The sequence below is a fragment of the Novosphingobium sp. BW1 genome, from assembly GCF_008107685.1.
Classification (GTDB): domain Bacteria; phylum Pseudomonadota; class Alphaproteobacteria; order Sphingomonadales; family Sphingomonadaceae; genus Novosphingobium.
Genome location: NZ_VIRF01000069.1, coordinates 57672 through 112750, shown reverse-complemented (window position 1 = coordinate 112750; position 55079 = coordinate 57672). Strand labels below are relative to the sequence as shown.

Below are 55079 nucleotides of genomic sequence, written 5' to 3'. Positions count from 1 at the left end.
CTTCACCGGCGTGCTGCGGCGCGAGGGTATCGCCATCAGCATGGACGGCCGCGGCGCCTGGCGCGACAATGTCGTGGTCGAGCGGCTGTGGCGCTCGGTGAAGTACGAGGAAGTCTACCTGCACGCCGACGCATGCGTCAGCGAAGCGCGCAGTTCGATCGGCCGATACCTGGGCTTCTACAACGCCCGGAGACCTCACTCGAGCCTCGGCGGACGTACGCCCGATCAAACCTACTTTGACAATCTGCCACAGGCCGTGGCAGCGTGAATTGGCCGCGACTTGCGGGGCGTCACTCCGGCCGGGCTACGCCCGACCTCCATGACGCCCCGCAGGCGCCAGCTTGAACAACCAAACCGCAGACGATCCACTTATCAAACGTCAAAGGCTGTTCAGACAAACCGAGCCACTTCTGTTCTCAACGGCATGGACTGGCATTACTCAAGAAGAACATAGCCGCAAAGGACTGCGGTATCCAAGCGGCATGATGGATAGGGAGTGGGCGCTGGTGGCGTCGTTTATTCCTGCGGTAAAATACGGAGGGACGGCGTCGCAGTACGAATATGCGCAAACTCGACGGTTTGGCGCTACTTCTTAGCCTGGTGTAACGCGGGATTGATCGAGGTGATGCACACGCTGCTGGTCATGAGCCTGCGAGAAAGCGAGAGGCGCGCAGCCTCTCCCAATGCGGACATCATCGATAGCCAGAGCGTCAAAACGAGCGAGAGGGGCGGCTCCCCTCGACCGATCGAACCCACCCATGCCTGCTGTCCGGCCGAGATCCCACACGCCGGGCTTGCCCCCACGCCTCGCCTCCACGCTTTTGGTGCGGATATTACGCAAGAGATCGCGGTTCTACGCACATTGCGATGTGCGATTAAGGCCGGATTTCTGCGGAAGGCGCAGCTGTGTGGGCCTCAATGCAGCATTACGCACAATATCGGTCTACGCAGACGGCCGTTTCCTGGCACGGCTTTTGCTCCTTGCCCCCTCGGATACCCGGGCGGCGCAGCCGCCCCCACACACCGGTTCGTTTGGCGCTTCGCTGGGGGAGTGATTGGCCCTTTCGGGCTATGGGCAACAACAAATTGAGCGCCAGAGGGCGCGTCAGCGTCCTCTGACCTTTTTGAATTGTTCTGTAGGGGGGGATTGAAGCGGCATTTCCATACTTTCATGGTCGAGAGCGTGGATACCGAGGCGGGCATTGTACGCCTGCTGCGCAGCGAGGTCGCCAGGGTGGCGGATGGCGGCCCAGCGTTCGGTCGGGATGTCGCCCATCAGCTGCGTTTCCTCGCGCACGAAGTCCGCTTCGGCCAGGCACTTGGTCTGCCGCTTCTTGCGCTGCAGGAAGCTCTCTGCACTGGACAGCGTCTTACCCAGCTTCGTGGCGAGGCGCTGGGCGCGGTTCGGAACTGAGCCCGAGCCCTGGCGCTCGGGATGCGAGGCCAGCTTGACGCCGCGCCGTGTGAGGATCTGACGCATAAGCATCTGGACCGCGCTGGGGAGGCGAGTGATTTCGAAAAAATAGGCATTTGGGGCCGCCTTCGTCTTCTGGCCGATCTTGTTGCCGGTCGGCTCGCACCGGCGCACCCAATCGATCAGGCCGAGCTCGCGCAGGCGGTTGATGTGCTTATAGACCGTGTCGCGGCCACACTCGGCGGCCTTGGCGATCATCTCGTAGGTCGCAATGCACTCGCCTGTCTTGAAATCGAGGAAGCTCAGGACCGCCTCGAGCGTGGCAAGTATATTCCACTTGAGCTTGGTCGGGCGCTGGGGCTCTTCTGCTACAGATGCCTTGCCTTGCTCGAACGCGAGCATTTGTTCGGCGTATGCGTGCCGTGCGGCTTCGTTCGTGTGCTTGAACCACTTGGTCGCGGTTTCAATAATCGTTGAGATGACGATCTTGCCCTGGCGAACGCTGCCATCGCCGAGGCGTCGGGCGACGTTCGCACGCGGATCGCTGACGTTGTAGGTGCGGCGCCACAGGCGGACGCTGTTTTCAGCTGCCGCCCGATTGCTGATGCTCGTCATCAGCGAGGCCATCGAGACCGCATTCATGCGCGGTCTCCCCGGACTTGGAGCGCCAAGGCCTGTGTTCTGGCAATAGCAGGCGCGGTGCTGCAGTGCCTTTCATGAGCAAGTCCGCCCAGATCTGCGCGAGTTCGCGGCGTCGAGGCAAGTACAAGGCGCGATTGTAGATTGGCTCGACGCCCTGCTGCGCGTGCGCAAGCATAAGGTCGATAATCGCGCGATCGCGCTCGTGGTCTTCCAATGCGGCGCGTTCGTTCATGATGGTCGAGAACGTCGAGCGCCAGCCATGCGGGACGTGTATTCCGCGAAAGCCAGCGTCGCGATACAGCTTGGATAAGGTGCTGTCGCTCATTGGACTGCGCCACGCGCCGGGCCCAGGAAAGAGCCAGCCCGGCGCGTCCTTGCCCCTGCAAGCGAGGCTCTCTGAGATTGCAGCGGACGCAGTTTCTGCAGCTTGGCTCGAGAGCGGAATGGCAAATTCCCAGGTGATGTCGCGCTTCTGCGAACGCGTAAGCTTCATCTTTTCGGCGGGAATGCGCCAGACTGGGCTGTCCCCGTCCAGGCCTTCGAATTCCTGGCGCTGTGCGAGGCGAACGACGCCAGGGCGCGCAGCAGTAAGCGCGAGGAGCCGCGAAGCTAGCAGGGTCGACCAATGCGCGCCGGGCAGTGCCTCGGTCACTTTCAGGACCTGTCGCGCTTTCGGAACCTTGAGCATTGCGGGGCGCAGTTTCGGGTCCGTTGGAGCCAGCGCTTTCGCAATGATCGCAGCCGGATCCGTTTCGGCCATCCCTGAGGCGATTGCCCAGACGAAGATCTCGGAACAATGATTGCGAACGCGGTGTGCCATGTCGTGCGCGCCCCGTGCCTCGATCCCGCGAATCATTGCCAAGACCATTGGTGGCGTGATTGCTCGAATGGGCATCGGTCCAAGGATCGGAAAAGCATTCGCTTCGAGCCGTGCCAAGACTGCGTTTGCGTACCTGGGAGTGAGTGTTTGCGCCTTCTGCGCATGCCAGGCGCGCGCTACCTTCTCGAAACTGTCCAGAGCTTCCGCGGCGGCTTTGGCTTTCTTCGCCTTCTTCTCCGCACCAGGGTCTATTCCCTCGTGCAACTGCACCAGCGCTTTGTCGCGAGCCTGCCGCGCCGCAGCAAGGGTAACGCGCGGGTACGGGCCGAAGGAGAGCTTCTTTTCCTTCCCTCCGAAGCGATACTTCATCTGCCAGAGTTTCGAGCCGGTCTTGCGCACAAGCAAAAACAGACCGCGGTCGTCTGAGATCTTCCTGTCGCGATCCGAAGGGAGTGCCTTCCGGCAGCCGGCGTCGGTCAGCATCGCGAAATGCCTGAGTTGCCCCCATTGCCCCCAAGGTTGCCCCTAGATGGTACGCGCTTGGCTGAGACAGGTTGAGATGACATGCGACGTATCTCGCAGAAAAACCGCCACAAAAGCAATGCCCTTGAGCGTGGTTGATGCTGACTGAGATAGGAAGCTGGATGCCCCGCGAGGATTCGAACCTCGATAGACGGAATCAGAATCCGTAGTCTTACCATTAGACGACGGGGCATTATCGTTGGAGAGGCGGCTCTAGGGGGTGGTGCGATTCGGGTCAAGGGGTAATTTGCATCGGGCTTGCTCCTTTGTCCGCGGGCGGTTAGCATCGCGTCAGGTGCCCACCGCCAGGGTGGGAAGATTTGAACGAGATTTGGTGAAAATGGCGGAGCATGATCCGCCGGCCGCGAAAGTCGATGTCCCGCGCCGCGCTTCCAAGCGGCGTAAGGGCCGGAAGGGGAAGTCTTCCAGGTCCGCGAACGGGGCAGCCGTGGGCAAGGGGGCGTCGCAGGCGACGTCCGTGCCCGTGGCAGGCAAAGTGCCGCGCGAACGAAACGAGAAGAGGGGCTCCGGTCCCGAGAGTGGCGGGCGCGGTGCGTCCCGTCAACGTTCCGGCGAAGGCCGAGCGTCCCAGGCACACGATGGATCTGGCGATGCGTCCCCGCGCGAGTTGGCGCGTGGGCGAGGAGCGGTGCACCAGGCATCTTCCGAGCGACAGGGTGGTGGTGCGACGTCCGATCGCAAGGTCCCGGGTCCCAAGGCACTGGCGAGTGGCCATGAACGCGAGGGCCGGTCACGTCAGTCGTTCGCCGCGATCGATCTTGGCACCAACAACTGCCGTCTGTTGATCGCGCGGCCATCTGGACAGCACTTCACCGTCATCGACGCGTTCAGCCGCGTTGTCCGCCTAGGCGAAGGGCTGGCCCAGTCGGGACGGCTTTCGGATGCGGCGATGGACCGCACCCTCGCCGCGCTCAAGATCTGTGCCGAGAAGCTCATGCGGCGCAATGTCCATCTGGCGCGCTCGGTCGCGACCGAGGCCTGCCGCCGAGCGGAGAACGGGCCCGAATTCATCGAGCGCGTGCGCCAGGAGACAGGGATCGCCCTCGACATCATCAGCGCGCGTGAGGAGGCGCGCCTCGCCGTGCTGGGCTGCCACGTGCTGCTCGAGGAAGGTATGGGGCCAGCAATGATCTTTGACATCGGTGGCGGATCGACCGAGCTGGTGCTGATCGAGAGTACCGGGACTGTGCCGCGTATCCTCGACTGGCAGAGCGTGCCCTGGGGCGTGGTCTCGCTCACCGAAAGCGTGGGGCCTGAAGGAACCTGCGAGGCCGAGCGCCTGGCGCGCTACCGCCACATGCACAGCCTCGTGAGTGAGAGTTTCGCCGATTTTGCGCAGCGTATCTCGGGCGCGCGGGGCAGTGCCGGGCGCAACGGCCCGCTGCGGCTTCTGGGCACGAGCGGTACGGTCACGACACTGGCCAGCTTGCACCTGGAGCTGCCGCAGTACGACCGGCGCATGGTCGACGGGCTGATTGTGCCGGCGCGGTCGATGCGCGATATTAGTACGCGCCTTTCGACCATGGCGATCGAGGATCGGCGCGAGCTCAATTGTATCGGCAAGGAGCGCGCGGACCTGGTCGTGGCGGGATGTGCTATCCTCGAATCGATTCTCGACCTATGGCCCGCCGAGCGCCTGGGCGTTGCGGATCGTGGCATCCGCGAGGGAATCCTGCGCAGTCTTATCTCGTCGCAGACAACACGGCCGTCCGCTGGGGCGCCAACACATACGGAAAGGGACGCGATGACGCGTGCAGGGGCAGGGCGATGAGCCGTTCGGGACGCGATCCGGGCGAACGCCTCAAGACCGCCAAGAAGCGGACCACTTCGTCTGCACGCTGGCTGACCCGCCAGCTTAACGATCCCTACGTCAAGAAGGCCAAGGCGGATGGTTATCGCAGCCGCGCGGCCTACAAGCTGCTCGAACTCGACGAGAAGTTTGATCTGCTCAAGGGCACGACGCGCGCGGTTGACCTGGGCATCGCGCCGGGGGGCTGGAGCCAGGTGCTGCGCCTCAAGTGCCCGAAGGCGGCGGTGGTGGGTATTGACCTCCTGCCGACCGATCCGATCGAGGGCGTGACCATTTTCCAGATGGACTTCATGGCCGATGAGGCCCCTGCCGCGCTGGAGGAGGCGCTTGACGGGGCGCCCGACCTGGTCCTCTCGGACATGGCGGCGAATACCGTGGGGCACAAGCAGACCGACCACCTGCGCACGATGGGCCTGGTGGAAACCGCGGCGGACTTCGCGATCCAGACGCTGGCGCCGGGCGGGGCCTTCGTCGCCAAGGTCCTGGCGGGCGGCACCGATACGCAGCTTCTGGGTCTGCTCAAGAAGCATTTCACCAGCGTCAAGCATGCCAAGCCGCCCGCGAGCCGTAAGGACTCCTCGGAGTGGTATGTGATTGCCAAGGGTTTCAAGGGGTAAGAGCGCCTCGCTAGAGGGATCTGAAAGTTCGAGAACAGGAAGATTCCGAGGGCCATCGCCCTCGGACTTCCCGAACTGCCCGCCACACCTCTCGCGCTGTTCTGGTTGCGAAAGGTGAGGTCGCCCACTCCGGGGGCAGGGGGTGATGACCCTTTGTCTTTGACTCTTAACTAACCTTGGTCTTTTGAGATCCTGGCCGCTCAGACGAAAACGGTCCGCGAACGACTCGGTGACGTTCGCGGACCGTTTTCCACCAATGCGCCGAAGCGCACCGGATATCATCACGCCCTGGGCTTACTCGACGACGGCGTCTTCGGCGGCCGCCGGTTCCTCGGCAACCTCCTCGGCGGCAGCTTCGCCTTCGGCGGCGTCCGCGTCCGTGGCTTCATCCTCGGCCGGCTCTTCGGCAGCGGGCGCTTCGGGAAGCGGCAGGTTCGAGCCCTGGGTGTTGAGCCAGGCGATGAGATTGGCGCGTTCCTCGGGCTTGGCGAGACCGGCGAAAGTCATCTTGGTGCCGGGCGCGAAGGCCTTGGGGCTGGTTAGCCACTCGTTCAATTTGTCGAACGTCCATTCGCCGCCCACGCTCTTGAGTGCGTCGGAGAAGGCAAAGCCGCCAGCGCCCGTGCCCACGCCTTCGCCGACAACGCCGTGCAGGTTGGGGCCGATGCCGTTGGCGCCGCCCGATTCGATGGTGTGGCAGGACTTGCATTTGGCGAAGGAAGCTTCGCCCTTGGCAAGATCGGCGCTGGCCAGCAGCGTCGCGAATGGCACTTCGCCCGAATCTTCCGATTCGACCTCGACGCCTTCGATGGCGTAGCCCATGGTTTCCGGACGGTGGTGCTTGTCGGCACCAAAATACATCGAACTGACGATAGTCAGGCCCAGGCCAAGTGCGCCTGCTCCCAGCACCCAGCCCGCGATGGTATTGAAACGATTATCCATTCACAAAGCCCCTCGCAATGCCCCCACCTTTAAACGTATTTTCGCTCTTTATGGCATTGGGCTCTAGTGTTCCGGGGCTTTGAGTGCAAGACCGATTGCGCATTTCACGAAGTTACAGATTGTTCGGTTCGGTTGCATGACAGGCCTTGCGGGCATGCCGGTTTGCGTTGCGCATGGTGGGAAAGCGCCGTAAACGCGCGCGCACCATGAGCTCCTATCCCAAACCCGCCCTCGCACAGGTTTCCTCCATGTCGGATGCGGCTGTTGCCGCGCCGGACCGCGCCGTCGCGTTTCAGGGCGCGCCGGGGTGCAATTCGCACCGCGCCGCGCTCGAGTACGACGCGCAGTGCCTGCCGCTGCCCTGCTTCTCCTTCGAGGATGCGCTCGATGCGGTGCGCGACGGGCGGGCCGAACGGGCGATCATCCCCATCGAGAATTCGCAACACGGGCGCGTGGCCGACATCCACTTCCTGCTGCCCGAAAGCGGGCTATCGATTGTGGGAGAGCACTTTACCCCGATCAATCACGCGCTGATGGCGTTGGGCGAGGGGCCGTTTACGGCAGCCTACAGCCACCCGCAGGCGCTCGGCCAGTCGCGCCGCTACCTGCGCGAGAAGGGTATCGTGCCGATGGCCTATGCCGATACCGCAGGGGCCGCGGCCTATGTGCGCGAGATGGGCGACCCCACGCTGGCTGCGATCGCGCCCAAGCTGGCGGCCGAGCTCTACGACCTGCAGATCGTGGAGGACAATGTCGAGGACGCGGACGACAACACCACACGCTTCGTGGTGCTGGCGCGCGAGCCGCTCGATCCCTTCACGTTGCAGGGCCAGAAGACGATGACGACCTTCATCTTCGAGGTGAACAACGTGCCGGCCGCGCTCTACAAGGCGCTCGGGGGCTTTGCGACCAACGGGGTCAACATGACCAAGCTGGAGAGCTATCAGACCGGCGCGAGTTTCGCGGCCTCGAAGTTCTACGTCGACATCGAAGGCGCACCGGGCGAGGAGCGCGTGGACCGGGCGATGCAGGAACTGGCGTTCCACTGCAAGTACGTGCGCCCGCTCGGCACCTACCGGCTCGCACGTCCGCGCGGATAAGGCCTCCGGCTGGCCTTGCCGAACGGTGATTTTCGTCGGCTTTTGAAGTGCTTTTGCCGGGAATGGCGCGAGGGCTTCTTGCGCCGCCGGCCCCCCCATGCCAACTAGACACGGGTGAGCGTCGGAGCGGATCATATCGCGGCAGGGTCCGCTGCGGCGGAGGCCCGCGCCGATTGGGAGGCCGTGCGTGCCTCGGGCGAGATACAGTTCGCGCCTGTGCCCCATCCTGAAGTGCCTATTCCCGAGACGCCCGCCTGGCTGCGGGTGCTGGGGCGCATCCTCGAGGCGATCTTTGCCCCTATTGGACGGCTGCTGGGTATGTCCTGGGGCATCTTCCAGTGGGTCCTTTTGGCGCTTGCCGCGCTCCTGCTGCTCTACGTGCTGTGGCGGATCGGTTTGGCCTGGTGGGAGAACCGCAGAGTGCGCAACGCCGGTGAAGAACCGGAAGCCTGGGTGCCTGTGCGTGCCGAGGCTGAGGCGCTTCTGTCCGATGCCGACCGGCTGGCGGCACAGGGGCGCTACGGCGAGGCTGCGCACCTGCTCTTGCGCCGCAGCGTACGCCAGATTTACGACCAGCGACCTGACTGGCTGGGGCCAGCTTCCACCGCGCGCGAGATTGCAGGGCTACAGGTCCTGCCCGAGGCCGGACGCCGCGCCTTCACGGTCATTGCCGAGCGGGTCGAGCGCAGCCTGTTCGCGCTGCGGGACCTGGATGCGGGCGATTGGCAGGCCGCGCGCGAGGCCTATGCCGACTTTGCCCGGCTGCACTTCCGCGAAGGGCCACAGGCTGCATGAGCCCCCATGCGATCCCTGTTGCCGGGCCTGAGGGTGCACAGCCCAATCCCTTTTCGCGGCGTGCGGTGCTGGGCATCGTGCTCGCGGGCGGGGCGCTGTTTGTCCTCCTCCTTTGGATGATCGGCACGGGAACGGGCTTTGGCTCGGGCAATAACGGGGGCGGTCATGCCCAGGGACGGGGACTGAACGGCTATGCTGCCATGGCGCAGTACCTGGAGGCGCGCGGCTACGATGTCGAGATGGGTCATGGCCCGGACGACCTCAATCCCGATGGATTGCTCATCCTGACCCCGCCTGCCGATGCCGACGGACAGGAGATCGACCGCATCGTCTCGGCCCATCGCTACAAGGGCGCAACGCTGGTGGTCGCGCCCAAGTGGGTCGCGACGCCGGTGACGGACAAGCAGCGCAGCGAGGAAAAGGCTGAGCGCGGCTGGGTGAACCTGGTTTCGGCCCGCCCGCCCGAATGGCGCGGCTTCCTTGATGATGTCGCGGTCGGTTTGGGCCGCGGCGCGGAGGAAAAGGCCGCCGCGGGCAAGGACGATCCTGCGCGTTGGAAGGGGCTTGGCGTGGCCGGGCGCTTGCCGCAGGACCATCTCCTGGCCTGGGGGGAGGGCGAGCGGCTCATTCCTCTCGTGAGCAATGGTCGGGGGCAGATCCTCGCCGCGCTCCTCGACGACGGCGGCAGCTATCCTGACCTTGAGGAGGTCGCGCAACGCTCGCGCCGCAGCGAGCTCGACGATGAGGACCGCTACCCGCTCGTGCTCGTCTTCGAGCCCGATCTTCTCGACAACTTCGGAATGGCCCGCCCGCAGAGCGCCGCACTGATCGAGGACCTGTTCGAAAGGCTCGAGATCTACGAGGATGGGCCCATCGTTTTCGATCTCACGCTCAGCGGCTTCGGACAGTCCAAGAACCTGCTTACGCTGGCGGTGACCCCGCCCTTTGCAGGCGTGAGCCTGTGCCTGCTGCTGGCCGCGCTGCTGGTCGGCTGGCGCGGTTTCGTGCGCTTCGGCCCGCCCGCCACGCCCGAGAGGGCCCTCGCGTTGGGCAAGCAGGCGCTCGTCGCCAACGCGGCCGGGCTGGTGCGCCGGTCACGCCGCTATCACCTGCTGCGCGAGCCTTACACGGCGCGCGCACGCACACGGCTGGTGGCGGCACTGGCGCTCCCGCGTGCCCTTGATGCCGAGGCGGCAGAGGCCGCTATCGACCGGGCGCTGGCCACCCGGGCTCCGGAGCGCGAACCCTTCTCGGCGGTCGCCGCGCGCCTGCGCTCCGCGCACCGTCCCCACGACATCCTCAAGGCCGCGCGTGATCTCCACGCGCTCGAAAGGACACTGACGCAATGAACGACCAGGCCCCGCTTTCCGAGACCCCGCCCGCTGCGGCGCCTGCCACAGACGGCCTGCCGCTGTCCGAAGTCGCGCGGCTTGCCGATGCGATCCGCCACGAGATTGCCAAGGCCGTGGTCGGCCAGGCCGAGACCATCGACCACCTGCTGATCGCGCTCATGGCCCGGGGGCACGTCCTTCTCGAAGGCCCTCCAGGCACGGCCAAGACCTTCCTCGCACAGTGCTTTGCCGCGACGCTCGGCCTTGATTTCGGGCGCATCCAGTTCACCCCGGACCTCATGCCGGGCGATATCCTTGGTTCCAACCTCTTCAACTTCCAGACCAGCCAGTTCACGCTGACGCGCGGACCGATCTTCTGCGACCTCTTGCTCGCCGACGAAATCAACCGCACGCCGCCCAAGACGCAGGCTGCGCTTCTGGAAGCCATGCAGGAGCGGCGCGTCACTCTCGATGGTGAGCGCCATGCCCTGCCCGCGCACTTCATGGTGGTGGCAACGCAAAACCCGATCGAGAGCCAAGGCGTCTACCCGCTGCCCGAGGCCCAGCTGGACCGTTTCCTGTTCAAGCAACTGGTCGACTATCCCTCTCTGGAAGAGGAACTCGGGATCGTGGCGCGCTTCGGTGCGAACAAGGGCGCCGCCTCGCCGGCGGACCTCGGCATTGCGGCGGTTACCACCCCCGCGCAGCTCGACGCGGCGGCCGAGGCCGTACGCGCCGTGACGCTCGCCGACGAGGTGGCCGAGTACATCGTGCGCCTGGTGCGCGCGACACGCGAGAGTGCGGATCTTGCCAGCGGGGCCAGCCCGCGTGCCGCGGTCCTGCTGGCAGGCGCCGCGCGGGCGCGCGCTGCGCTCGATGGCCGTTCGTACGTCCTGCCCGATGACGTAAAGGCACTGGCCGCGTCCGTCCTGCGCCACCGTCTGCTGCTCAGCCCTGCCGCCGAGATTGAGGGCAAGCAGGTCGAGGCGCTGGTCGAAGACCTCGTCGCGCAGACCGAGGCACCGCGCTGAGGCCATGAGTGCTCCGGCCGACCTTCCGACCGAGCAAGGCTCCGCGGCCGCGTCCGGGCAGGTGCATCGCCCCGAGGGGCGGACCCTGCCAGTGCTGCCGACCGGGCGTGCGGTCCTGGCACTGGCGCTCGCCGCGCCGATTGCCCTGGTGATCGGGGCTGCAACACCGCAAGCCTGGTTGATCGCGCCTGTAGCCGCGTTGGTCGTCCTCGCGCTGGTCCTGATCGACGCGCAGCTTGCCGGGCGGCTGGGGCCACTCGCGCTGCGCTTTGCCGAAGACTGCGAAGTGGGCGGTGAGTTCGTCCTGCACGCCGATGCCGCGATGCTGGGCGGCCGTGCGCGCGCGATGCTCCTGGTGGTAGAAGGCGACCCCCGTCTCGTGCCGGAAGGTCGCTGCGAGATCGCGCTGACGCCGGACGGGGCTGACTGGCGCGGGGGGCGGGGCCTCTCGCCCACGCGCCGCGGTACCGCACGTCTGGGCGAGGTCTGGCTGCGCTGGACGGGGCCGCTCGGGCTGGGCGCCCGGCAGTTCACCGGCACGTTGGAGCGCGAGGTGCGCATTTGGCCCAATGTCGCGGCGGTGCGCTCGCCTGCGTTGCAGACCTTTCTCAAGGACGCCCAGTTCGGCCTCATCGCGCGGCGCATGCGGGGCGAGGGCACCCAGTTCGAGGCGCTGGCCGAATATCAGCCCGGGATGGACCGGCGCCGGATCGACTGGAAGGCTTCGGCCCGCCATTCGCATCTTTACGCCAAGGAGTTCGAGACCGAGCGCAACAACCAGATTGTCTTCGCCTTCGATTGCGGCCAGGCGATGAGCGGTCCGGTGCGCGGCATGCCCCGGCTCGACCGCGCGGTGTCCGCTGCGCTCGCAACCTCCTACGTAGCGCTCAAGGACGGGGACAAGATCGCGCTCTTCGGCTTTGCCGCAAGGCCGGAGGTGCGCACGCCATTCGTGACCGGGCCGGGCGCGTTCCTGCGCCTCCAGCGCGCCGCAGCGCAGCTGGAATACCGCGCGCAGGAACCTAACTTCACGCTCGCGCTCGCCACCTTGTCGGGCCAGCTCCAGCGCCGTTCGCTGATCGTAGTCTTTTCCGACTTCACCGATCTCACCAGCGCGCAGCTGATGATCGAGAGTGTCGGGCGCCTGCTTTCACGCCATGTCGTGCTGTTCGTGACGCTGGTCGACGATGAGCTGGAGACGCTTTCGGCGCGTGAACCCGATTCGCTCCAAGACCTGTCCGAAGCGGTGGCCGCCGACCTCCTGCTGCGCGAGCGCGCGCTGGTCCTAAAACGCCTCAAGCAAATGGGTGTCGACGTTATCGAGGCGCCTTACGATGCCATCGGGCCGCGCCTCATCGATGCCTATCTTGAAATCAAGCGCGCAGGAGCCATCGGATGAGCGGTGCCGTTCAGCACAGGGAACAGTCGGCTTCGGCGCTTGGCGCCATTGAGAACGCGGCGCTGCGTTCGGACCGCTTCCGTCTGGAGCGCGAGGCCGATTGGCAGCGCCTGGAGGCCATCGTGCGCAAGATGGAGAAGGGGCGACTGCGCAAGGTTTCGGACGAGGATCTGCTGGCCTTGCCGGGCCTGTATCGCACGGCGGCCTCGGGGCTTTCGGTCGCGCGCGAAACTTCGCTCGATGCCGCGACGGTGGCCTATCTGGAAACCCTCGTTCAGCGCGCGTGGTTCGTCGTCTACGGGCCGCGCACCTCGCTGGCTGGCTGGTTGCGCGGCTTCTTTGCCGGGGGCTGGAGCGCGGCGGTGCGCGCGATTGGCGCCGATGTCGCGGCCTGCTTTGCGATCTTGGTTGCGGCGGTCGCGGCAGGCTGGCTTCTCGTTGCCCACGATCCCGAATGGTACTTTGCGCTCGTCTCGCGCGAAATGGCGGGGCCGCGCGTTCCGGGCGCCACGCCCGAGATTCTGCGCGCGACCCTGTTCGACAACGCCGACCAGGGCGGGCTCAGTGTCTTTGCGGCCCAGCTTTTCAGCAACAACGCGCAGGTCTCGATCCTCGCCTTCGCGCTGGGCTTCGCCTTCGGCATTCCGTCTGTCCTCCTGCTGGTGCAGAATCTGGCGCTGCTGGGCGCGATGCTCTGGCTCTACAGCGGGGCGGGGCTTACCCTTGACTTTGCAGGTTGGATCGCGGTGCACGGCACGACCGAGATCTTCGCGATTCTGCTTTCGGCCGCCGCTGGCCTTCATATCGGGCGCGCGCTCGCCTTTCCGGGGCCAAGGCCGCTGCTGAGTGCCGCGGCAGCGGCTGGACAGCGTGCGGCCGTGGTCATGGTGGGCGTGGTCCTGATGCTCGTCATCGCCGCACTTCTGGAAGGCTTCGCGCGCCAGCTCGTCGACACGACCCTGGGACGCTTTTCCATTGGGGGCTTCATGCTGGTCTTGTGGTGCGCCTACTTCTTCGCGTTCCCCGGCACGCGCCACTGGCGTGAGGAGCGCATTGGGGAAGAGGGCATGCGCTGATGGCCGGCAAGGAACGAAAGACGCGCAGGCCCCGTAAGGAAGCCCCCGGCCTTGGCCGTACGTTGCTGACCCCCGAGGGCATTTCGCTTTCGATCGCCATTTCCAGTCGCGGCGCGCGGTTCGGTGCGCTGCTGCTCGACCTGTTGTTCATTGGGCTGCTGATCACGGCGCTCTCAGTTGCTTTCCTGTTCATGGCGGGCGGCGCGGCGTCGATCGAGCGCACGCTCTCGAGTGGGACTGCGAGCGGCCATGCGCTGCAATTCCTGATAGTCGTGTGGCTTGTCGTCCTGTTCCTGTTCCGCAACGCCTACTTCCTGTTCTTCGAGCTGGGGCCGCGCGGAGCGACGCCGGGCAAGCGTATCAATGGCATTCGTATCGCCGCACGCGATGGGGGCAGGCTTACCCCGGAAATGGTGATCGCGCGCAACCTGCTGCGGGACATCGAGCTGTTCCTGCCCATCGTCTTCGTTGCCTCGGCTGGCGCCGAGAGCGGCCTTGCCTGGCTGGCGGCGACGGCCTGGTTCCTCATTTTCATGCTCTTCCCGCTGTTCAACCGTGATGGCCTGCGCGCTGGCGATGTCATCGCGGGCAGCTGGGTCGTCCAGGCCCCCCGGCCCAAGCTGGCCAAGGCGCTGTCGCTCGAGGCCCCGGCTTCGGTGGAGCGCGCAGCCACGATGCCCGAGGGCCCGAAGTACCGCTTCAGTGAAGACGAACTGGCGGTCTACGGCGAATATGAGCTCCAGGCGCTTGAACGCGTGTTGCGGGACACACGCGCCAAGTCCATCGAGCCTGTCTACCATACCATCTCCGAAAAGATCGGCCGCAACGATGGCTGGGGCGATGAACGCGCCTTCCTGGAGGCCTATTACACCCAGCTGCGCGCGCGGCTGGAAGCGGGCCTGCGCATGGGCGTGCGCAAAGCCGACAAGAATACATAAGGATACCCGGTGACCCCCACCCGCTACACGATCTGCCGCGATGACCTGTCGGGCGAGGCGATCCTGGCGCTTCTCCAGTTCCACCTGGATGAAATGCACCAGTGGTCCCCGCCCGAAAGCGTCCACGCGATGCCCGCCGAGCGGCTGCGCCAGCCCGACGTCACTTTCTTTTCGGCCTGGGACGGGGAGAGCCTCGCGGGCTGTGGCGCGATCAAGCATCTGGATGCGGGCCATGGCGAGCTGAAGTCGATGCGCGTCGCGCCCGCCTACCGCCGCAAGGGGGCGGGCCGCAGCCTGCTTCTCCACCTCCTGGAAGAGGCGAAGGCGCGCGGCTACACCCGTGTGAGCCTGGAGACCGGCCGCCCGCAGGCCTTCGTGCCCGCGCACAACCTCTACCTCGCGCACGGCTTCGTTGAATGCCCGCCTTTTGCCGACTATGTGGCGGACGATTTTTCGATGTGCATGACGCGGGAATTGTAATGGACCTTCGCGAAGCTGGACCCACCGATGCGGCCGCTCTTGCCGAGCTGGGCGCGCGCTCCTTCACGGCCAAGTTTGGCGAGCTCTACCGCCCTGAGGATCTGGCGAATTTCCTTGCTGAAGCGCATTCGCAGGAGAACATTGCGGCCGAGATCGCCAACCCGGCGATGCCGATCATGCTGGCGATCGAGGGCGGGCACCTGCTTGGCTATTGCAAGCTCAAGCTTGGCTGCGGCTGGCCTGACCATGCCCGCGGGGAAAAGGTGATCGAGCTGAAGCAGCTCTACACCGACCCGCAGGCGACCGGGCGGGGGATTGGCGCCAAGCTGATGAACTGGGCGCTGGCCAAGGCGCGGGTCGAGGGCGCGGACGAGATCCAGCTTTCGATCTATTCGGAGAACCCGGGCGCGCAGAAGTTCTACCAGCGCTATGGCTTCGAGAAGGTGGGCGATATCTTCTTCATGGTCGGCGAAAAGCGCGACGACGAGTTCCTTTACGCGCTCACGCTCTGAGCGCTGCGCAATCGTATAAGGCTCTCAAAACCACTTCCACTTCCAGAACATCACCAGCTGGACCAGCAGGATCGCCGCGCACAGCACCACGACCACCCAGAACGCATCGGGGTCCTGCATGCCGGGCATGCCGCCCACGTTGATGCCGAGCAGCCCGGTGACAAAGCTGAGCGGCAGGAAAATGGCCGCGACGATGGTGAGCAAATAGCTGGTACGGTCCGCGCTGGCCGCCGCGCGGGCACGCAGGTCGTCCTGCAGGACCACGGCGCTTTCCTTGCTGATGTCGAGATCATCGAGATAGCGGCGCAAGCGGTCGATGGTCTCGGCGATCTCGCGCCGGTCGTGCTTCTCGAACCATTCGGGCGCCTCGCGGCTGATCCGCTCAAGCGCTTCGTGCTGCGGGGCCATGTGTCGCTTGAGGCCGAGGCAATTGCGCCGGATCGTTGCGATTTTGTCGAGCATGGCTTCGGGATCCTCGTCGGGATCGGTCTCTTCCAGTTGGTCGATCACTTCGTTCATGTCGATGATCGAGCGGTTCATGCGCGCGATCATATGCTCGACCATGAGCGTGATGACGGCGCCCGCATCGAGCGCGCCAGCGCCCTTGTCGAGCTCCGCCATCACCGCACGCGGGGTCTGGAGGGGGCGGCGGCGCAAGGTGACGAGACGGCGCCCGTCGCACCACACCTGCAGTGAGACCATGTCCTCGGGCTCGGCGCCGGGGTTGAAGTTGATACCGCGCAGTGTCGCGACCAGCGCGTTGCCTTCGCGAAAGGCGCGTGGGCGCGTGTCTTCACTGGTGAGAAGTTCGACCGTGGGTTCGGGCAGACCGAGCCCTTCGCCCAACCACTCGGCCACGCCATCGGCATTGCGGCACAAGTGCACCCAGAGCATTTCACCGGGCTTGCCGGGGCGCCACTCCTGCGCTTCCTCCCACGAAACCGCCCGCGCTCCGCCATGCCCGTCGAGCACGCGTCCAAACAGGAGGGGCGTGCCCGTCTCGGTGTCGTCGGTCGGGTCGTAGGGGCTGGTATCGATCATGCAGACCTGAATGCCCGAAATGCGCGAAGGTTCAAGCGAGGTTTCTGGCAAACGGGCTTCAAACGAGGGCAGCATGTCCCTATAAGGGCGCCATGTCTTCGATCCGTCCCTGGCGCACTATCGAGCGCCGCAAGAGCCGCCAGATCATGGTTGGCAGTGTTCCTGTTGGTGGTGATGCCCCGATCACGGTGCAGACCATGACCAACACCCTCACGTCCGATGCCAAGGCGACGATCGACCAGATCCGCCGCTGCGAGGAAGCGGGGGCGGATCTCATCCGTGTGTCCTGCCCCGACGTGGAGAGCACCGCGGCCTTCAAGGAGATCGCCCGCGCAGCCACGGTGCCGCTCATCGCGGACATCCACTTCCACTACAAGCGCGCGCTCGAAGCGGCCGACGCGGGCGCGGCGTGCCTGCGTATCAACCCGGGCAACATCGGCTCGGACGCGCGCGTTGCCGAAGTGGTGAGGGCGGCCAAGGCCAACGGCTGCGCGATTCGCATCGGCGTCAACGCCGGCAGCCTGGAGAAGGATCTCCTGGAAAAGTACGGCGAGCCGTGCCCTGAGGCGCTGGTGGAAAGCGCGCTCGATCACATCAAGCTGCTGCAGGACCACGATTTCCACGACTACAAGGTGGCGGTGAAGGCCTCCGATGTGTTCCTCGCGGTCGCGGCCTACCAGGGCTTGGCCGACGCCACCGACTGCCCACTGCATCTAGGCATCACCGAGGCGGGCGGTCTCATCGGCGGGACGGTCAAGTCCTCGATCGGCATGGGGAACCTGCTCTGGGCCGGTATTGGCGACACGCTGCGTGTTTCGCTCTCGGCCGAACCGGAAGAGGAAGTGCGCGTCGGCTTCGAGATGCTCAAGGCCCTGGGCCTTCGTACGCGCGGCGTGCGCGTCGTCTCGTGCCCCTCATGCGCACGCCAGGGCTTTGACGTCATCCGCACGGTCGAGGCGCTGGAAGAGCGTCTGCAGCACATCAAGACGCCGCTTTCGCTGTCCGTGCTGGGCTGTGTCGTGAATGGTCCGGGCGAGGCGCGTGAGACCGACATCGGCCTTACCGGCGGCGGCAACGGCAAGCACATGGTCTATCTGTCCGGCCTCACCGACCACACGGTCGAGGATGCGGACATGCTCGACCACATCGTCAAGCTGGTCGAGGCCAAGGCGGCCGAGATCGAGGCGGCCGATGAAGCCGCCAAGGTTCCGGCGGAACCCGCGGAGTGAGCGGCCTCGGGTCGGAACTGCGCGGTTTCGGCCTGAGCCTTCGCGACGCGCTGCGGGTCTTCCGGCTCGCGCCGCTCGCCCTTCTTCTGGTGATGGTGCCCGAGTTTGTCCAGCACGCAGCCGAGATCCGGCTGGGCATGTTCGCCAGCGACGAGGCCTTCCGTACTCTGGCACAGGACCCCATGCGCTGGGCCTATGGGACGGCCAAGTTGGTTGGCCTGGCGTTGGCCGTGTTCTTCACCGCCCGGTTCTGGGCAAACCGGGCTGCGGGACGACCGGGGTGGAGCCTTTCCGATATCGCCTGGCGCCCGCTCGCCCTTGGCTTGCTCATACTCGTGCTGTGCTCGCTCCCGGGAAGCCTCCCGCTCGGTCTCGGACCCGCAGCAAGTCTGGCCATCGGCTTGAGCCTGACCCTGGTCAGCCTGCCGGGCGTGGTGCTGATGATCGCGGGTATTTTCGGAGACCGTGCATTCGGGCTGCGTGACGCTTACGTCAGGGGTTGGAGCAAGGCGCTGCGCATCGCGCTCTACATCGCCCCGCCCTGGCTCTTCCTGCAACTCCTGCACGAGGCCAACCACACTGCCGCACTCGGTCAGCCTGACGCCCTTTTCTGGGGCCTCATGGCCTTCGACACGCTTGTCGTCGGGCTCATGGCCGCGGTTGCCGGAACAGGCGCGCATCACGGCTTTGTCGGCCCGCGCGCCATTAACCCGGAAGAAGTGTCCGCCATCTAGAGTGGGGCCATGCGCGCTGCTCCGATCGTTCTTCTTCTCCTGACCGCCGCCGTCGTCGGCTGGATGGCCCCGGGCCTTTCCACCTCGACATCCACGCGCGATGCCACAACATCCGAAACCGCCAAAGAGGAGGCCGCTGGCGAGGTCCGGCGGCAGGCCTGGCTTGCCGGTGGCAGCGTGCTGGAACGCGCGGGCGACGGGCATTTCTATCTCGATGCCCGAGTCGACGGCCAGAGCGTCCACTTTCTCGTCGACACGGGGGCCAGCATCGTGGCGCTGACGGCTGAGGACGCCCATGCGGCTGGGCTCGACTGGAACGAGGACGATGTGAGGCCAGTCGGGCGCGGCGCCAGCGGCACGGTCTACGGCATACCTGTGAAACTCGCGCACATCGAGGTTGATGGCTTGAGCGCGGAAGGTGTGGAGGCGGCAATCCTTCCGGAAGGGCTCGACGTGTCGCTGCTTGGCCAGTCCTTCCTCGCCAAGCTGCCCGGTGTCGCCATCCAGGGAGATCGGATGCTGCTGGGCGTCGCGGACTAGGAAGATATATCCAAGAGGCCATCGCTCCTTGATCCCAAAATCGGTAACCTCAGGTGTCTCAGCCAAGGCGGCGCGTGCAAGGTGAGCATGGCAGTTTGGCGAGCCCGAGGGTAATGCCCCTCGGAAAAGCCCTTCTTGTCTTTCAGCGCGCGAAGAGCTCGACGAAGTCGGCCAGCCCCGCGAACAGAGTCAGGATCGCCATGGCCAGGACCGAGGCGGTGGCGGCGGCGAAGACCTTGGAATCGGAAAGCGGCATGAGGCGGTCCATGGTTATGTGACTGGGGCCTCTTTTACCGTGCTGGGCATGAGCAGGCCATGACGCCGGACCTGAAGAGTCGGCGCTTGGTCGAATGGATGGCTCCCAAGCAAAAGGCCCCGCCGGATCGCTCCGGCGGGGCCTTTTTCGTGCCTGTCGGGCGGGAGAGGGGGAGGCTCAGGCCTCGGTATCGCCCTCGTCGCCCTTGATCAGGTATTCGCCCGCGTCGGCATCAGTGCCGTGGGTTTCGCCTTCGACGGCGGCCAGCGGATCGTTGCCGAGGTCATCGGCGGGATCTCGCTGCAGTTCGGCTGCATGCTCCTGGGCCGCGCTGTCGGCCGCGACAAGCGCTTCCTGCATGCGACGGTACGAGGCGCGCAGAGCCGCATCGCGGCTGGAAGCGGCCACGCGGACGCGGTTCATGCCCGCGCCGGTACCGGCGGGAATGAGACGGCCGACGATGACGTTTTCCTTGAGGCCGATCAGCGAGTCCTTCTTGCCTTCCACGGCCGCCTGCGTGAGCACGCGAGTGGTTTCCTGGAAGGACGCGGCCGAGATGAACGAGCGGGTCTGCAGCGAGGCCTTGGTGATGCCCAGCAGCACCGGCTTGCCTTCGGCGGGCTGTTGGCCCGGCTTCAGCTTGCCGTTGATCTCGTTCATTTCCTCATAGTCGACCTGCTCGCCCGGAAGCAGCGTGGTGTCGCCGCTCGCGGTGATCTCGACCTTCTGCAGCATCTGGCGAACGATCACCTCGATGTGCTTGTCGTTGATCTTCACGCCCTGCAAGCGATAGACTTCCTGGATTTCCGCGACGAGGTACTCGGCCAGAGCTTCCACGCCCAGGACTTCCAGGATATCGTGGGGGTCGGGCGAGCCGGAGATCAGGTTGTCGCCCTTCTTGACGAAGTCGCCTTCCTGCACGTCGATCACCCGGCTCTTCGGGATCAGGTACTCAACCGGTTCACCCTCTTCCGGGATGATCGCGATCTTGCGCTTGGCCTTGTAGTCACGCACGAACTCGATGCGGCCCGAGACCTTGGCGATGATCGAGTTGTCCTTCGGCTTGCGGGCTTCGAACAGCTCGGCAACACGCGGCAGACCGCCGGTGATGTCGCGGGTCTTGGCGGCTTCGCGGCTGGCACGGGCGATGATGTCGCCCGCTTCGACCATCTGGCCGTCCTCGACCGAGAGGGTGGCCCCCGGCGCCAGCATGTAGCGCGCGGATTCGCCCGAGTTGTCGTCGAGAAGGGTGATGCGCGGACGCAGGTCTTCCTTCTTCTTCGAACGGCTCGTCGAACGATCCTCGGTGACGACGCGGCTGGTCATGCCGGTGGCATCGTCGACCTGCTCGGTCAGCGTGCGGCTGTCGATCAGGTCCTGGTACTTGATGATACCGCCGGTTTCCGTGATGATCGGGAGCGTGAACGGGTCCCACTCGGCCAGACGTTCGCCTTCGGCCACCGTGGCGCCGTCTTCGTGGAGAAGAACGGTACCGTAGGGGACGCGGTGCATGGCGCGCTCGCGGCCCTCGGTGTCCATGACCACGACTTCACCGTTGCGGGCAAGCGAGAGCTTGCGGCCGCGCTTGTCGGTGATGGTCGGGATGTCACGGTAGTGGACGGTACCCTCGCAGATCGATTCCAGGTGGCTGGTTTCGTTCAGCTGGGCTGCACCACCAATGTGGAAGGTACGCATGGTGAGCTGCGTGCCCGGTTCACCGATCGACTGTGCGGCGATGACGCCGACGGCTTCGCCGATGTTGACCGGAGTACCGCGGGCAAGGTCACGCCCGTAGCAGGTCGCGCACACGCCCTGTTCGGCTTCGCAGATCAGCGGCGAGCGAATGCGCGCCGACTGGGTGCCGGTGCCTTCGATCGCAGCCACCGCGGCTTCGTCGAGAAGCTGGCCCTTGGCTGCAACCAGCGTGCCGTCCTTGGCGTGGATGTCCTCGGCCAAGGTACGGCCCAGGATACGCTCGGCAAGCGAGGCAATGACCGAACCGCCCTGAACGATCGCGCGCATTTCGAGCGCACGCTCGGTGCCGCAGTCGTCGATGATGACGACGCAGTCCTGCGAGACGTCCACGAGACGACGGGTCAGGTAGCCCGAGTTCGCGGTCTTCAGAGCCGTGTCGGCCAGACCCTTACGGGCGCCGTGGGTCGAGTTGAAGTATTCAAGAACGGTCAGACCTTCCTTGAAGTTCGAGATGATCGGCGTTTCGATGATCTCGCCCGACGGTTTGGCCATGAGGCCGCGCATACCGCCCAGCTGCTTCATCTGGGCCGGGCTACCACGGGCACCGGAGTGGCTCATCATGTAGATCGAGTTGATCTGCGCCTGGCGGCCCGTTTCCGGGTCGATCGGCATGGCCTTGAGCTCGTCCATCATGGCGTTCGCCACCTGATCGCCGCAACGGCTCCAGGCGTCGATCACCTTGTTGTACTTCTCCTGCTGGGTGATGAGGCCGTCCTGGTACTGCTGCTCGTAGTCGGCAACCAGTTCCTTGGTCTCGGCGACCAGCGGGTCCTTCTGGGCGGGGATGATCATGTCATCCATGCCGAAGGAGATGCCGGCCTGGCAGGCATTCTTGAAGCCCAGCGACATGATCGCGTCGGCAAAGAGGACCGTGTCCTTCTGGCCGGTGTGACGGTAGACCTGGTCGATGACCTCGCCGATGTCCTTCTTGGTCAGCAGCTTGTTGACCACGTCGAAGGGGACGGTGTGGCTCTTGGGGAGGCACTCGCCGATGAGCATACGGCCCGGCGTCGTCTCGAAGCGCTTCATGTACTGCGCGCCGTTCTCGTCGGTCTGCGGCACGCGGGCCTCGATCTTCGAGTGGAGCGTCACCGCACCGATCTGGAGCGCCTGGTGAACTTCGGCCATGTCGGCAAACTTCATGCCTTCGCCGGGTTCACCCTCACGGTCCATCGAGAGGTAGTACAGGCCCAGCACCATGTCCTGCGAAGGCACGATGATCGGCTTGCCGTTGGCGGGCGAGAGGATGTTGTTGGTCGACATCATCAGCACGCGCGCTTCGAGCTGGGCTTCCAGCGAAAGCGGGACGTGGACGGCCATCTGGTCACCGTCGAAGTCGGCGTTGAAGGCCGAGCAGACGAGCGGATGCAGCTGGATCGCCTTGCCCTCGATGAGGACGGGTTCGAAGGCCTGGATGCCCAGACGGTGGAGTGTGGGGGCACGGTTGAGCATCACGGGATGCTCGCGGATCACCTCATCGAGGATGTCCCAGACTTCCTTGCGCTCCTTCTCGACCCACTTCTTGGCCTGCTTGAGGGTCATCGAGAGACCCTTGGCATCGAGGCGGGCGTAGATGAACGGCTTGAACAGCTCGAGCGCCATCTTCTTGGGCAGGCCGCACTGGTGCAGCTTGAGCTCGGGGCCGGTCACGATGACCGAACGGCCCGAATAGTCGACGCGCTTACCCAGCAGGTTCTGACGGAAGCGGCCCTGCTTGCCCTTGAGCATGTCGGAGAGCGACTTGAGCGGACGCTTGTTGGCGCCCGTGATGACGCGGCCGCGGCGGCCATTGTCGAACAGCGCATCGACCGATTCCTGCAGCATGCGCTTTTCGTTGCGCACGATGATGTCGGGCGCGCGCAGCTCGATCAGGCGCTTGAGACGGTTGTTGCGGTTGATAACGCGGCGGTACAGGTCGTTGAGGTCCGAGGTCGCGAAGCGGCCACCGTCGAGCGGCACCAGCGGGCGCAGTTCAGGCGGAATGACCGGCACGACTTCAAGGATCATCCATTCGGGACGGTTGCCCGAATCGATGAACGATTCGACGACCTTGAGGCGCTTGATGATCTTCTTGGGCTTGAGTTCCGACTTGGTCGTCTCGAGCTCCTGGAGAAGGTCCGCGCGCTCCTGTTCAAGATCGAGCTCCATGAGCATGATCTTGACCGCTTCGGCGCCGATGCCAGCCGAGAAGGCGTCTTCGCCGTACTCGTCCTGGGCGTCGAGCATCTCGTCTTCGGTGAGCAGCTGGAACTTCTCGAGCGGGGTCAGGCCCGGCTCAATGACGATGTAGCTCTCGAAGTAGAGAACGCGCTCAAGCTGCTTGAGCTGCATGTCGAGCAGCAGGCCGATGCGCGAGGGCAGCGACTTCAGGAACCAGATGTGGGCAACCGGAGCGGCCAGCTCGATGTGGCCCATGCGCTCGCGGCGCACCTTGGTGACGGTAACCTCAACCCCGCACTTTTCGCAGACGACGCCCTTGTACTTCATGCGCTTGTACTTACCGCACAGGCACTCGTAGTCCTTCACGGGGCCGAAGATGCGCGCGCAGAACAGGCCGTCACGCTCGGGCTTGAACGTGCGGTAGTTGATGGTTTCCGGCTTCTTGATCTCGCCGAAGGACCAGGAGCGGATGCGCTCGGGGGAAGCCAGGCCGATCTGGATCTGATCGAAGGTCTCGGGCTTCGCCATCTGGTTCGTGAACTTGGTCAGGTCGTTCATAGTTCAGTCCCTCTGGGGGTAAATTCGTAAGGCGGACGGGGGAGGAGGGGCAGGCCCGCGAAGGCCCGCCCCCTGGATCCCGTTATTCCGCCGCCTCGGACAGCGCGTCGGTGTCGTCCTCGTCGTCGAGCGAGGAGAGCTCGACATTGAGGCCGAGGCTGCGCATTTCCTTGACGAGAACGTTAAAGCTCTCGGGGATGCCCGCCTCGAAGGTGTCGTCGCCCTTGACGATCGCTTCGTAGACCTTGGTACGGCCAACCACGTCGTCCGACTTCACCGTGAGCATTTCCTGAAGTGTGTAGGCTGCACCGTAGGCCTGGAGAGCCCAGACCTCCATCTCACCGAAGCGCTGGCCACCGAACTGGGCCTTACCACCCAGCGGCTGCTGGGTGACGAGGCTGTAGGGGCCGATCGAACGGGCGTGGATCTTGTCGTCGACAAGGTGGTGCAGCTTGAGGATGTATTTCATGCCCACCGTGACCTTGCGGCTGAAGGCCTCGCCGGTGCGGCCGTCCAGCAGCACGCTCTGGCCCGAGGTGTCGAGCCCTGCGAGCGTGAGCATGTCGACCACGTCCTGCTGGACCGCGCCGTCGAACACCGGGGTGCCCATCGGCACCCCGCCGCGCACGTTCTCGGCCAGCTCGATGAGCTGCTCGGGCGTGCGTGCGTCGAGATCCTCGTTGTAGTTCGCGCCGTAGATGCCGCGTAGCTTTTCCTTCACCGCCTCGGGGGCTTCGCCCGCCACGGGGTTGGGATTCGCTGCCTTCCAGCTGTCGAGCGCCTCGCCGATCTGACGGCCCAGGTTGCGGGCCGCCCAGCCAAGGTGGGTCTCGAAGATCTGACCGACGTTCATGCGCGAAGGCACGCCCAAGGGGTTCATCACGAAGTCGACAGGGGTGCCGTCCTCGAGGAAGGGCATGTCTTCCTGGGGAAGAATGCGGCTGATGATACCCTTGTTACCGTGGCGGCCAGCCATCTTGTCACCCGGCTGAAGCTTGCGCTTCACGGCCACGAAGACCTTGACCATCTTGAGCACGCCCGGAGCGAGTTCGTCACCGCGCTCGAGCTTCTCCTTGCGGTCCTCGAACTTCTCCTGGATCGCCTTGACGGTCTCGTCGTACTGGGCCTTCACCGCTTCGAGCTGCGACTGCATGTGGTCGTCCGCAACGGCGAACTTCCACCACTCGTGCTTCTCGGTCTCGGCGAGAACTTCCTCCGTGATTTCCACGCCCTTCTTGACGCCCTTGGGTGCCGAGGCCGCGACCTGGCCGAGCAGCATGTCCTGCAGACGGTTGTAGGTGGCGCGGTTGAGAATGGCGCGTTCGTCCTCGCGGTCCTTGGCGAGGCGTTCGATTTCCTCGTTCTGGATGGCGCGGGTACGGTCGTCGATCTCGATGCCGTGACGGTTGAAGACGCGCACGTCGACAATTGTCCCCGAGACGCCCGGCGGCAGGCGCAGCGAGGTGTCGCGAACGTCGGAAGCCTTTTCACCGAAGATGGCGCGCAGGAGCTTTTCTTCCGGCGTCATCGGGCTTTCGCCCTTCGGCGTGATCTTGCCGACGAGGATGTCACCCGGGTGCACTTCGGCGCCGATGTAGACGATGCCCGCCTCGTCGAGGTTGCGCAGGGCTTCCTCGCCGACGTTGGGAATGTCGCGGGTGATGTCTTCCGGGCCCAGCTTGGTGTCGCGGGCCATGACCTCGAACTCGTCGATGTGGATCGAGGTGAAGACGTCGTCCTTCACGATCCGCTCGGAGATGAGGATGGAGTCCTCGTAGTTGTAGCCGTTCCAGGGCATGAACGCGACCAGCACGTTGCGGCCCAGGGCCAGTTCGCCCAGCTCGGTCGACGGGCCATCGGCGATGATGTCGCCAGCCTGCACGTATTCGCCCACCTTCACCAGCGGGCGCTGGTTGATGCAGGTCGACTGGTTCGAGCGTTCGAACTTCTGGAGGCGGTAGATGTCGACGCCCGACTTGCCGGCTTCGACCTCACCCACGGCGCGGATGACGATACGGGTGGCGTCGACCTGGTCGACCACGCCCGGACGCAGGGCCGAGATGGCCGCGCCCGAATCGCGCGCGACGGTCGCTTCCATGCCGGTGCCCACGTAAGGCGCATCGGCCTTGACGAGGGGCACGGCCTGACGCTGCATGTTCGAGCCCATGAGCGCGCGGTTGGCGTCGTCCTTTTCCAGGAACGGAATGAGCGAGGCGGCCACCGAGACGAGCTGCTTGGGGCTGACGTCCATCAGCGTGACCTGGTCCGACGGGCTCATCACGAACTCGCCTTCCTGGCGGGCCGAGATGAGGTCCTCGACGAACGAGCCGTCCTCGTTGAGGGCGGCCGAGGCCTGCGCGACGGTGTGCTTCTGCTCTTCCATTGCCGAGAGGTAGATCACGTCGCCGGTGACCTTGCCGTCGATGACGCGGCGGTACGGGGTTTCGATGAACCCGTACTTGTTGACGCGCGCGAAGGTCGACAGCGAGTTGATCAGACCGATGTTCGGGCCTTCGGGCGTCTCAATCGGGCAGATACGGCCGTAGTGGGTCGGGTGCACGTCGCGCACTTCGAAGCCCGCGCGTTCACGGGTAAGACCGCCCGGCCCGAGCGCCGACACGCGGCGCTTGTGGGTGACTTCCGAAAGCGGGTTGGTCTGGTCCATGAACTGCGAGAGCTGCGAGGAGCCGAAGAACTCACGCACGGCGGCCACGGCGGGCTTGGCGTTGATGAGGTCGTTGGGCATCACGGTCGAGACGTCGACCGAGCTCATGCGTTCCTTGACCGCACGCTCCATGCGCAGCAGGCCGACGCGGTACTGGTTCTCGAGCAGCTCGCCGACCGAACGCACACGGCGGTTGCCGAGGTTGTCGATGTCGTCGATGTCGCCCTTGCCGTCCTTGAGGTTCACCAGTTCCTTGACCACGGCGAGGATGTCTTCGGTGCGCAGAGTGGTGACGGTGTCCTCGGCGTCGAGGCCCAGGCGCATGTTGAGCTTGACGCGGCCGACGGCCGAAAGGTCGTAGCGGTCGGCATCGAAGAAAAGGCCTTCGAACAGCGCTTCGGCGGTTTCCTTCGTCGGCGGTTCGCCCGGACGCATGACCTTGTAGATCGCTTCCAGACCCATGTCGCGGTTCTCGGCCTTGTCGGCCTTGAGCGTGTTGCGCATCCAGGGACCGGCGTTCGAATCGTCGATGTCGAGCAGGTTGAGCTGGTCGATGCCCGCCGCGTCGAGAACTTCGAGGTTCTCAGGCGAGACTTCGTCACCGGCTTCGATGTAGATACGGCCGGTGGACTCGTCGATCATGTCCTCGGCGATGTAGCGGCCGAAGATTTCCTCGGTTGGGATAAGGAGGGCTTCGAGGCCATCCTTGCCCGCCTTGTTGGCCGCGCGCGGGCTGATCTTGGTGCCAGCCGGGAAGACGACCTCACCAGAGTCCGCATTGACGATGTCGAAGGCCGGCTTCACACCGCGCCAGGTCTCGACGTTGTAGGGCAGACGCCAGCCGCCATCGCCGCGCTTCCAGGTGACGGTTTCGTAGAAGTGATCGAGGATCGCTTCGGAATCGAGACCCAGCGCGAAGAGCAGCGCGGTGACCGGCAGCTTGCGCTTGCGGTCGATGCGCACGTTGACGATATCCTTGGCGTCGAACTCGAAGTCGAGCCAGGAACCGCGATAGGGGATCACGCGGGCGGCGAAGAGGTACTTGCCCGAGGAGTGCGTCTTGCCGCGGTCGTGGTCGAACAGGACGCCCGGCGAACGGTGCATCTGCGACACGATCACGCGCTCGGTGCCGTTGATGAAGAACGTACCGTTCTCGGTCATGAGCGGCATGTCGCCCATGTAGACGTCCTGCTCCTTGATATCGAGGACCGAGCGGGTTTCCGTCTCGGCGTCGACTTCAAAGACGATCAGGCGCAGCGTCACCTTCATGGGAGCTGCATACGTGATGCCGCGCTGGCGGCATTCGGTCACGTCGTACTTGGGCTCTTCCAGCTCGTAGTGGACGAAGTCGAGTTCGCTGGTGCCGGCGAAGTCGCGGATCGGGAAGACCGAGCGCAGCGTCTTTTCCAGGCCCGAGACGTAGCCGGTCTCCGGATTCGAGCGCAGGAACTGTTCGTAGCTCTCGCGCTGGACCTCGATGAGGTTCGGCATCTGGATGACTTCGTGGGCGTCGCCGAAGATCTTGCGGATGCGCTTCTTGACGGAGCGCTTCGCCGTATCGATGGGCTGGGTGGCCATGAGCTGGTCTTGCCTCTTCGCTTCTGGTCAGGGCCGATTCGCAACGAGGCGAAGGGCCCGGGAAAACATCGTCACGCGTGGACGAAATACCCGTCTTGCAGACAGGCCATCAAACGCCAAAAGGCCGCCTTGCACGCGCGGAAACCCTTGTGGGAGCCCGTTGCGGCCAGCAGCCTGATACGTCGGATGAACCCTCTACCGCTTCCTTCCTTGGTGTGCCCCCGCGCATGGGCACGCCTTGCTCGAAGCGATGGGGCGTTGGTGTTCCTATAGAACCGGGCCCTTGCGGTGTCAAACAGGTGGCGCGCTCATCTGGCTGGGGGGATATTCGTTTGCAGCCGGAGTGGCGGCTCGGTTCGTCCCATTCCAGCCCACGCTTGGGCGGAAAATCGGCTCTTCGCCAAAACCGGGGCGGGGGCGGGGCGTTGAGAGGGCATGCAGATGACGAGCCCCTCATACGCGACCCATCGCAGCCGCAAGGCCGAACTCCTCCTCGCGCTACTGGCGCTGGGGGTGGCCGGTCTTGCAGCGCCGCTCGCCGCGGCCCCTACCCGCGGCGAGGCGGCGCATGTCCCCAGCGCGGCCGCGCCGGGAACGGTGGCCGGTGGCGCACTGGCCTCGGGCGACCTCCCCTCCGTCCGAGTCCGTGCGTTGGCCGGTGCCACGCCCGATGCTGTCCAGAGCGCACGCAATGCGCGCCTTGGCAAACTGTCCCTGGCGGGTCTTGCAGGCCTCGTCGCCGCGTTTGCGGTGTCGGGTGCCGCCATAGTCCGGGCCCGGCGCCGTGATCGCGCGTCCGAGCCGGGAAAGGAGCCTGCGCGCCGTCAAGTCTGACCAGATATAGCCGGGCCGGTGATCGGGTCGTCCACCCCTAAACCCTCCCTGAGCCGATCAGAGCCCGGCAGTCCTCCGGCCTTCCCCGCATCGCCGGATCGAGCCTTGGGGGCGACTCACCTGCTGAGTTGCCCCCATTTTCGTGTGCGCATCGTGCAGGCTGGGTGCGGAAGGCTGGTTTTTCGTCTTTCAATCAGCGGCATATTGTTTTTCAATATTATTGTTTGACGATATGGCGAGCGGATATTATTGAATGTCGATATCAAGCATATCGGAGAACGAACAATGGCCTTCCATCCTGATCAATCAGCCCCCCAAGTTGTTGCCCGGCCCATCGCCGCTGCCATGGCTGCGGTTCTCACGGCCCTGATCTGGCTGCCGACGCTGACCGCACCCCAGGCGGCCCACGCCGCCGATGTCAGTGTCATGATCCAGTCCGCGCCCACGCAGGTCTTCGTCGCCTACGCGCCCACTCCGGTGCTGATGTAAGCGCGGGCCGAAAAAGAGGAGGAGCGACGATGAACCTGGCGACCCATGCGGCGCGCGATCCGCTGCTGCTGATTGCGAAGATCATTCTCTATGTCTTGATGGCGGGGCTCGTGCTCGGTGCCCTCGGTGTCTCGGCGGGCGGGGTCGGAATGGCCTTCTTCACCGAGGAGATCGCGGCCGAATTCGCATCCTCGCACGTGAGCTTCGATTTTGCCGAGGTGCGCCTGGCGATGGTCGGCGCTCTGGTCCTGATCGTGGTCCTACTGGCGATGATCACGGCGATGCTCTGGCTGCTCAAGCGCATCATCGACACGGTGGGGGAAGGCGATCCTTTCGTGCCGATCAACGCCACGCGCATGACGATCATGGCCTGGCTTTCGCTGGCGGTGCAGATCGTCGCGTTGCCTCTGGCAGGACTTGCGACCTGGATCCACAACGTGACCGAGATGGACGATATGGAGACCGCGATCAATTTCGACAGCGGCTTCGATGGCAACGGCATCCTGCTGATGCTGGTGCTGTTCATCCTGGCCCGCGTGTTCCGCAAGGGCGCCGAGATGCGCGAAGAACTTGAAGGGACCGTGTGATGGGCGAGGGCGCGCAAACGGAAGGCGGCCGTATCGTGGTGAAGCTCGACGATATTCTTCATGCCCGGCGCATGACACTGACCCAGCTTGCCGAGGCGATCGGCATTACCCTTGCCAACCTCTCGATCCTCAAGACCGGCAAGGCCAAGGCGATCCGTTTCTCGACACTGGAAGCGATCTGCCGGGTGCTCGAATGCCAGCCCGGCGACCTGCTCGCCTATGCCGGTGAGGATGCCGACGACTAGCCGGGCGGTTGTCCGCTTGCCTGATGCGCATGGCCTTGAGCCGTGCGGTTTACGGGGCCCCTTCGGTCCGGCAAGCCTGTTCAGGCAGCCATATCGAAGAGGGCCCCGGCTCTTTTCCGGTGCAGCGCGCTATAGGCCTCGCTCACCAGCGAATGGCGCGCATCGGCCCATTCGCGGTGCCAGCGCTCCATCTGGAGGATATCGCGGGCGCTTTCCGAGAACTGGAAGCGCGGCGCGCGCTCGGCGGCCTTGGCCGAGCCGATGCGGGGGGCAGGCGATGGGGTTCCAGCATGGTCGATCCTCTCAAGGCGCGGCGTCGCATCGGCAAACCCGGCGCGGGCGCGGGCCCGCACGGGGGCGGGAACCAGCGCGGTGGAGATCGGCAGTATTTCCATCGTTGGGTCAGGCTCGCAGCGGTGAGAAGGGCGGGAGTCGTCTCCGGGCCCGTACTGCCATGGCGGGTTCTAGAGCTTTCTTACCGCCCTCCTACGTAGATGCGCGTGAGGCGCACCGGGCTTGCTTCGATGTTGACTTTTTCCGGCGCGCGGGGCAAAGGCGCCCTCGAACGGCGCAGATGATTCTGCGTCGCTCACCGTCCGAGACAGCTGCCGGGGGCTTCTCCCTTAATCTGCAGCCTAGGCGGGGAACAGGAAATTTCCACGGCCCTTCGCTCTTTCGAGCATGGTGTCCATCTCGCGCTCCGGCGCGAAAAACTCCTTCCCCATCGTACGGTCTTTGCCATGGCGCGTCAGTGTCCATGGGCTCGTGCGTCGTGCACGGGCACGCAAATGTAGCCGGCCGTGCGGCGCTCCTACGGGAATGCCAAGCGGTCATATGTGAAGGAGTAAGGCATGGATCGTTCGCAGAAAGCCGATTCGGTCGCCCAGCTCAATGCGGTCTTCAACGAGGTCGGCGTGGTGGTTGTCACCCGCAACCTCGGCCTCTCGGTGGCGCAGTCCTCCGAGCTGCGCGCGAAGATTCGCGAAGCGGGTGCGACCTACAAGGTTGCCAAGAACCGTCTTGCCAAGATCGCCATCGCGGACACCGACTATGTCGGTATCGGTGACTTCCTTGTCGGCCCGACGGCCATCGCCACCTCGGTGGACCCCGTCGCTGCTGCCAAGGCCGTCGTCGAATTCGCCAAGACGACCGACAAAATCGAAATCGTCGGCGGCGCGATGGGCGCAAATGTTTTGGATGCAGAAGGTGTCAAGGCGCTCGCCACGATGCCCTCGCTCGACGAACTGCGCGCCAAGCTCATCGGCCTCGTCCAGGCTCCGGCCACGAAGATTGCCCAGCTCTCGACCGCTCCGGCGGCCAAGCTGGCCCGCGTCTTCAACGCCTACGCCGAGAAGGACGCTGCCTGAGCTTAGTCTCGGTAACACGTTTCGTAATAACGATTTATCCCGTGCGGCGGCCTAAGTTCCCGGCGGGACCACAGATCAGGAGTGAATACTATGGCCGATATCGCCAAGCTTGTTGAAGAACTGTCGCAGCTGACCGTCCTCGAGGCCGCTGACCTCGCCAAGGCTCTCGAAGAAGCATGGGGCGTTTCCGCCGCTGCTGCCGTCGCCGTTGCTGGCCCGGCTGCTGGTGGTGGCGAAGCCGCTGCTGCTGAAGAGCAGACCGAATTCGACGTGATCCTCACCGGCGACGGTGGCAAGAAGATCCAGGTCATCAAGGAAGTCCGCGCCATCACCGGTCTCGGCCTTGCTGAAGCCAAGGCTCTTGTCGAAGGCGCTCCGAAGCCCGTCAAGGAAGGCGCTTCGAAGGCTGAAGCTGAAGAGCTCAAGGCGAAGATCGAAGCAGCCGGCGGCACCGTCGAGCTCAAGTAATCTTCGTTTCTTCAGGTCTTCGGGCCGGAGGCGAAAATTCGAAAGGGCGCTCCCTCACAGGGGCGCCCTTTTTCGTGTCCGTACCCGGCGGAAGACGACAGCAAGAAGGGCCGCGCTCCGGTGGGAGGCGGCCCTTCTTGCGTGCGGCCCGATTGGCCGTGCGGGGCGGTGTTACTTCAGCGTTTCAAGGTATTCGATGATTTCCTGGCGCTTGCCCGCGTCGGGAACCATCTGCACCATCTTGGTGCCCGGAACCATCTTCATCGGGCCCTGGAGCCATTTGTCGAGCGCCTCGGGCGTCCACACGATCCCTGAATCCTTGAGTGCGGGGCTGAAGTTGTAGCCCTCGACCTCGCCCGCCGTACTGCCGACAATGCCATGCAGGGTGGGGCCTACGCGGTTCTGACCGGGCTCGACGGCATGGCAGGTCTTGCAGATCTGGAACGCTGCAGGGGCTGCGGAGGCCGCGGCAGGCGCAGCTGGTGCCGCTTCGGCGGCAGCCGGACTCTCACCGGCCGTGTCGGCAGCCGGCGCCGCGCTGTCTTCCTGCGAGCCCGAGCCACCGCAGGCGGCAAGCAGGACGAGCGGGCTGGCGCAAATCAGGGACGTGAGCTTCATCGGGGGTCCTTTTCTCCTCAAACCGTGGCCGACCTAGGACGGGGAGGCACTGCGGGGCAAGGATATTGTATGCTGTGGCAACAGAAGGGTGGAAGGACGATTTCCGAGGGCCATCGCCCTCGGGCTCCCCAAACTGTCCAGTTCACCTTTTCAGCGCCAACCTGGCTGAGACTGGAGAGGTCTTCAGTTATGGGGTCAAGGGGCGATGGCCCCTTGTATAATCCTTGTTCCTTCTTCTTGTGACCGTCCTGCTCCCGGACCTGTCGCACAACTGCACACGGATGCGTTTTTGCTTTCGCTTGCCGCGCGGCCCGCGTAGGGCCCCGATCCATCATGGCTCGCAGCATTGGCTCCCCCGATTTTCGCGCCGAACTCGGCAGGACCCTGGCTCTGGCCGGGCCGCTGGCGCTCGCCAACCTGTTGCAGATGGCGATCTTTGCCACCGACGTGATGTTCGTGGCGCGATTGGGGCAGCAGGCGCTCGCTGCCTCCAGCCTCGCCGTCGCCATGATCGCGGTCCTGATGATGGGCGTGAACGGGCTGACTTCGGCCTGCGCGCCGCTCATCGCGGCCGAGCTTGGGCGTCGGGAGAACGCGGTGCGCGAGGTGCGCCGGACCACCCGCATGGCCTTGTGGCTGGCGGTGATCCTGGCGCTAGTGTGCATCGCGATCTGTCAGTTTGCCGAGGAATTCATGCTGGCCACGGGGCAGGACCCGGCGCTCGCCCGGCTTGGCGGCGATTTTCTGGCCCTGCTCTCGGTGGGCATCCTGCCGATGGGCGTGGCCAATGTCCTGCGCACCTTCGTGTCTGCGCTCGGTCGCCCGTACTTTGCGACCGCGATCACCGCGGCCTCGATCCTCGTCAACATCGTGGGCGACTATGCGCTGGTCTTTGGCCATTTCGGCATGCCCGCACTGGGGCTGACCGGCGCGGCGCTTGCCAGCATCATCACGGCAAGTTTCACCGTATTGGCCTATGCCGTCGCAATCCGGCGCAATCGCCGCTTGCGGCGCTTCCACATCTTTGGGCGCTGGTGGCGTTCGGAATGGCCGCGTCTGGGCCAGATGCTGACGCTGGGGCTGCCGATCTCGGGCACGCTCATTGCCGAGGGCGGGCTGTTCAGCGGGGCGGCCTTTCTCATGGGGATCGTTGGTGAGGCGCAGCTTGCCGGACACACGGTGGCCTTGCAGATCGCCGCGATCGCTTTCCAAGTGCCCTTCGGTATCGGGCAGGCCGCGACGATCCGGGTGGGCTACCACTACGGCGCAGCGAATGTCGCGGGCGTCGCGGCGGCAGGCCGCGCGGCGTTGCTCGTGTGCCTTGTCTTCGCGGCGGTTACCTCGGGCATCATCCTTATCTTTCCGCGCCTTGTCCTGAGCGCCTATGTCGATGTGAACGATCCCGCCAACGCGATCATGGTCGGCTTTGCACTGCGCTATCTGGTCGTGGCGGCGGCCTTCCAGTTCACTGACGCGCTCCAGGCGGTGGCCGCCGGGGCCTTGCGTGGCATCCAGGACACGCGCGTGCCCATGGGGATTGCCGTGGTGAGCTATTGGGCGGCCGGTTTCGCCGTCTCGGCCGCGCTCGGCCTGTTCACCCCGTTCGAGGGTGTGGGCATCTGGATTGGTCTTGCCGTGGGATTGAGCGTGGCGGCGGCTCTGCTCATGGCGCGCTGGCATTGGCGCGGGCGCTTCGGACTGCTAGGTGCCATCGCACGGTAACACGCGTGTGTTTACGCAAGGCTGTGCCTGGCCGCTCCCCGTTACCGCCCGGGCGAGGTTTGGCGGCCTCAAAAAAAAATGCCTCCCACCTGCTTGACGCCAACTGGGCCTGTGACCATATCCGGCCGCGTTGGCACTCTCTTCTTGAGAGTGCCAAACCCAGTTTTTGCCTGTTCATAGGACTTAAGGGAGACTCCCATGACTTTCCGTCCGCTGCACGACCGTGTTCTCGTGCGCCGCGTCGAGGCCGAAGAAAAGACGGCCGGTGGTATCATTATCCCCGACAGCGCCAAGGAAAAGCCCGCTGAAGGCGAAATCGTCTCGGTCGGCAAGGGCGCCGTCGTTGACGGCAAGCTCGTCGCCCCCGACGTCGCCGTCGGTGACCGCGTGCTTTTCGGCAAGTGGTCGGGCACCGAGGTCAAGGTCGACGGTGAAGACCTGCTCATCATGAAGGAAAGCGACATCCTCGGCGTCATCGGCTGAGCACCGCTTTCTTCTTCTACCTGATATCCTGAAAGGAATACCAAAATGGCAGCCAAGGACGTAAAGTTCTCGCGCGACGCCCGTGAGCGCATCCTCGCCGGTGTCGACACCCTCGCCAACGCCGTCAAGGTGACGCTGGGCCCCAAGGGCCGCAACGTCGTCATCGAGAAGAGCTTCGGCGCGCCCCGCATCACCAAGGACGGTGTTTCGGTCGCCAAGGAAATCGAACTCAAGGACAAGTTCGAGAACATGGGCGCCCAGATGATCCGCGAAGTGGCCTCGAAGGCCAATGACGCGGCCGGTGACGGCACCACCACCGCCACCGTTCTTGCCCAGGCCATCGTGCGCGAAGGCATGAAGTCGGTTGCAGCGGGCATGAACCCGATGGACCTCAAGCGCGGCATCGACCTCGCAGTCGGCAAGGTCGTCGAGAACCTCAAGAGTCGCTCGCGCGACGTCACTGGCCACGCGGAAGTCGCGCAGGTCGGCGTGATCTCGGCCAATGGCGACAAGGAAGTCGGCGAGAAGATCGCCGAAGCCATGGAAAAGGTCGGCAAGGAAGGCGTGATCACCGTGGAAGAGGCCAAGGGCCTCGACTTTGAACTCGATGTCGTTGAAGGCATGCAGTTCGACCGCGGCTACCTCTCGCCGTACTTCGTCACCAACCCCGAGAAGATGACCGTCGAGCTCGAGAACCCCTACATTCTCATCCATGAGAAGAAGCTCTCGAACCTGCAGTCGATCCTCCCGATCCTCGAAGCGGTTGTTCAGTCGGGCCGTCCCCTCCTGATCATCGCCGAGGATATCGAGGGTGAGGCTCTGGCTACGCTCGTCGTTAACAAGCTGCGCGGCGGCCTCAAGGTTGCTGCCGTGAAGGCTCCGGGCTTCGGCGACCGCCGCAAGGCCATGCTCGGCGACATCGCGACGCTGACCGCCGGCGAAATGGTCTCGGAAGACCTCGGCATCAAGCTCGAGAACGTCACGCTGCCGATGCTTGGCGAAGCCAAGACCGTCACGATCGACAAGGACAACACCACCATCGTTGATGGTGCGGGTTCGGCCGAAGAGATCAAGGCACGCGTCGAGCAGATCCGCTCGCAGATCGAGATCACCACCTCGGACTACGACCGTGAGAAGCTTCAGGAGCGCCTTGCAAAGCTGGCTGGCGGCGTCGCTGTCATCAAGGTCGGCGGTGCTTCGGAAGTCGAAGTGAAGGAGCGCAAGGATCGCGTCGACGACGCGCTGCACGCGACCCGCGCAGCCGTTGAAGAAGGCATCGTCCCCGGCGGCGGTACGGCTCTGCTCTACGCCACCAAGGCTCTCGAAGGCCTCAAGGGCGAGAACGACGACCAGACCCGCGGTGTCGACATCGTGCGTCAGTCGATCCTGGCTCCGGCCCGTCAGATCGCGACCAACGCCGGCTTCGACGGTGCGGTCGTCACCGGCAACCTGCTGCGTGAAGACGACGAGACCCAGGGCTTCAACGCCGCCACCGACGTCTACGAGAACCTCGTGGCCGCCGGCGTCATCGACCCGACCAAGGTCGTGCGCACCGCGCTGCAGGACGCCGCTTCGGTTGCTGGTCTGCTGATCACCACTGAAGCCGCAATCTGCGAGGCTCCGGAAGACAAGTCTGCCGGCGGCGGCATGCCCGACATGGGCGGCATGGGCGGCATGGCTGGCATGGGCGGCATGGGCGGCTTCTAAGCCGACCTGTCCCAGCCACGCGCTGAACACGAAGGGGCCGGGAGGAGCAATCCTCCCGGCCCTTTTCGTTGTGCCGGGCTCGTGCCAGGTTGGGGAGATCGAAGAGCCGACAATCGGGAAGAAGGACCCTTTTCAAGAGGCTATCGCCCTTGGCCCCGGAACCGGCGACCCCACCCCTTTCAGCCTCCGCAGCGCGTGTAAGGTTATGTCGACATGATGGAGAGGCTGAGGGCGATGGGCCTCGGATATCTCCCTCCTCCTATCCCCTGTCAGTCACGCGGCGCAAAGTAGATGCATGCGAATCGCGAGGCTACGCGATTGAGGCTTCGAAGGGGTCTTTTGCGACCACAAGGCGACACGAAACTTCACAATTGCGCAATTGCTCGCACGCGCCATGCGCTTCGTCGAGCGCTCGTGGCGTTTGGTCGGACCTGTGTTAACCTGTCGTCAGGTGGTTACGACTAGGATGGGTTTCGCATGATCAGGGCAGGCAAACTCCTTTCGCAGTGCCGCTTGGGCACGGGGCGACTTCTCTCGTTCGCGGCATTGGCCGTGGCCAGCGTGGTGCCTTTGGCGCCCGCGTACGCCGACAATGTCGGGACCGTCCAGACCTCGTTTGATTCTCTCTTCGGCACCGAGATGCGCGGGCCGCCGGTCTACTCGACAATGTTCGAGCGCCAGCTGGCCGCCGCCGCCGAAGCCTCCAACGGGCGTATTGGTGTGGCCGCCGTGGATCTGCGTACGGGCCGCACGCTCGATATCCTGGGGGACCAGCGCTTTCCGATGGCGAGCACCAGCAAGATCGCCATTGCCGCGACGTTCCTGGAAGGCGTGGACAAGGGCAAGTGGACGCTCACCAGCGAGTTCCCGATGCTGATCCCGGTCTCTTCCAAGCCTTTTTCCTCGGCCGTCGCGCCGGTTCGCGAAGGCCAGTACCTGACCGCCGCCAAGCTGCTCGAACTCATGTTGACGCGCTCGAACAACTACGCGACCGATGGTCTGCTGCGCGTCGTAGGTGGACCCGATGCCGTCAACGCCTGGGTGCGCCGGGCTGGCATTGAGGACTGGCACCTTGATCGCGATATCGCGACGCTCGTGCGCGACGATGGTGCGCTCGACCCTGCCAACGTGATCGACAAGCGCGACAGCGCAACGCCTATGGCGATGGTGACGCTGCTGCGCGGTCTCTACGAAGGCCAATGGCTGAGCAAGCGCAGCCGCGACACACTGATCGCGATCATGGGCCGCTGTGTGACCGGCCGCCGCCGCATTCCCGCCGGCATTCCCGATGGCGCGATGATCCACCACAAGACCGGCTCGCTCCACAACACGTCGAGCGATGTGGGCATCGTCGAGACGCCCAATGGCGATGTCTTCGCCGTTGCCATCTACGTCACCGGGCAGGGCAGCCGCCCCAACCGCGAGGCCCGCATCGCAAGCATCGCGCGCACCGTTTACAATGGTTACCTGACCGAAGCCCGCGGCGCGCGGGCCGTCGCCTCGCGCTGAGGCGGGGAGGTTACGGCTTCGCTCCGTCTGCCATGGCAGGTTTGGGGCAGCTATAGGCTTCTCTATAGGGCATCCCCCAGCACCGCATGAAGGCATCCAGAACGTGGAGATTCGGTGGCCAAGGTGTGCTTGTTGGCCTGCCATCGGTATCTTGCAGGCGGGCCCAGATGTCGGGTTTGGCCATGGCGGCGAGCTCTGCCCGGGCCCCTCGCAGCTTCGTCCTGTCGCCTGACAGGAAGGCGATGCTGCCATCTACATAGAGATTCCAGCCGAAATCATCCCGATCCGCAGGTTTGCGAGAACGCTTGAACAGCGTGATCGCAGCGGCATAGTCGCCCGCGAAGGCGCGCATCTGCCCTTCGTGCCAAGTGAGGATCGCATCCTGCGCCCGGTGGATCTGGCGCCAGTCCCGGATGAGGTCGGCGGCCTGGGTGTGGCAACCCCTAGCGGCGAGAATGCGCCAGCCGCCCTCCAGATCGTGATCGAACGCGGGCTGGTCCAATGCGAGAAGGGCGTCCCGGTCGATCGCGCAGTCGCGGGCTTGTGGTGCCGCGAGCATGAACAGGATCTCCATTAGCATGCCAGCGTCTCCCGCGCGGTCTCCACTTTCAAGTGAGATACGCAGAAGCAGGCAGTTCGCAACGCAAAAACGGGCGCCCGGATCTCTCCGAACGCCCGTTTCGTAACTTGCCAAGTGGCAACAGGAGCGGTGAAGTCCCTGTTGCGGTCAGTTGGTGCTGGGATCGCCGTCGGTGTGGTCGGCCATCTCGTTAGCGGCGTCGTTGGCGGCGGCTTCGGCGTCCGAGGCGGCGTTGGCGGCTGCGTCTTCGACATCGTCACCAGCCTCGTCCATGGCGGCGCCCGCATCGTTGGCGGCGCCCTCCATCGAATCGCCCATTGCGTCCATCTCTTCACCAGCCTGGTCGGCGTAGGAGCCCATGTCGTCGGCGGCCGACGAGGCTGCCGCTTCGGTGGCGTCCTCAGTCTGTTCCGAACAAGCCGCGAGCGAAAGCGCGGCGACGGCGGTGGTGGTGGCAATCAGAATCTTGCGCATCTCTCAGTATTCCCTCTTTGCTACTTCCAAATCCGGCACGCCCCTGCGGCGTGTTACAAGCCTTCCTGAGACGACTTCTTCCGTGCGCTAGAAGTCACGGACGTCCCGTTCAAGCACTCGTCAACCAACCTGTGCATAGACAATTGGTTCCCGCGACGGACCGAAGCTTTTTGTCGGGGAGCCGCGTGAGGGTCGGTGATCCGGCGCTTTTGCACGGCCCAGCGCGGCTGCCTGCTGACCTCGACGCAAAGCGCTGCTAGAGCCATGTCCATGGAGCCAAAGCAGCATCTCTACCTCGTCGACGGGTCGGCCTACATCTTCCGCGCCTACCACCGTCTTCCCCCGCTCACGAACCCGGAGGGCACGCCCGTGGGCGCAGTCTACGGCTACACCACGATGCTGTGGAAGCTGGCCGAAGACCTCGACAAGGCCGAAGGGCCCACGCACATGGCGGTGATCCTCGATGCGGGCAGCAAATCGTTCCGCAACGACATCTATGAGGACTACAAGGCCAACCGTCCCCCGCCGCCCGAAGACCTCGTGCCCCAGTTCCCGCTGATCCGCGATGCGACGCGCGCGTTCTCGTTGCCGTGCATCGAGGAGCAGGGCTACGAGGCAGACGACCTTATCGCCTCCTACGCGCGGGCCGCGGCGCGTGAGGGCTGGGACGTCACTATCGTTTCCTCGGACAAGGACCTCATGCAGCTGGTTGGCACCTGCGGCGAGGGTGGCGGCAAGGTCGACATGCTCGACACGATGAAGAACCTGCGCATCGACATTCCCGAAGTCGAGGAAAAGTTCGGCGTCACCCCCGACAAAGTGGGCGATGTGCTCGCGCTCATGGGCGATGCGGTCGATAATGTGCCGGGCGTCTTTGGCGTAGGGCCCAAGACTGCGACCAAGCTCATTCAGGAGCATGGCGACCTGGAAAGCGTGCTGGCCGCCGCGCCGGACATGAAGAAGTCCAAGCTCAAGGAGCGATTGATCGAGCAGGCCGAGCAGGCCCGCCTCAGCCGCGTCCTTGTTGCGCTCAAGGAAGATTGCGCGCTGCCGATGGCGCTCGACGAGGTGAAGCTCAACACCATTCCCATCGAGCCGCTCGCCGAGTTCCTGGGCAAGCATGGCTTCACCAGCCTCCTCAAGCGCCTGGAAACCGGCAACGGCAGTCCCTCCAAGGCAACCGATCTCAACCCGGCCAAGGCGCAGAATGCGGGCGCAGGCCCAGCCGAGGGCGCCGCGCGCCAGTCGCTCCCCGAGATGCCTGCGGTAGACTACGAGGCCTACGAATGCGTGCAGACGCAAGAGGCGCTTGAAGCCTGGGTCAAGAAGGCCCAGGCCGCGCATGTCCTGGCGGTCGATACCGAGACTTCGGCGCTGGAGGCGATGCAGGCTGACCTCGTCGGCGTGAGCCTGGCCATCGGCCCCAACGAAGCCTGCTACATTCCGCTCGGCCACGGCGGCAGCGACATGTTCGCCGAGAAGCCGCCGCAGGTGGACATGGACACCGCCATCGCGCTCCTGAAGCCGCTGCTGGAGGACGATGCGGTCCTCAAGATCGGCCAGAACATCAAGTACGACATCAACGTGCTCGCCCGCTACGGGATCATGGTGGCCCCCATCGATGACACCATGATCGAAAGCTTCTGCCTTGATGCCGGGCGGGGCACCGATGGTGTGGGCGGCGGCCACGGCATGGACGAGCTTTCGCAGCGCCACCTCGTCCACAAGCCGATGGCCTTCAAGGACGTGTGCGGCACGGGCAAGAAGGCCATTCCCTTCGGCGAAGTTCCGCTCGACAAGGCGACCCACTACGCCGCTGAGGACGCGGACGTCACCTGGCGCCTCCATAGCCTGCTGAAGCCGCGCCTTTCCGAGGAAGGCGGCACGCGTATCTACGAGAAGGTGGATCGCCCGCTGATCCCGGTTGTGGCGCAGATGGAGCGTCACGGCATCAAGGTCGACCGCGAGAAGCTGGCCGGTCTCTCGGCCCAGTTCGCCGAAGCCATTGGTGCGCTGGAAAAGGAGATTCACGAGGTCGCAGGCCAGGAATTTACCATCGGCAGCCCCAAGCAGCTGGGTGAGATCCTGTTCGACAAACTGGGCTACAAGGGCGGCAAGAAGGGCAAGTCGGGCCAGTACTCGACCGACCAGTCGGTGCTGGAACGCCTGGCCGAAGAGGGCGCCGAGGTCGCAACTAAGGTACTGGAATGGCGCCAGCTTTCCAAGCTGCGCTCGACCTATACCGAGGCGCTGCAGGCCGCGATCAACCCCAAGACGGGCCGCGTCCACACCAGCTACAGCCTGGTCGGCGCGCAGACGGGGCGCCTGTCCTCGACTGATCCCAACCTGCAGAACATCCCGATCCGCACCGAGATAGGCCGCCAGATCCGTGACTGCTTCGTGGCTGAGGAGGGCAATGTCCTGCTTGCAGCGGACTACTCGCAGATCGAGCTGCGTCTTGCCGCGCACATGGCGGACGTTCCCAGCCTGAAGGAGGCCTTCGAAAAGGGCGAGGACATTCACGCGCGCACCGCGACCGAACTTTTCGGGGAAGTCACCCGCGAGACGCGTGGGCGGGCCAAGACGATCAACTTCGCGATCCTCTATGGCATCTCGCGCTGGGGCTTGGCCGGGCGTCTGGGCACAGATGCCGACGAGGCGCAGGCGATGATCGACCGCTACTTCGAGCGCTTCCCGGGCATCCAGAAGTACATTGTCTCGACGCTGGAAGGCGTGCGTGAGCGCGGTTATTCGGAAACGCTGTTTGCCCGCAAGACCTGGTTCCCGCGCATCAATTCCAAGAACGGAAACGAGCGTCAGGGATCCGAGCGCGCCGCGATCAACGCGCCGATCCAGGGCACCTGCGCCGACATCATCAAGCGCGCAATGGCACGCATGACCCCAGCGTTGGAAGACGCGGGCCTTGGCCACGTGCGCATGCTGCTGCAGGTGCACGACGAACTTGTCTTCGAACTGCCCCAAGACGATGTCGAAGCCGCTTCGAATGTTATCGAGAAGGTCATGGCCGAAGCGGCAGGCCCGACCGTGGAACTGACCGTGCCGCTGGGCGTGGAGATCGGCTCGGGGCCGAGTTGGGGCGCCGCGCACTAAACCCGAAAAGAGAGTATCCGAGGGCCATCGCCCTCGGGCTCCCCGAACTGTCTACCCCACCTATCTCGCGCCGGATTGGCTGAGAAAGGTGAGGTCGTCCGTTTTGGGGGCAAGGGGCGATGGGCCCTTGAAGTCTTTACTTCGCCAATTCCGCCTCGATCGCTGCAACCAGTGTGGGATCCTTGGGCTCGACGCCCGGCGCGAAGCGGTCAACAACCTTGCCGTCCTTGGAGACGAGGAACTTTTCGAAGTTCCACAGCACGTCCGGGTCCTCGGTGGGCGTACGGCCAAAGCCGCGCAAGCGTTCGCGGAATTCCTCTGCCGGGCCCTGCTTGGTCGGGTGCGCCTGGGTCAGCTCCTTGTAGAGCGGCTGCATGTCGGGGCCGGTCACGTCGGCCTTGGCGAAGAGCGGGAAGGAGACGCCGTAGTTCAGCTTGCAGAATTCGACGATTTCCTCGTGGCTGCCGGGCTCCTGCGCGCCGAAGTCGTTGGCCGGAAAGCCCAGGATCTCCAGGCCCTTGTCCTTGTACTGCTGGAAGAGCTCTTCAAGTCCCACGTACTGCGGGGTCAGGCCGCACTTGGAGGCGACGTTCACGACGAGCAGCACTTTGCCTTCATGGGCGCCCAAGGTGTCTGGTGTGCCGTCGATCCGGGTCAGGGGAATAGTGGCGATATCGGTCATGTTGGGGCTACTCCGGTTGGTGCATCACGTCTTTTCAAGCTCGATCCCGATGTAGGGACGCCTGAACAGGCGGCAAGGTCGCCGGGTGTGCCGATTCGCCATGCGGAATAAACCGCAAGATCGTGCTGGGGCGCCACAACGAGGGCTCGGCCCTTCGTTGCTGACGCCCTGACACGTGCATGGACGGCGTGGCCCTGAAGGCCGCTCGTCCAATCGTGCGCTCGATTAGAGCGCGATTTCGTATTTCGCCGCCGTTTTCTCGGCCACTTCCTCGGCCGTGACACCCGGCGCGAGTTCAACCAGCTGGAACGGGCTGTCGTGGTCCGGGCGCTGGAATACGGCAAGGTCGGTGACAATCATGTCGACCACGTTCTTGCCGGTCAGCGGGAGGGTGCATTCGGGTATGAACTTGGAATCGCCCGATTTCGCGCAGTGCTCCATGACGACGATGATCTTCTGCACGCCCGCGACAAGATCCATTGCGCCGCCCATCCCCTTGATCATCTTGCCCGGGATCATCCAGTTGGCGATGTCGCCGTTCTCGGCCACTTCCATCGCGCCCAGAACAGCCAAGTTGATGTGCCCGCCGCGGATCATGCCAAAGCTCGTCGAACTGTCGAAATAGGCCGTCTGCGGCAGTTCGCTGACGGTCTGCTTGCCCGCGTTGATGAGGTCGGGATCTTCGTCGCCGGCATAGGGGAAGGGGCCGATGCCCAACATCCCGTTCTCCGACTGCAGCGTCACCGTCATGCCCTCGGGCACGTAGTTGGCAACGAGCGTGGGTATGCCGATCCCGAGGTTCACGTAGAAGCCATCTTCCAGTTCCTTGGCCGCGCGCGCGGCCATCTCGTTACGGTTCCAGGGCATTTATGCGGCCTCCCTTTCGCGGGTCGTCACAAATTCGATCTTCTTGTCGTAGGGCGCGCCCCGCACGAGGCGCTGCACGTAGACGCCGGGCAGGTGAATGTGGTCGGGATCGAGCGAGCCGGTCGGCACGATCTCTTCCACTTCAACCACGCAGACTTTGCCGCAGGTGGCGGCGGGCACGTTGAAGTTGCGCGCGGTCTTGCGGAAGATCACGTTGCCGCTTTCGTCCGCCTTCCAGGCCTTGACCACGGCGAGATCGGCGAAAATGCCTTCCTCCAGGATGTATTCCTGCCCGCCGAATTCCTTGACTTCCTTGCCCTCGGCGACCTGCGTGCCGACGCCGGTCTTGGTGTAGAAGCCGGGGATGCCAGCGCCACCTGCGCGCATGCGCTCGGCCAGCGTGCCCTGGGGGCAGAACTCGACTTCCAGTTCGCCCGAGAGGTACTGGCGTTCGAACTCCTTGTTTTCGCCCACGTAGGACGAGATCATCTTCTTGACCTGCTTGGTGCGCAGCAACTTGCCGATGCCCTCGTTGTCGATGCCGGCATTGTTCGACGCGAAGGTGAGGTCCTTCACGCCCGCATCGCGAATGGCGTCAAGCAGGCGCTCGGGGATGCCGCAAAGGCCGAAGCCGCCGCTGGCGATCAGCATGCCGTCCGACAGCAGGCCATCAAGCGCGGCCTCCGCGCTGGGATAGAGCTTTTTCATGGATTTCCTTCTCCAACTTCCGCGCGGGAGCCTACCGCGCCCTTCGCATCACAAATAGCGATTAATTTTTATGGATTATGATATGCATTGGTTATGAAACGGATCGCGCTCTTCCACCTTGAAACGCTGATGTGGATTGATCGGCTGGGCACGTTCGCAGCGGCCGCCCAGCGTCTCAACACCACCCAGCCCGCGATCTCGGCGCGGGTGCGCGAGATCGAGGAGCAACTGGGCCTCTCGCTGTTCCAACGCGAGGGACGCCGGATGGTTCTCACCACGCGCGGACGCCGCCTAATCCAGCAGTGCGAGCCCTTGTGCCGCGATCTGGAGAAGGCCCTCCTTGAAGCCAGCGATTTTGCCGGGGCGGCGGGTGCGGTGCGGATCGGATCGGGCGAGATTGCGGCGGCGAGCTGCCTGCCCGCCTGGGTCCAGGCGATCGAGCGCGAACGCCCCGGCGTCACCATGGAGATCGAGCTCGACCTGACCGCGCGGCTCATGCAGCAGCTTTTGGGCGGCACGCGCGACATCGTGTTCCTGGCCGGGCCCGTTGCGAGCCCGGGCATCCGCACCGCGCCGATTGGTTCGGTGGCCCTGGTCTGGGCGGCGAGCCCAGACGTGGCGCGCGCCGGGCCCGAGACGCCCGGCCTGCCGATCTGGTCGCTGCCCGACCATTCCCCCCTCCACCGCGTGACCCTTTTCACGCTCGAGGCGGCCGGACGCACCCGCCCCACGCTCCACACCTGCAACAACGTGCGCATGCTGATCGAGATCGTCGCGCAGGGTAGGGGGGCGGCCGTGCTGCCCGAGACGATGATCCGCAGCCAGCTTGCCCGCGGAGAACTGGCCGAGTTCCTCCCGCGTCCGGAGCACGTGGTTCATTTCGAGGCGGCCGTACGGGCGCAGGAGCGCGATCCCATCATCCTCGACCTGTTCGCGCGCGCGGCCTCGCTGCGGATCGAGCCGGGCACAGAAGGGCGGCGTTCGAAAGGCGCGCGCTCTTGAACAGTTTTGCAATCGAACCTTGATTATCAAGACGATGTTTGATCTTCGTCATTGTGAAGAGGAAGCCTTGCCCTAGACTGGGCGGGTAAACGGGAGACCAGACAATGCGCTCGATACTCGTCAATGCGGATCGCAAGCCGGGCAATGATGCCCGCATCGAAACCGCCCTCAACCTCGCCCGCAAGACGGGCGGCCATGTCACTGCGCTCGTTGACACCCCGGTCGCGCGCTACATCGCGATGGACCCGATGGGGGGCAGCTACGTGATCTCCGAGGCCCTCGACAAGGCACGGGCCGAGGACGATGCCTCGGCGAGCGAGATCGAGACCAAGCTTTCGCGCAACGATGTCTCCTTCGATGTTTTGCGCAGTGAAGACGATCCGGTCAGTGCGCTGGGCAGCATTGCGCGTTTGTCGGACGTGACCATCCTTTCGCGTTCGGGCGGCCTGGCGGGTGAACTGGCGCTGGTGTCGGCCACCCCGGTCCTTGTCCTTGCCGATGACACGCCTCTGAAATTCCCGATCCGCCGGGCTTGCATCGCCTGGGACGGCGGTGAGCAGGCCGCCGCCGCGCTGCGCGCCTCGGTGCCGCTGCTGGGGGACTGCCAGATGGTCAAGGTCGTGACGGTGGCTGAAAAGTCGGGTGGTTTTCCCGCCACCGACGCTCTGCGCTACCTCTCGCGCCATGGCATCCACGCCGAGCTCGAAGAGCACGAACGTCGCGGTTCGACCGAGGAGACGTTGGCGGTCGCGGTTAATCAGGCGCACGCCGAGCTGCTTGTCATGGGCGCCTATGGCAAGAGCCGCTTCCGCGAGTTCCTCTTCGGCGGGGTGACCGCCTATTTCCTCGACGAGGAGACCGCGCCGGCGCTGCTCCTGGCCCACTGAGCGACCGTCCGTTTCATCACGGACCTGAAACATGGACAAAGCGGCGCCATCCCTGGAGGGATCGGCGCCGCTTTTGGTGCTGGCTTGTCCTTGGCGGTCACGCGATCGCCGCTCCCACAAATGGTAGCGTTAGCACAGCCAGGCTCGCCAATTGTCAAGGAAGCTCAATAATTTCCGCAGTGCAGCATGGGTTGTCCTGGCAGGCGCCGCGAGACATTTGGGCGAGTTGTGAGCGAAGCAATATCATGAAGGTTGATTCAGGAATTGGAATGGCGGAATTGCGTCTCGAGATGCCGAAATTTGCACCCTTGTATTGCATATTTTGCAATTAACCTTGCCTCCTATGCATCGCGAGCGCGCTATTTCGCACTTGCACAACACCCCGATTCGGGTCATAAGGAACCTGCCTTTCAGGCATCCTCTCCCAAAACTTCCACGACCCGGTCGGCAACGTCCGGGTCTTTTTTTGTCTGCTTAACACGCGTGCATCCGGGGCGATCAACCGGAGCCGTCGCGGGTCAACGGTTCGAAATCGTGTGGGCTCGTTCCTAATTCCTATTCGTGAAACACGTGAGGTCGCGTGCCTTGGCCGAAGTACAGGCGAGGCGCGCGGACCGTTCTTGGAAAGGACAGACATGGTCGACGCCGAATCAAGGGTCGAGGATCGCACGGTGCGGCTGCAGGTTGCGGCCGGACGTCAGGAAGAAAGCGGCCAGGGGATTGCCCGGCTCAGCCGCGAAGCGCTCTCCGCCATCGGAGCTATGGAGGGCGACGTTCTCGAAGTGACCGGAAAGTCGGTCACCGTCGCACGCGCCGTGCTGGCCTTCCCGGAGGACGAAGGGCTCTCCGTCATTCGCCTCGATGGCCTCCAGCGCGGCAATGCCGAAGTTGGCTCAGGCGATCATGTCACCGTGCGCAAGGCCGAATCGCGCCCCGCCCAGCGGGTCGTCTTCGCGCCCGCGCACAAGGATATGCGCCTGCAGGGGCCGTCCATCGCGCTCAAGCGCAACTTCTTTCAGCGCCCGATGGTGCAGGGCGATCTTGTCGCCACCGCCGGGCAACAGCAGGTGGCGGACATTCCCCCGCAGCTGCGGCGCATGTTCAACGCGCCCGCCTATTCGCTGACCCAGATCCGTCTCAACGTCGTCTCGACGACCCCGCGGGGGATCGTCCACATCGACGAGAACACCGAGGTTGAACTGCGCGAGACCTTCGAGGAAGCGCACGAGCCGCGCGGCGATGTCAATTACGACGATGTCGGCGGGATGGAGGACACCATCCGGCAGTTGCGCGAGATGGTCGAACTGCCGCTGCGCTATCCCGAACTGTTCACCCGTCTCGGTGTCGCACCGCCCAAGGGGGTGCTGCTGCACGGACCTCCGGGGACCGGCAAGACCCGTCTTGCCCAGGCGGTCGCCAACGAGAGCGAGGCCAACTTCTTCTCGATCAATGGCCCCGAGATCATGGGGTCGGGCTATGGCGATAGCGAAAAGGCGCTGCGGGAGGTGTTCGAAGAGGCCACCAAGGCTGCGCCTGCGATCGTCTTCATCGACGAGATCGATTCGATCGCCCCCAAGCGCGACCAGGTCCACGGCGAGGCGGAGAAGCGCCTCGTCGCGCAGCTGCTCACGCTGATGGATGGCCTGAACAGCCGTGCCCATGTCGTCGTCATCGCCGCCACCAACCGCCCCGACGCCATCGATGAAGCACTGCGCCGTCCTGGCCGCTTCGACCGCGAGATCGTGATCGGCGTGCCGGACGAGCGGGGGCGCCGTGAAATCCTCACCATCCACACCCGCGGCATGCCGCTGGCCAAGGAAGTGAGCCTCAAAGAACTGGCGCGCACCACGCACGGCTTCGTCGGCGCGGATCTGGCCGCGCTCACCCGTGAGGCCGCGATCGAGGCGGTGCGTCGGATCATGCCGAAACTGGATCTCGAAGCCCGCGCGATTCCGCCCGAAGTGCTCGAAAACCTGTCGGTCGAGCGCGACGACTTCATCGCGGCGCTCAAGCGCGTGCAGCCCTCGGCGATGCGCGAGGTCATGGTACAGGTCCCGAACATTGGCTGGGACGACATCGGCGGGCTAGACGCAGCGCAGACACGCCTCAAGGAAGGGATCGAGCTGCCGCTCAAGAACCCGGCCGCGTTCCATAAGATGGGTATCCGCTCGGCCAAGGGTTTCCTGCTTTATGGTCCTCCGGGCACGGGCAAGACGCTTCTCGCCAAGGCGGTCGCCAAGGAGGCTGAGGCCAACTTCATCTCGATCAAGTCTTCTGACCTGCTCTCGAAGTGGTACGGTGAGAGCGAGCAGCAGATCGCCCGCCTCTTTGCCCGCGCGCGCCAGGTCGCCCCGTGTGTCATCTTCATCGACGAGATCGACAGCCTGGTGCCCGCTCGCGGCATGGGCGGTGGGCTTGGCGAGCCGCAGGTGACCGCGCGGGTGGTCAATACGATCCTCGCTGAAATGGACGGCATGGAGGAACTCCAGTCGGTGGTCCTGGTGGGGGCAACCAACCGTCCGGGCCTTGTCGACCCGGCACTTCTGCGCCCTGGCCGCTTTGATGAGCTGGTCTACGTCGGCACGCCCGATACGGCAGGCCGCGCGCATATCCTGGGCATCCACACCGAGGCCATGCCGCTGGCTGAGGACGTCGCGCTTGATGTCATCGCCGAGCGGACTGAGCGCTACACCGGCGCGGACCTTGAGGATTTAGTGCGCCGCGCGGGTCTCCTCGCCATCCGTCGCGAAGGGGCGCAAGTCGACAAGGTGACCATGGCCGACTTTGAGAACGCGCTTGAAGACAGCCGGGCCTCGGTCTCGGCCGAGATGGAGGAGGAGTACGCCAAGATGCAGAGCGAGCTCAAGAGGCGCGCGATGGAGGTGGCGCCGCTGGGCTTCATTACGCCAGGCATGGTCGAGTCTACGCGGGAATTGAAGCACGGGTAGAAGAGGGTATCCGAGGGCCAGCGCCCTTGGATGCCGCAAACTGTCGTTCTCCCCTTTCGCGCGGCAGCTCGGCTAAGAAAGGGAGTTGGACAGGTATGGGGTCAAGGGTCAATGGCCCCTTGGATATTCTTCTTTACGGGCAATCTGGCATGATCTGGTAGAGCGTGTCCCAGTTTTTGCCCGTCACGAAGATGCGGTCCTTCTTCGCGTCCCAGGCGATGCCATTGAGGACATCGTCGGCGGTGCGCGCGCCGCTCTTCGCGGTGAGGCCGGAAAGGTCTACCCAACTTTTCACCACGCCCGTTTCGGGATCGATGCGCGCGATCCGCTCGGACATCCACACGTTAGCCCAGATCTCCCCGTCGATCCATTCCAACTCGTTGAGCCGTGCGACCGGGCGGCCTTGGTCCGTGACCTCGAGCGTGCCGGTCGACGCGAAGGTTTCCGGATCGCGCAAAGTGATGCGGCTTGATCCGTCGCTCTGGTAAATCGTGTCTTCGTGAATGGTGAGGCCCCAGCCTTCGCCCGCGACGGGGAAGAGCTTGATGGGCTTGAGCGTCGTGCGATCCCAGCGATAGGCCATTCCGTCACGCCAGGTGAGGCTGATGACCTGGTCGCCCCAGGCAACGCTTCCCTCGCCGAAGAAGGTCGGGTCGAGCGCGCCTTCGACGAGCGGCGTCGTGCTTTGCAAGGTGCGCTTGAAGACGCGCGAGCGCCCCTTGCGTCCGGTGCTTTCGTAGAGGACACCGTCAGTGAAGAAGAGCCCCTGGGTGAAGGCTTCCGGATCGTGGGGATAGCTCTCCTCGATCGTGAAGCCGCAGACGGGGGCGGGAGCCGCCTCCGCGCCGCAGCCGCTGGCGAGCGGAAGGAGGGCAAGGGCGAGGAGAAGGGCCCTGGGGGCACGCGGGACACGGAGCATGATGCTGTGCTGCCTAACCCCTTCACCTTGCGCAAGGCTGAATTGCGATCAGCCTGTGACCGCCAGTTCGAGTGCGCGCGTGAACAAGGCCTGGAAGCGCGCCTCGTCCACGCCCGCACGCGGATCGTTGAGGCTGGCTGTCACGACCATCCAGCGCCCGCTCCGATTTTCGAGCAGGACCGTCATGTTGACGACGCCGGGTTCCGATCCGCCCTTGAAGCCCGCGTAGTCCACCTCTCCTGTCAAACTCGCCGCAGGGCCCGGATTGAGCGCGAGGATGCGCAGCGCCTCGCGGCCGTTCGCGCTTTCCTGACGGCCCTTGAACCAGCGCATCGCGCGCGCGAGGTCAGCGGGCGAGGCGAACCATTCGAGTCGCTCGATCATCACAGGGTGTCCGTTGGCAAAGAGATCGCCCACCGCGCGGCCGGGCACATCGGCCACGTCGCCCGCCAGTATGGCGCGCCGTCCGTTGATATCCTGCGCCAGATAATGGCGTCCCAGAGCGCCTGCGTTGACGCCTTTCAGCTTGAAGGCCTCCATCGTCGACAGGAAGGGTATGTTGCGTGCGCCATTGGTGAACCCGATGCGGGCCTGCATGGCCTCGATGCGGGTGCGGCCAAGTTCGGCGAGGAGCACGTCGGTCGCGGAATTGTCGCTCACCCGGATCATCTCCTCGGCGAGCCGGCGCAGCCTGACCTGCGTGCCCGGCGGCATGGCGCGAAAGCCCCCAGCAGGAAGTTCCCTACCGTCCAGTGTGATCGTGTCGGACCATTCGCGCACGCCGTTATCGATTTCGCGCACCAGTTCGGCCAGGATCACCAGCTTGAAGGCCGAGCCAATGGCGAGCGGACGTTCGCCGCGCAGCGCCACGGCGGGGCTGTCCTCGTCCAGGTTCTGCACCAGGAACCCGGCCTCGCCGGGCATGGCGGCAAAGGCCGCGGCCACTTCGTCGAGGCTGGCAAGCCCGGCAATGTCTGTGGGCATGATGCCGGTCACCCGCAATCCGGTGACCTGCCCCGGGGGCTGGGGTGAAAGTGCGATCCAGGCCCGCGCTGTCCCCTTTTCGAAGGTGAGGCGCAGGGTGGCCTCGTGCTCGCCGAATGGTGTCACGTGTTCGATGCCCCTCGCCATGCCAAGCTGGCGTTGGAGCGAGGCGATCAGGGCCTGTATCTGCACGTCGGGCACAGCCTTGCGAAAGGAGGCCGCGAAGGTCGTGGCGGGATCACCGCCGCCGTTCAGGATGGTGAGGATTTCCGCGCTGCGCTGGCGCAGTTCCTGGGAAACCGGAAAATCGTCCGAGGCGCTGGTGATATTGAGCGGGGCGCTCACCAGAAGGGCGAGGCCCGCTGCGGCCCGCAAAGCCTTTCGTGCCATTTGCCACATTGCCGCTCCCCTTTCGCGCAGGGGGCAGCATGCCGGGAACGCCCCTATCTGGCAAATAGGGGCAAATACCTATTGCGCGGCCATCTGAGCCATGGCCGCGCCCGAGGGCGCGCCGAGCGGGGCCGTCTCGACCGGCCCGACGGGCAGCAGGCGGCTGCGCACGATGGCCTCGGGCATCTCGGCAGCGAGCCACTGAATCAGGGCTTCGCGCACATCGCAGCGCAGGTCGAAAAGGGTAGGGCTGTCCTTGGCGGTGAGGAGGAAGCGCACCTCGATGGCATCGCGGGTCAGCTCGGTAATCTGCATATGGCGCACCCGGCCATCCCAGCGCTCGTTCGCCGCGACGATCTCCATGAACTTGTGCCGAATCGGGTCGAGCGGGGTCGCCGGATCGACGTAGAGCAGGATCGTGCCCATCAGCTGCGAAGTGGTCTTGGTCCAGTTCTGGAAGATCTCTTCCAGGAACTTGTTGGTCGGGACCACCAGACGCCGCTCGTCCCAGACCTTGACGACGACGTAGGTGGTCTTGATCTCCTCGATCCAGCCCCATTCGCCACCCACTATCACCGCATCGCCGATCACGACGGGCTCGGTCAATGCCATCTGGAAGCCGGAAATCAGCGCCTTCAGTGCCGGCTGCGCAGCGGCGCCAACGGCAAGGGCAGCCAGACCGGCCGAGGCCATCAGCGTCACGCCGATGTCGCGCACGCCGGGAATGGAGAGCAGCATCAGAGCGATGGTCAGGAACACGATCACGAACGTCGCGATCCGTCCGAAGATCGTGAGGCGCGTGCGGCGGCGGCGGTTGCGGCGGTTGTCCGCCATTGAGATGTCGGTACGCAACACCATGGCCTCGACGAAGGCGTTGAGGATCGCCAGCGCCATCCAGCCCACCATGAGCGGCATGATCAGCCCGCCGATCCGTTCCCACATGGCTTCGAGCGCGGGCGTCTCGCGCGCGGCGAGGACAAGCGCGAGGGAGACCAGCGCCCAGCGGCTGGGCCGGGCGAGGCGCTTGATCACCAGGTTGTCGGAATCGCTCTCGCTCGCCTTGGCAAAGCGCCGGAGCAGCCGGAACAGCAGGGCATGGATGAAGAGCGCGACCGCAACCGCGAAAACGGCCACGATGAGAGCGACGATCGTTTGTTGCAGCCAATCCGGCAGCTCACCGATCAGGTCCTGAAGCAAGTCGGTCATGGGTATGAAACTATGCTGCAGCGCAGCGGTTGCAAGCGCGAAGGGGCCCTTTGACGAAATCCGCCCCTACGCGCCTGCACTATCAATCTACTTCGCGGCGAGTTCCTTCACGATGCGCGGGGCGGGGTAAATCGTTTCCAGCGCTTCCTGGAGCGCGGCAGTGGAGACGACGACGGTGCGGTTGAGCACTGGATCATACCCGTAGTTGCCGCCGAGCGAGTGGATATTGCCGTCAAAGGCGGCGCCGATCACGGTGCCGGCCTTATCGATCACCGGCGAGCCCGAGTTGCCGCCGATGATGTCGTTGGTGGTCACAAAGTCGTAGGTGACGCTCTTGTCGATGGCGCTTTCCTTGGCTGCAAACTGGCTGGGCAGGTCGAAGGGTTCGGCGCCCGTCGCACGTTCGAAGGTGCCGCCCATGGTGGTCTGGAAGGGCACCTCGTTTCCGCGCTCGGTCCAGCCTTTCACGCGGCCGTAGCTGATGCGCAGGGTGAAGGTGGCGTCGGGGTAAAGGCTGTCGCCATAGGCCGCAAAGCGCGCGTCGGCGAGCTTGGCGCCGGCCTGCGTGACCGGCCCGGCATAGGCCTCGTCAACCTTCTGCTTGAGCGCGCGCTGGTTGGCGTCAAGTTTCAGGGCGTACTGGATCATCGGATCGTCCGAGGCCTCAATCGCGGCAAGCCCCCCGTCCCATAACTGCTTGCGATACGCCGGATCGGCCAGCTTCGTGCCCGCGACAAGACGCTCGGACAGGCCTTCGGGACTTTCCTTGCCGAGGAGCAGGCGGGTCTGCGGATCATCGACCCCCAGGTATTCGCGCGCCTTCGAGAGGCTCCAGGCCATCTGCAATTCGTCGAGCCAGGGGTAGACTGGCGCTTCGTCGAGCAGGCGCTTCTCGGTCAGCGGCAGGGCGCTGTCGGTGTAGCCGGGAAGGCGCTCGGCGTTGGGCTTGGCGCGTTCGGTCGCGCCTGTCACGAGGGCCTGCGCGTAGCTGTAGAGCGTGCCCGAGGGGGCCTCGTAGCGGTAGGGGATGTAGAGCGTGCGGTAGGCCTCGGCCGCCGCGTCCACCTGCGCCCAGGGATCACCGATGGCCGCGTTCCCCGCGCTTTTCGCCTTCAGGTCCGCTTCGGCCTTGGCCAGTTTGGCCGTGAAGGCGGGATCGTTCAGCGCCTTGGTGCGGCCGATGTAGACCTTGAGGCTGTTCTCGACGCCGCTCAGCAGGTCGAGGCCCTCGCGCGCGTGCTCGGGGCTTTCCTCCATCGCGCGGATCAGGCGGCCGCGCAGTTCCGAGAGGGTCGCCACGGTGATCGGCAGGCGCACCTCGCGCTCGAAGGCGAGCTGGCTCAGCGTGTAGAGGCGCGAAGTGGAGCCGGGATTGCCGACCACGAATGTCGCCTCGTCGGCCTTGGGCGTACGCGGGTTCCAGGTGAGGTGGGCCGGCGTCTTCACCGGCTTGCCATCCTCGTAGGCGCGCAGGAACGAGCCGTCGAGCGAGTAGCGCGGGAAGTTGAAGTTGTCGGGGTCGCCCCCGAAGGTCGCCGCGCGGTCCTCGGGCGACCAGACGAGGCGCACGTCGGAATACTTGCGGTAGGTATAGAGCTTGTACTGCCCGCCGCCGAACAGGGTGACGACCTGGCAGCGGAACTTGGCGGTGTCGGGGCAGTTGGCCGCCTCGATCTCGGCGATCCTGGCGTCGCGCGCCTTGGTCAGCGCTTCGCCGGTAAGGGCGCCGATGGCCGTTTTTACCTCGCCCGTCACGTCCTCGATCTTGGTGACGACCTCGGCTTGCTGGCCTGGGCATTTCTTCTCGTCGCGCAGCGAGGCGGCGATGTAGCCGTGTTCGAGCAGGTCGTTGTCGCCGGTCGAATTGTCGTAGAGGCACGAGGCGACGCAGTGGTGGTTGGTGAGGATGAGGGCCGCATCGGAAACGAAGCTCGCCGAGCATCCGCCGGTCAGGCGCACGGCCGAGGCGCGCACCGTGTCGAGCCAGGCTTGGTCCGGGGCCCAGCCATAGTCAGCCTGCATCTTATCGGCGGGGAAACCGTCGAAGGTCCACATGCCCTCATCGGCACGGGCGGTGGTCGACGTGGCGGCGAAAAGCAGCGACAGCGTGGCGGCGCTGGCGGCGTGAAGCGATGTCGTACGGGCGATCATGTCAGGGGTCCTCCTCCTGGGAATAGCCCGGATTTCCTCAAGGAACGCGGCCAAGTCCAGCGCAAAGCATATCAGGGGTGGGGATAGGGATACAGTGTAACCTGCCCCATCGATGAAATGCCCACCCGGATCGACCAACGACACACCATGGCTTGTATCGCGGTCATGAAACGGT

The 55079-nt window shown here is 64.7% G+C and carries 46 protein-coding genes, 1 tRNA gene and 1 pseudogene; 30 read left to right on the top strand and 18 right to left on the bottom strand.

Features of this window, described 5'->3' with window-relative positions; all coding sequences use genetic code 11:
* On the top strand, positions 1–268 hold a 268-nt coding region (locus FMM79_RS10620), incomplete at its 5' end, for an integrase core domain-containing protein (RefSeq protein WP_148625073.1).
* 142 nt (positions 269–410) lie between these two features.
* Positions 411–733: pseudogene (locus tag FMM79_RS21915) on the top strand (IS5/IS1182 family transposase); the annotation flags it as partial.
* Positions 734–1105: 372 nt separating this feature from the next.
* Here FMM79_RS21915 and FMM79_RS10610 read toward each other — a convergent pair.
* The 3 genes from FMM79_RS10610 to FMM79_RS10600 form a co-directional block, all read right to left on the bottom strand.
* Positions 1106–2041, bottom strand: coding sequence for a helix-turn-helix domain-containing protein (locus tag FMM79_RS10610; protein WP_162528482.1), 936 nt, complete (start codon positions 2039–2041; stop codon positions 1106–1108).
* Positions 1998–3359 carry an integrase arm-type DNA-binding domain-containing protein gene (locus FMM79_RS10605; protein ID WP_148627473.1) on the bottom strand — a complete coding sequence of 454 codons (1362 nt, stop codon included), beginning with the start codon at positions 3357–3359 and terminating at the stop codon, positions 1998–2000. The genes FMM79_RS10610 and FMM79_RS10605 overlap by 44 nt, the downstream gene beginning before the upstream one ends.
* 158 nt (positions 3360–3517) lie before the next feature.
* Positions 3518–3591 (bottom strand) — tRNA-Gln (locus FMM79_RS10600).
* Positions 3592–3738: 147 nt separating this feature from the next.
* On the opposite strand from FMM79_RS10600, the gene FMM79_RS10595 reads away from it, so the two are divergent.
* Complete coding sequence (locus FMM79_RS10595) at positions 3739–5190, top strand: Ppx/GppA phosphatase family protein (protein ID WP_148627472.1); 1452 nt, start codon at positions 3739–3741, stop codon at positions 5188–5190.
* The gene (locus FMM79_RS10590; RefSeq protein WP_148627471.1) at positions 5187–5846 is read left to right on the top strand and encodes an RlmE family RNA methyltransferase; all 660 of its coding nucleotides are present in this window, start codon (positions 5187–5189) and stop codon (positions 5844–5846) included. The genes FMM79_RS10595 and FMM79_RS10590 overlap by 4 nt, the downstream gene beginning before the upstream one ends.
* A 294-nt stretch (positions 5847–6140) precedes the next feature.
* Here the strand turns inward: FMM79_RS10590 and FMM79_RS10585 are convergent, their stop codons facing one another.
* On the bottom strand, positions 6141–6788 hold the full coding sequence (locus FMM79_RS10585; protein WP_148627470.1) for a cytochrome c family protein: 648 nt from the start codon (positions 6786–6788) through the stop codon (positions 6141–6143).
* A gap of 206 nt (positions 6789–6994) precedes the next feature.
* Here FMM79_RS10585 and FMM79_RS10580 point away from each other — a divergent pair, with 206 nt between their 5' ends.
* The 9 genes from FMM79_RS10580 (at position 6995) to FMM79_RS10540 (ending at position 15450) form a co-directional block, all read left to right on the top strand.
* Positions 6995–7888 (top strand): prephenate dehydratase, encoded by an 894-nt coding sequence (locus tag FMM79_RS10580; RefSeq protein WP_148627469.1) that lies wholly within the window; start codon positions 6995–6997, stop codon positions 7886–7888.
* 114 nt (positions 7889–8002) lie between these two features.
* Positions 8003–8683, top strand: coding sequence for a hypothetical protein (locus tag FMM79_RS10575; protein WP_148627468.1), 681 nt, complete (start codon positions 8003–8005; stop codon positions 8681–8683).
* Positions 8680–10032: a DUF4350 domain-containing protein gene (locus FMM79_RS10570; RefSeq protein ID WP_148627467.1), complete on the top strand. Its 1353-nt coding sequence runs from the start codon at positions 8680–8682 to the stop codon at positions 10030–10032. Before FMM79_RS10575 ends, FMM79_RS10570 begins: the two co-directional genes overlap by 4 nt.
* Positions 10029–11045: a MoxR family ATPase gene (locus FMM79_RS10565; RefSeq protein WP_148627466.1), complete on the top strand. Its 1017-nt coding sequence runs from the start codon at positions 10029–10031 to the stop codon at positions 11043–11045. Before FMM79_RS10570 ends, FMM79_RS10565 begins: the two co-directional genes overlap by 4 nt.
* Before the next feature lie 4 nt (positions 11046–11049).
* Positions 11050–12444: a DUF58 domain-containing protein gene (locus tag FMM79_RS10560; RefSeq protein WP_148627465.1), complete on the top strand. Its 1395-nt coding sequence runs from the start codon at positions 11050–11052 to the stop codon at positions 12442–12444.
* The gene (locus FMM79_RS10555; protein WP_148627464.1) at positions 12441–13520 is read left to right on the top strand and encodes a stage II sporulation protein M; all 1080 of its coding nucleotides are present in this window, start codon (positions 12441–12443) and stop codon (positions 13518–13520) included. The genes FMM79_RS10560 and FMM79_RS10555 overlap by 4 nt, the downstream gene beginning before the upstream one ends.
* Entirely contained in the window at positions 13520–14458 is a 939-nt protein-coding gene (locus FMM79_RS10550) for an RDD family protein (RefSeq protein ID WP_148627463.1), read from the top strand. Before FMM79_RS10555 ends, FMM79_RS10550 begins: the two co-directional genes overlap by 1 nt.
* 9 nt (positions 14459–14467) lie before the next feature.
* Positions 14468–14938 carry a GNAT family N-acetyltransferase gene (locus tag FMM79_RS10545; RefSeq protein WP_240339108.1) on the top strand — a complete coding sequence of 157 codons (471 nt, stop codon included), beginning with the start codon at positions 14468–14470 and terminating at the stop codon, positions 14936–14938.
* The gene (locus tag FMM79_RS10540) at positions 14938–15450 is read left to right on the top strand and encodes a GNAT family N-acetyltransferase (protein ID WP_148627462.1); all 513 of its coding nucleotides are present in this window, start codon (positions 14938–14940) and stop codon (positions 15448–15450) included. Before FMM79_RS10545 ends, FMM79_RS10540 begins: the two co-directional genes overlap by 1 nt.
* Before the next feature lie 24 nt (positions 15451–15474).
* Here the strand turns inward: FMM79_RS10540 and FMM79_RS10535 are convergent, their stop codons facing one another.
* Positions 15475–16491 (bottom strand): zinc transporter ZntB, encoded by a 1017-nt coding sequence (locus FMM79_RS10535; RefSeq protein ID WP_148627461.1) that lies wholly within the window; start codon positions 16489–16491, stop codon positions 15475–15477.
* A gap of 92 nt (positions 16492–16583) precedes the next feature.
* On the opposite strand from FMM79_RS10535, the gene ispG reads away from it, so the two are divergent.
* From ispG to FMM79_RS10520, 3 genes are read left to right on the top strand one after another with little or no spacing between them, the layout of a single operon-like run.
* Complete coding sequence (gene ispG, locus FMM79_RS10530) at positions 16584–17720, top strand: flavodoxin-dependent (E)-4-hydroxy-3-methylbut-2-enyl-diphosphate synthase (RefSeq protein WP_148627460.1); 1137 nt, start codon at positions 16584–16586, stop codon at positions 17718–17720.
* Positions 17717–18454: a hypothetical protein gene (locus tag FMM79_RS10525; RefSeq protein WP_148627459.1), complete on the top strand. Its 738-nt coding sequence runs from the start codon at positions 17717–17719 to the stop codon at positions 18452–18454. The genes ispG and FMM79_RS10525 overlap by 4 nt, the downstream gene beginning before the upstream one ends.
* 9 nt (positions 18455–18463) lie before the next feature.
* On the top strand, positions 18464–18994 hold the full coding sequence (locus FMM79_RS10520) for a TIGR02281 family clan AA aspartic protease (RefSeq protein ID WP_148627458.1): 531 nt from the start codon (positions 18464–18466) through the stop codon (positions 18992–18994).
* A gap of 433 nt (positions 18995–19427) precedes the next feature.
* On the opposite strand, the gene rpoC is transcribed toward FMM79_RS10520, so the two are convergent.
* A complete protein-coding gene (gene rpoC, locus FMM79_RS10515) occupies positions 19428–23723 on the bottom strand; it encodes a DNA-directed RNA polymerase subunit beta' (protein WP_148627457.1) in 4296 nt (1431 codons plus the stop codon).
* An 82-nt stretch (positions 23724–23805) separates the two neighbouring features.
* Positions 23806–27966: a DNA-directed RNA polymerase subunit beta gene (rpoB, locus tag FMM79_RS10510; protein WP_148627456.1), complete on the bottom strand. Its 4161-nt coding sequence runs from the start codon at positions 27964–27966 to the stop codon at positions 23806–23808.
* A 441-nt stretch (positions 27967–28407) separates the two neighbouring features.
* Between rpoB and FMM79_RS10505 the strand changes: the two genes are divergently transcribed.
* The 4 genes from FMM79_RS10505 (at position 28408) to FMM79_RS10495 (ending at position 30121) form a co-directional block, all read left to right on the top strand.
* Positions 28408–28800, top strand: a complete 393-nt coding sequence (locus FMM79_RS10505; RefSeq protein ID WP_148627455.1) for a hypothetical protein — start codon at positions 28408–28410, stop codon at positions 28798–28800.
* A gap of 345 nt (positions 28801–29145) precedes the next feature.
* A complete protein-coding gene (locus FMM79_RS21220) occupies positions 29146–29289 on the top strand; it encodes a hypothetical protein (RefSeq protein ID WP_153269322.1) in 144 nt (47 codons plus the stop codon).
* Positions 29290–29318: 29 nt separating this feature from the next.
* Positions 29319–29876 carry a DUF2975 domain-containing protein gene (locus tag FMM79_RS10500; protein WP_148627454.1) on the top strand — a complete coding sequence of 186 codons (558 nt, stop codon included), beginning with the start codon at positions 29319–29321 and terminating at the stop codon, positions 29874–29876.
* A complete protein-coding gene (locus FMM79_RS10495) occupies positions 29876–30121 on the top strand; it encodes a helix-turn-helix transcriptional regulator (protein ID WP_148627453.1) in 246 nt (81 codons plus the stop codon). Before FMM79_RS10500 ends, FMM79_RS10495 begins: the two co-directional genes overlap by 1 nt.
* A gap of 80 nt (positions 30122–30201) precedes the next feature.
* On the opposite strand, the gene FMM79_RS10490 is transcribed toward FMM79_RS10495, so the two are convergent.
* Entirely contained in the window at positions 30202–30516 is a 315-nt protein-coding gene (locus FMM79_RS10490; RefSeq protein WP_148627452.1) for a hypothetical protein, read from the bottom strand.
* Between the two features lie 456 nt (positions 30517–30972).
* Between FMM79_RS10490 and rplJ the strand changes: the two genes are divergently transcribed.
* Entirely contained in the window at positions 30973–31488 is a 516-nt protein-coding gene (gene rplJ, locus FMM79_RS10485; protein ID WP_039389256.1) for a 50S ribosomal protein L10, read from the top strand.
* A 90-nt stretch (positions 31489–31578) separates the two neighbouring features.
* On the top strand, positions 31579–31956 hold the full coding sequence (gene rplL / locus FMM79_RS10480; RefSeq protein ID WP_148627451.1) for a 50S ribosomal protein L7/L12: 378 nt from the start codon (positions 31579–31581) through the stop codon (positions 31954–31956).
* A gap of 171 nt (positions 31957–32127) precedes the next feature.
* Here rplL and FMM79_RS10475 read toward each other — a convergent pair whose 3' ends face one another.
* Positions 32128–32574: a cytochrome c family protein gene (locus FMM79_RS10475; RefSeq protein WP_148627450.1), complete on the bottom strand. Its 447-nt coding sequence runs from the start codon at positions 32572–32574 to the stop codon at positions 32128–32130.
* Between the two features lie 333 nt (positions 32575–32907).
* Here FMM79_RS10475 and FMM79_RS10470 point away from each other — a divergent pair, with 333 nt between their 5' ends.
* From FMM79_RS10470 to FMM79_RS10455, 4 genes are all read left to right on the top strand, one after another.
* Entirely contained in the window at positions 32908–34296 is a 1389-nt protein-coding gene (locus FMM79_RS10470; protein WP_148627449.1) for an MATE family efflux transporter, read from the top strand.
* A 198-nt stretch (positions 34297–34494) separates the two neighbouring features.
* Complete coding sequence (locus tag FMM79_RS10465) at positions 34495–34779, top strand: co-chaperone GroES (RefSeq protein ID WP_039389248.1); 285 nt, start codon at positions 34495–34497, stop codon at positions 34777–34779.
* Between the two features lie 45 nt (positions 34780–34824).
* Positions 34825–36486 carry a chaperonin GroEL gene (gene groL, locus FMM79_RS10460; RefSeq protein ID WP_148627448.1) on the top strand — a complete coding sequence of 554 codons (1662 nt, stop codon included), beginning with the start codon at positions 34825–34827 and terminating at the stop codon, positions 36484–36486.
* A 477-nt stretch (positions 36487–36963) separates the two neighbouring features.
* Positions 36964–37995 (top strand): serine hydrolase, encoded by a 1032-nt coding sequence (locus FMM79_RS10455; RefSeq protein ID WP_148627447.1) that lies wholly within the window; start codon positions 36964–36966, stop codon positions 37993–37995.
* Positions 37996–38005: 10 nt separating this feature from the next.
* Here the strand turns inward: FMM79_RS10455 and FMM79_RS10450 are convergent, their stop codons facing one another.
* Together FMM79_RS10450 and FMM79_RS10445 are read right to left on the bottom strand one after the other, a co-directional pair.
* A complete protein-coding gene (locus FMM79_RS10450; protein WP_240339107.1) occupies positions 38006–38569 on the bottom strand; it encodes a hypothetical protein in 564 nt (187 codons plus the stop codon).
* A 153-nt stretch (positions 38570–38722) separates the two neighbouring features.
* Positions 38723–39049, bottom strand: coding sequence for a hypothetical protein (locus FMM79_RS10445; protein ID WP_148627445.1), 327 nt, complete (start codon positions 39047–39049; stop codon positions 38723–38725).
* A 270-nt stretch (positions 39050–39319) separates the two neighbouring features.
* Between FMM79_RS10445 and polA the strand changes: the two genes are divergently transcribed.
* Positions 39320–42160 carry a DNA polymerase I gene (polA, locus tag FMM79_RS10440; protein ID WP_148627479.1) on the top strand — a complete coding sequence of 947 codons (2841 nt, stop codon included), beginning with the start codon at positions 39320–39322 and terminating at the stop codon, positions 42158–42160.
* A gap of 136 nt (positions 42161–42296) precedes the next feature.
* Here polA and FMM79_RS10435 read toward each other — a convergent pair whose 3' ends face one another.
* From FMM79_RS10435 to FMM79_RS10425, 3 genes are all read right to left on the bottom strand, one after another.
* Positions 42297–42842 carry a glutathione peroxidase gene (locus FMM79_RS10435; protein ID WP_148627444.1) on the bottom strand — a complete coding sequence of 182 codons (546 nt, stop codon included), beginning with the start codon at positions 42840–42842 and terminating at the stop codon, positions 42297–42299.
* A 225-nt stretch (positions 42843–43067) separates the two neighbouring features.
* Complete coding sequence (locus FMM79_RS10430) at positions 43068–43709, bottom strand: CoA transferase subunit B (RefSeq protein WP_148627443.1); 642 nt, start codon at positions 43707–43709, stop codon at positions 43068–43070.
* A complete protein-coding gene (locus tag FMM79_RS10425) occupies positions 43710–44417 on the bottom strand; it encodes a CoA transferase subunit A (protein WP_148627442.1) in 708 nt (235 codons plus the stop codon).
* 93 nt (positions 44418–44510) lie between these two features.
* On the opposite strand from FMM79_RS10425, the gene FMM79_RS10420 reads away from it, so the two are divergent.
* The 3 genes from FMM79_RS10420 (at position 44511) to FMM79_RS10410 (ending at position 49254) form a co-directional block, all read left to right on the top strand.
* Positions 44511–45419 (top strand): LysR family transcriptional regulator, encoded by a 909-nt coding sequence (locus FMM79_RS10420; RefSeq protein ID WP_148627441.1) that lies wholly within the window; start codon positions 44511–44513, stop codon positions 45417–45419.
* A gap of 104 nt (positions 45420–45523) precedes the next feature.
* Entirely contained in the window at positions 45524–46306 is a 783-nt protein-coding gene (locus FMM79_RS10415; RefSeq protein ID WP_148627440.1) for a universal stress protein, read from the top strand.
* Between the two features lie 635 nt (positions 46307–46941).
* Entirely contained in the window at positions 46942–49254 is a 2313-nt protein-coding gene (locus FMM79_RS10410) for a CDC48 family AAA ATPase (RefSeq protein WP_148627439.1), read from the top strand.
* Positions 49255–49387: 133 nt separating this feature from the next.
* Here the strand turns inward: FMM79_RS10410 and FMM79_RS10405 are convergent, their stop codons facing one another.
* The 4 genes from FMM79_RS10405 to FMM79_RS10390 all read right to left on the bottom strand — a co-directional run bounded on the left by FMM79_RS10405 (position 49388) and on the right by FMM79_RS10390 (position 54904).
* A complete protein-coding gene (locus FMM79_RS10405) occupies positions 49388–50173 on the bottom strand; it encodes a glutaminyl-peptide cyclotransferase (protein ID WP_148627438.1) in 786 nt (261 codons plus the stop codon).
* Positions 50174–50221: 48 nt separating this feature from the next.
* Entirely contained in the window at positions 50222–51547 is a 1326-nt protein-coding gene (locus FMM79_RS10400; RefSeq protein WP_162528481.1) for a serine hydrolase, read from the bottom strand.
* Between the two features lie 78 nt (positions 51548–51625).
* Complete coding sequence (locus tag FMM79_RS10395; protein WP_148627436.1) at positions 51626–52753, bottom strand: mechanosensitive ion channel family protein; 1128 nt, start codon at positions 52751–52753, stop codon at positions 51626–51628.
* An 87-nt stretch (positions 52754–52840) separates the two neighbouring features.
* A complete protein-coding gene (locus tag FMM79_RS10390; RefSeq protein WP_148627435.1) occupies positions 52841–54904 on the bottom strand; it encodes a S46 family peptidase in 2064 nt (687 codons plus the stop codon).
* Between the last annotated feature and the right edge of the window lie 175 nt (positions 54905–55079).

What these genes read in the sequence shown, in the direction of transcription:
- FMM79_RS10610 (WP_162528482.1), bottom strand. Translation starts at nt 2,041, where the DNA reads ATGGCCTCGCTGATGACGAGCATCAGCAATCGGGCGGCAGCTGAAAAC.
- FMM79_RS10425 (WP_148627442.1), bottom strand. Translation starts at nt 44,417, where the DNA reads ATGAAAAAGCTCTATCCCAGCGCGGAGGCCGCGCTTGATGGCCTGCTG.
- FMM79_RS10605 (WP_148627473.1), bottom strand. Translation starts at nt 3,359, where the DNA reads ATGCTGACCGACGCCGGCTGCCGGAAGGCACTCCCTTCGGATCGCGAC.
- FMM79_RS10560 (WP_148627465.1), top strand. Translation starts at nt 11,050, where the DNA reads ATGAGTGCTCCGGCCGACCTTCCGACCGAGCAAGGCTCCGCGGCCGCG.
- FMM79_RS10565 (WP_148627466.1), top strand. Translation starts at nt 10,029, where the DNA reads ATGAACGACCAGGCCCCGCTTTCCGAGACCCCGCCCGCTGCGGCGCCT.
- FMM79_RS10520 (WP_148627458.1), top strand. Translation starts at nt 18,464, where the DNA reads ATGCGCGCTGCTCCGATCGTTCTTCTTCTCCTGACCGCCGCCGTCGTC.
- rplJ (WP_039389256.1), top strand. Translation starts at nt 30,973, where the DNA reads ATGGATCGTTCGCAGAAAGCCGATTCGGTCGCCCAGCTCAATGCGGTC.
- FMM79_RS10500 (WP_148627454.1), top strand. Translation starts at nt 29,319, where the DNA reads ATGAACCTGGCGACCCATGCGGCGCGCGATCCGCTGCTGCTGATTGCG.
- FMM79_RS10550 (WP_148627463.1), top strand. Translation starts at nt 13,520, where the DNA reads ATGGCCGGCAAGGAACGAAAGACGCGCAGGCCCCGTAAGGAAGCCCCC.
- FMM79_RS10430 (WP_148627443.1), bottom strand. Translation starts at nt 43,709, where the DNA reads ATGCCCTGGAACCGTAACGAGATGGCCGCGCGCGCGGCCAAGGAACTG.
- FMM79_RS10595 (WP_148627472.1), top strand. Translation starts at nt 3,739, where the DNA reads ATGGCGGAGCATGATCCGCCGGCCGCGAAAGTCGATGTCCCGCGCCGC.
- FMM79_RS10445 (WP_148627445.1), bottom strand. Translation starts at nt 39,049, where the DNA reads ATGCGCAAGATTCTGATTGCCACCACCACCGCCGTCGCCGCGCTTTCG.
- FMM79_RS10415 (WP_148627440.1), top strand. Translation starts at nt 45,524, where the DNA reads ATGCGCTCGATACTCGTCAATGCGGATCGCAAGCCGGGCAATGATGCC.
- FMM79_RS10400 (WP_162528481.1), bottom strand. Translation starts at nt 51,547, where the DNA reads ATGGCACGAAAGGCTTTGCGGGCCGCAGCGGGCCTCGCCCTTCTGGTG.
- FMM79_RS10410 (WP_148627439.1), top strand. Translation starts at nt 46,942, where the DNA reads ATGGTCGACGCCGAATCAAGGGTCGAGGATCGCACGGTGCGGCTGCAG.
- FMM79_RS10490 (WP_148627452.1), bottom strand. Translation starts at nt 30,516, where the DNA reads ATGGAAATACTGCCGATCTCCACCGCGCTGGTTCCCGCCCCCGTGCGG.
- FMM79_RS10580 (WP_148627469.1), top strand. Translation starts at nt 6,995, where the DNA reads ATGAGCTCCTATCCCAAACCCGCCCTCGCACAGGTTTCCTCCATGTCG.
- FMM79_RS10405 (WP_148627438.1), bottom strand. Translation starts at nt 50,173, where the DNA reads ATGCTCCGTGTCCCGCGTGCCCCCAGGGCCCTTCTCCTCGCCCTTGCC.
- groL (WP_148627448.1), top strand. Translation starts at nt 34,825, where the DNA reads ATGGCAGCCAAGGACGTAAAGTTCTCGCGCGACGCCCGTGAGCGCATC.
- FMM79_RS10535 (WP_148627461.1), bottom strand. Translation starts at nt 16,491, where the DNA reads ATGATCGATACCAGCCCCTACGACCCGACCGACGACACCGAGACGGGC.
- FMM79_RS10495 (WP_148627453.1), top strand. Translation starts at nt 29,876, where the DNA reads ATGGGCGAGGGCGCGCAAACGGAAGGCGGCCGTATCGTGGTGAAGCTC.
- FMM79_RS10390 (WP_148627435.1), bottom strand. Translation starts at nt 54,904, where the DNA reads ATGATCGCCCGTACGACATCGCTTCACGCCGCCAGCGCCGCCACGCTG.
- rpoC (WP_148627457.1), bottom strand. Translation starts at nt 23,723, where the DNA reads ATGAACGACCTGACCAAGTTCACGAACCAGATGGCGAAGCCCGAGACC.
- FMM79_RS10540 (WP_148627462.1), top strand. Translation starts at nt 14,938, where the DNA reads ATGGACCTTCGCGAAGCTGGACCCACCGATGCGGCCGCTCTTGCCGAG.
- FMM79_RS10465 (WP_039389248.1), top strand. Translation starts at nt 34,495, where the DNA reads ATGACTTTCCGTCCGCTGCACGACCGTGTTCTCGTGCGCCGCGTCGAG.
- FMM79_RS10570 (WP_148627467.1), top strand. Translation starts at nt 8,680, where the DNA reads ATGAGCCCCCATGCGATCCCTGTTGCCGGGCCTGAGGGTGCACAGCCC.
- FMM79_RS10455 (WP_148627447.1), top strand. Translation starts at nt 36,964, where the DNA reads ATGATCAGGGCAGGCAAACTCCTTTCGCAGTGCCGCTTGGGCACGGGG.
- FMM79_RS10505 (WP_148627455.1), top strand. Translation starts at nt 28,408, where the DNA reads ATGACGAGCCCCTCATACGCGACCCATCGCAGCCGCAAGGCCGAACTC.
- FMM79_RS10395 (WP_148627436.1), bottom strand. Translation starts at nt 52,753, where the DNA reads ATGACCGACTTGCTTCAGGACCTGATCGGTGAGCTGCCGGATTGGCTG.
- FMM79_RS10585 (WP_148627470.1), bottom strand. Translation starts at nt 6,788, where the DNA reads ATGGATAATCGTTTCAATACCATCGCGGGCTGGGTGCTGGGAGCAGGC.
- FMM79_RS10475 (WP_148627450.1), bottom strand. Translation starts at nt 32,574, where the DNA reads ATGAAGCTCACGTCCCTGATTTGCGCCAGCCCGCTCGTCCTGCTTGCC.
- FMM79_RS10590 (WP_148627471.1), top strand. Translation starts at nt 5,187, where the DNA reads ATGAGCCGTTCGGGACGCGATCCGGGCGAACGCCTCAAGACCGCCAAG.
- FMM79_RS10450 (WP_240339107.1), bottom strand. Translation starts at nt 38,569, where the DNA reads ATGGAGATCCTGTTCATGCTCGCGGCACCACAAGCCCGCGACTGCGCG.
- rpoB (WP_148627456.1), bottom strand. Translation starts at nt 27,966, where the DNA reads ATGGCCACCCAGCCCATCGATACGGCGAAGCGCTCCGTCAAGAAGCGC.
- polA (WP_148627479.1), top strand. Translation starts at nt 39,320, where the DNA reads ATGGAGCCAAAGCAGCATCTCTACCTCGTCGACGGGTCGGCCTACATC.
- rplL (WP_148627451.1), top strand. Translation starts at nt 31,579, where the DNA reads ATGGCCGATATCGCCAAGCTTGTTGAAGAACTGTCGCAGCTGACCGTC.
- FMM79_RS21220 (WP_153269322.1), top strand. Translation starts at nt 29,146, where the DNA reads ATGGCTGCGGTTCTCACGGCCCTGATCTGGCTGCCGACGCTGACCGCA.
- ispG (WP_148627460.1), top strand. Translation starts at nt 16,584, where the DNA reads ATGTCTTCGATCCGTCCCTGGCGCACTATCGAGCGCCGCAAGAGCCGC.
- FMM79_RS10555 (WP_148627464.1), top strand. Translation starts at nt 12,441, where the DNA reads ATGAGCGGTGCCGTTCAGCACAGGGAACAGTCGGCTTCGGCGCTTGGC.
- FMM79_RS10435 (WP_148627444.1), bottom strand. Translation starts at nt 42,842, where the DNA reads ATGACCGATATCGCCACTATTCCCCTGACCCGGATCGACGGCACACCA.
- FMM79_RS10470 (WP_148627449.1), top strand. Translation starts at nt 32,908, where the DNA reads ATGGCTCGCAGCATTGGCTCCCCCGATTTTCGCGCCGAACTCGGCAGG.
- FMM79_RS10420 (WP_148627441.1), top strand. Translation starts at nt 44,511, where the DNA reads ATGAAACGGATCGCGCTCTTCCACCTTGAAACGCTGATGTGGATTGAT.